The organism is Nocardioides daphniae (assembly GCF_004777465.1).
In the GTDB taxonomy this organism is placed as follows: domain Bacteria; phylum Actinomycetota; class Actinomycetes; order Propionibacteriales; family Nocardioidaceae; genus Nocardioides; species Nocardioides daphniae.
On record NZ_CP038462.1, the window covers coordinates 54,746 to 109,167 of the forward strand.

Below are 54,422 nucleotides of genomic sequence, written 5' to 3' on the forward strand. Positions count from 1 at the left end.
GCTGTCCGTCGCGGTGTCGGTGGGGCTCTCGGTCGGCTGGGTCTTCGCAGGACGGACGACGAAGTCGATGCTGCCTTCGATGGGGTGCCCGTCAGCGGACGTTACCCGGTAGGAGAGCTGCCACCGGCCAGACTGGTCCTCTTTGGCTGTCTCGTCGGTGACCGTCGCGGTGACCGTCGTCCCCTGCACGCTCACCTCGAGTGGTGAGGATGCGCCGCCCTTGCGCGGGCCGAGTGCGACGGCAGCAAACTCGGGGGCGATCTGCTGGTTGAAGTTCAGCTCAACCTGGTCCGGAACCTCGGGCACCACTTGTCCCTGGGCCGGGTTGGAGGACTTGAGCTCGCTGTGGGCAGATGCGGATGGTGCCATCAAGGCGGCGACGGTGGCGACGGCGGCGACGGTCAGTCCGAGGAGGGCGAGGATCTGGCGGGCAGGACGGGACATGTGCTTCTCCTGATGAAGGGTCAGACGCCGGCGTAGGAGTGGAGTCCGGTGATCCACAGGTTGACGCCGAAGAAGTTGAACAGGAACGCGGCGTAGCCGGCGAGGGCGAACCAGGCGGCCCGGACCCCGCGCCAGCCCGCGGTGGCTTGTGCGTGGAGATGGGCTGCATAGAAGACCCAGGTGATGAAGGCCCAGGTCTCCTTGGGATCCCAGCCCCAGTAGCGACCCCACGAGTTCTCTGCCCAGATCGCTCCCGCGATGACGGCAAAGGTCCAGACCGGGAAAGCGAAGATGTGAGCGGTGTGGGCGACCTGTTCCAGCGTGCTGGCCGGGGGAAGGCTGGCTGCATAGCCTCCGCGTCGCCCGCCTTCCTGTTGACTGTTCGCCCCCTTCGCGCTCCCAGCTTCTGCGATTTCGGGGGCGCCGACGACGACGGTCGCGCGACGCTCCCGTCGTTGCGGACGAGGAAGAGCCCGGAGGCCACGGCTCCGACGGTGAACACGCCGCCGGCGGTGATGGCGGCCGCGACATGGATCACCAGCCAGTAGGAGTTGAGCACGGGGACGAGGGCACCGGCCGGGGTGTAGAGCACGGTGACGGCCAGGCCGAGCGCGAGCAGGATGAGTGCCACGATCCACACACCGAAGGCGCGAACCGGCTGCCGGGCGAGAAACACCAGGTAGGCGGCACCGGCGGCGACCGCGCAGACCAGGACGAACTCGTACATGTTGCCCCAGGGAACCCGTCCGGCTGCGAAGCCTCGAGCCAGGGTGCCAAGCGCCGTCAGGCTGAACCCCAACACCGTGAGGGAGGTGCGATCGCCCCAAGGAGCCTGGTGCGTTCGCTGCCCTCGGTACTGCCCTCGGTGCCTGCGGTTCGACGCGCGGACTCGGCTGCGTAGGCCAGCATGGCCAGGGCGTAGACGGCGATGGCGCCGTAGACCAGGGCGTTGGAGACCTCGGCGAGGGTTGTGCTGTCGAGTGTCATGTGGGTGCGTCCTTGCTGGTCCGGCTCCGTTGGATGGGCGGTGCGGGCGGTGTTGTGGGCGGTGTGGGAGATCGGGGAAGGTCGAGTGCGGTGCACAGTTCTGCGATCTCGGCGGGGGGTGGCGGCCGCCGAGTCAACGAGTAGCCCGCGACCTCGACCAGCGAGTGCGCGGGCGGGCCGTGGCCGGTGGCCAGCGGGTGCACTCGCACCCAGAGCCGTCGGCGGCGGATGGCCAGCGAGGAGGTCAGCCGATGAGGATGACGATCGCCGCGGCGAGGGTGATCTCCTTGCCGGGGTCGTAGGCGATCTGGAAGTTCGCGAAGCGTGAGACCCCGTCGAAGGTCAGGCTGCCCTGGCCATCGGGAAGCTCGACCGTCTGGCCGACCGAGATTGCCTTCGCGAAGGGCTTTCCGTCCTCCTGGACCTGGGTGAGTCCGCCGCGGTCGAGCGCGAAGACAGATTGCGGTACGCCGTCGCCCAAGCCCAGGTCGCCGGTGTAGGCGGTGAGGAACAGTTGGGGATCGAGGGTGTCGGGGAACATCGAGTAGGGGCCTTGCTCGCCGACAGCGGCCGTGGGCAGAAAGAGGCCCTCGAAGGCCAGTTGGGTCGGCTGGGCGTCAGGCACCTTGATGACGCCCTCGCTGGTGTTGTTGGCGTCCAGTGGAAGGAACAGGACTGGGCCGGTGAACACGACCTGGCCGCGACCGTCGCGCACGGTCACGCGCGGGGCGTAGCCGTTGCCAGTGAGGAAGAACTTGGTCTCGTTGACGTCGAGGGGCTTGTTGGGCTGAACCGTCGTGGTGCGTTGTTCCCCGTCACCGGCCTGGTAGCTGAGCCGGGCGGTGAAGTCGGATGGTTGGCCTGTGCTGGGTCCGCGCAGCTGGTAGCTGACATCGAACTCGTCCAGGCGGAACGAGAGAGGCTCGAGGTCGTCGACGTCGGTCCACGCCGAAGGCGTGAAGACGTCGTACTGAGAACGGTCGTTGGCGAAGGTGGCGCCTTCAACGATGGCGACTCGTCCTTCGAAGCCGATGAGCTTGCCGACGGCGATGCCGACCAGGAGGACCAGCAACGAGAGATGGAATGCCAGATTGCCGACCTCGCGGAGGTAGCCCCGCTCGGCGCGGACCTCGGAGTCGGTGACCACCACGCGAAACCGCCGCCGGCGTAGATGGTCCGCGGCCGCCGCGAGCACGGCCTCCGGCTCCTGCTCAACCTCGAGACGTCGGTGATCCTCCATGCGGCCCAGGTTCCGCGGGGCGACCGGCGGTGCCGACCTGATCGCGCGCCACAAGCGAAGCGAGCGTGGCAGGACACAGCCCGTCATCGAGACCAGCAGCAAGACGTAGATTGCGGCGAACCAGGGCGAGGCGTAGACGTCGAAGAGACCGGCGCGGTCCAGCCACGGCGCGAGGTCGGGGTACTTGGCGACGTACTGCTCGACAGCGGCCGGGTCGGTCGCCACGTTCCGCTGGGGGAACACCGATCCAGGGATGGCTGCCAGCGCCAACAGGATGAGCAAGATCACCGCGGTCCGCATCGAGGTCAGGGTCCGCCACGTCCAGCGAAACCAGCCCCACGATGGCCGAGATGGCCGGGATGGCTGGGTCACGATCCGCCCTCTGGGGTCGCTTCGCCGACGTCGGCTATGACGTCGGCAATGAGCCCTCCAGGGTGGACTCGTCGACAGGACCGATCACGCGCGCAGCGAGTCGCCCTCGGTAGTCGACGACCATCGTGCTGGGCACCGCGCTCGGGGGTAGTGCGGGTCCGAAGGCCAGGAGAGCTGCGCTCGATGTGTCGGTGCTGATGCTGGGGTAGACGATGTCGTAGCGGTCCTCGAACGCCACGGCGGCGCGGCGTCGTTGTCACGCACGTTGATCCCGATGAACTGGACGCCGTTGTCTTCGTTGGCGCGACTAACGCGTGCGAGTGCGGGCGCCTCGGTGCGGCAGGGTGCGCACCAAGAGCCCCAGACGTTGTAGACGACGACCTGGCCGGCGAGGTCCCGGCTGTCGAACGGCTCACCGTCGAGCTGAGTGCCAGTGAACGGCTCGACCTCGACCCGGTCCTCGGGCGCGATCTGCTCGACGACGCTGGAGGTTGCCGTCGGTGAACCGGAGTCGCTGGCGCTGCAGCCGGTCAGGACGATCGCCAGGAGGACCACGGGTACAAGGGCCGCCACAGCCGTCCTGAGCGGACGCGGCAGGAATCCGGTGCCGATCACCCGAGTGGTCCACCCCGGTCGTCGAGCATCGCCTGCAGGGCGGTGAGCTCGGCGCTCTGGGCATCGACGATGCTCTGGGCGAGTGTGCGGACCCACGACTCGTCGGCGTCCTTGGCAGCGGCGGTGGCCATCGGGATGCCACCCTGGTGGTGGGCGATCATGAGTTCGAGGAAGCGACGCTCTGCCGCCGTGCCCCGCAATGACGCCAGCCGCTCCAGGTCAGCAGCTGACGCCATACCCGGCATCGCCGAGCCGTCCGCCCCTGGCATGTCAGCCATGCCAGCGTGGGGATCGTCGGTGTCGCCGGCGCCTGTGTCGGAAGTCATCCAGGCCATCGGGTTCGGATTGCTCTGCGGCTCGCCCCAACTCGCCAGGAGTGCGTACATCTGTCCGATCTGCTGCTGTTGTGTGAGCTCAATGTCCAACGCGACCTTGCGGATCTCCTCGCCATCGGTGCGATCGCGGATCAGCACAGCCATCTGGACTGCCTGAGCGTGATGGGTCTGCATATCCCGGAGAAACCCGACGTCGACCTCAGAAGGCGCCGATGTCGGGGGGGCCTGCTTCTCAGAGCGTGGGCCGTCGAGGAGCGTGCCGACGAACACGCCCGCTGAAATCAGGAACAGCGCCGCGAGGACGGCAATGCCCCACAGGGCAGGACCCGGCTGGAACGGCGCGGTCGAGAACGTCGAGTCGCGGGCTGTAACTGCAGCAGCGGGGCCGGAGTCAGTCCGTTCGCTGGACTGACCAAGAGCCGCAGACTGCGAGTCCGCGGTCGGTCCCGCCGAGTCGCCGCCGGACCTCTCAGCACCATCAGCACCCTCGGCATGAGCGTCGGGGTCGGGGTGAGGCGTCGAGGTCTTGGGGTCGGGGCCCTGGGAAGGCTCAGGAGAGGGGTCGGACGAGAGGTCGAGGGGCTTCTCAGGCTCGGGCATCACCCCATGCCTCCGGTGCAGGGGGCGCCGAGTTCGGGGGTCTGGGGACCTTGGGCGAAGGTGTTGACGAATGCGGACAGTCGGCTGAGGTCGACACTGTCCTGGGTGAGCTGGCGGCCCCAAGCAGTGGCGGCCACGGGCGAGTCCATGTCCTCCACGGGCGAGACCAGCACGAACCCGTTGCTGGAGGTCAGGGCGCGCAACGCGTCGACGTCCTCCGAGGGAAGGCCGGGATCGTAGGCCAGCCAAACGGCGCCGTGCTCCATCGAGTGCACCGCCATCCCTGGATCGACGGGTACGTCGTAGGCAGCGCAGTTCATCCAGACCGGTGCGTGGTCGCCACCAACAGGAGGGTTCTGGGGATAGTTCACCGTCCCGTTGACGTGGTTGCGGCTGAGGTCGTCGTACTCGACCACATCTCCCAGGTCGACTCCCGGCGAGGAGGCGGTTCTGCCGTCGACAGCCGTGCCCTCTGGCGAGCCGTCGCTGTCGTTGCCGCAAGCAGTGAGCACGCCAGGCTCAGCGTGGCGAGCGCCGCGCCTGCCGCGGCGCGTCTGATCCGGAGGGGGCGGTGGGCGTCCACGTCACAAGGTTCCTGTCGTCAAGGGATGCTTTCGTTCGGCAGCCGTCGCGGCGAGCGCGTGACCTCATGCCTACTATCGTACTTAGTAGTCAAGTGAGATGGTCCGGGAGGACGGTGGCATGGGCAAGGCGGTCCGTCACGCGACCGAGCCGACACGAGAGCCCCGTCGTCCAGTCGGCGTCGTAACCCGTTTCGGTGTGACGGGGGTTCTGGTCATGATCGGGCTCACCGGTTGCACCGTCCCCACGGGTGGTGAGGGGGGATCCTCGGAAGGTCACGGATACAGCACGGAAGCGCTGCCGATCGCGGTCGAGGGCTTGGAGGACTGCAGGGGACTGACACAGGCTCTCGCAGATGGAGGCCGGGCCGAAGAAGGAGCAGAAGGTGCAGGGTTGGACGGTGGCGATCTGCCGTCGTTGTCACTGCCCTGCTTGAACCAGGACGCCGCGGTCGCCCTCGGCGAGTTGCGTGACCGGCCGGTTCTGATCAACCTCTGGGCCTCGTGGTGCGGTCCGTGCCGCAAGGAGATGCCGCTTCTGGCCGAAGCCGCGAGCCGCCACCAAGAATGTGAGCTTCCTCGGCGTCAATACTCGCGACGACCCGAGCATGGCTGCGGCTTTCCTGCCCGAGGTTGGTGTCACCTACCCCCAGGTCGTGGACGTCGATGGTGAGCTGCTGGACACGACGCGTGTCCGTGGTTTGCCGGTCACCCTCGCCGTGGATGCCGAGGGCCGCATCGTCGACCGCGTCATAGGAGAAGTCTCGGCCGATGATGGGCAGGCTGCTGAGCCAGCTCACTGATGCCGCATGAACCCCGGGGGCACCGTCGACGCGCCGGACGGACTCGACACACATCACCCCGCGCCGACCGCATCGACGAGTCCACCAGCCAGCCCAGCGCCGAGCCCAGCGTCGGGGACTGCTGCTGGGGCGTCGGATGTCCCTCGAAGTATCGACGACTGCCGGCGATGGTTGGGAAGGCTGGCCCTGGCTTCTACAGGCGGTGCCGCCGGGGCGATGGCGTCGGCGCCCTGGGAGTTGCGGTGGCTGGCACCGTTGGCAGTGACAGCCCTCGTCATCTCCGTGAGTGGAACTCGGCGGCGCACCGCGGCGCTGCTGGGTCTGGTGTTCGGGCTCGCGTTCGTCGTACTCCTGGTGTCCTGGATGCGCGTCATCGGCACCGACGCCTGGCTCCTGGTCAGTGCGGCCGCGGCCGTCTACTACGCCCTCCTCGCCCTCGGCCTGAGCATCCTCCACGATGCCCGCGCCCGTGCCCATGCCCGCGTCCCTCGGCGCGGTCGCCGATGGACAGTTCAGGCCTGGCCGTTGTGGATGGCGGCGTGGTGGGTGGCTGTCGAGTCCGTCATGTCGACATGGCCACTGGGCGGGTTCCCCTGGACTCGGTTGGCCTGGACGGTGATCGACACTCCGCTCGCGGGGTGGGTGCCCTGGGTCGGCGCGGGAGGCACGAGCTTCATCGTCGCCTTGTGCGGCAGCCTCGGGGCCGCGGCGGTGCTTGGCATTCACCGAGTCGTCCGTGTTGCTCGCGTCGCCCGAGCCCGACGTGCTCACACGCGTACTTGGGCGGACGCTGCCCGAGCATCGGCCTGCGTCGGGCTCATCGGGCTGGTTGCGGGCGCCCGTCGCTGCTCCCAGCTCCCTCAACAGGTCCGGACTGGCAGCAGGGGGAGGAGTCGGTCCGGGCAGCCGCCGTGCAGGGAGACGTACCTGGGGCGGGCAACGATGTGGTCGCTGTCCACCGGCAGGTGACCGCCAACCACGTCGAAGCGACCACCAACCTCGCCCAACAGATCCGCGAAAGACAGGCACAACAGCCGGACTTCGTGCTGTGGCCCGAGAACTCCACCGCCGTCGATCCCTTCCGTGACGAGCGGACCCGCTTGGGAATCGACAGAGCTTCGTCCGCGATCGGTGTGCCGGTGGTGGTCGGTGCGATCGTTGACGGTGATCGGCCGGACGAGGTCTTGAACCAGGGCCTGGTCTGGAATGAGCAGGGGGTTGTCACCGAGCGCTACACCAAGAGGCACCCGGTTCCGTTCGGTGAGTACATCCCGTTCCGCAAGCAGCTCGCCGGACTCCAGATCGGCCGTCTCGACATGATCCCGCGGGACATGACACCGGGCTCACGCACCAAGCCGCTCGACATCGCCGGCACCAAGGTGGCGGACCTGATCTGCTTCGATGTGGCTTTCGATGACTCCGTGACAGCGCAGGTGCGAAGGGGGGCTGAGCTCGTGACAGTGCAGACCAGCAACGCTTCCTTCACCGGCACCGCCCAGCTCGAGCAGCAGTTTGCGATCACCCGATTCCGGGCCCTGGAGACGGGACGAACAGTCGTCGTTGCATCCACCAACGGGATCAGCGGCGCGATCGGTCCCGACGGCGAGGTCCTGGCCAGGCTGGAACCCCGCACCACGGCCGTACTCGAGGTCACGGTCCCGCTCCTCGACCGACAGACCAATGCTGTCCGCTTCGGGGCTCTGGTCAAGAACCTGATCGGTCTCATCGGCATCGGCGCCATGGTCGCAGCTGGACTACGTCTCCGCCGCGGAGAGAGCACGTGACCGGCCGCCACCGGGCGTCGCCTCCGGGCGCGTCAGCCGGGCGCGGCCGCCACCGGGCGCACAGCCCGCGCACCCTCAGAGCCAGACGCGGGGTCGGCGCCGTGGCCATGCTGGGAGGAATCGCCGTCATCGTTGCTGCCAGTGTCGTTAAGGTCGGACCGTTCGTCATCGAGGCGATGCACGGATCTCGTCAAGCCGTCGGTCCGGCCGCGGGTCCGACGGCTCCGGCCGAAGCGGACCGACCCGCGGGCCAGACAACGCCGCTATCGGGCGAGGCGCAGGTGCAGGAAGTTTCGCCAAGCCCATCGGTAGCGCCACCGACGAGAAACCCCGTCAGGCGGCGGACAACACCTGCGGTCCCAGAGCGAGGACCCGGAACATTCAGGATCGCCGCCCAGACCGTCAGCGGGAGGGAGACGGTAGGGGCGGGGGAGTCGGTCACCTACACCGTTGAGATCGAGCACGGTGTTCCCTTCGACCAAGCAGCCGTCGCGCACTCCGTCGACCGCACCTTGACCGATCCGCGGGGATGGACCGCGAACGGAGGCGAGGCGGTGCGCCGGGTGGCCGGTCGGGCCGACTTCCGGATCGTCGTGGCCACCCCGGCGACCACCGACGCCCTGTGCGCACCCCTGGACACTGGCGGCCGGCTCTCTTGTCGCAACGGCAACCTGGTCGTCCTCAACGCCTGGCGCTGGGCGAATGGAGCCGACGCCTACCGGAGCGTGGCGCAGTACCGCCGCTACCTCATCAACCACGAGTTCGGCCACGCCTTGGGCAACAGTCATCGGGACTGTGGCGAACCAGGGGGGCTGGCCTCGGTCATGGTGCAGCAGACCAAGGGGCTTCAAGGGTGTCGGGCGAACCCGTGGCCGTTCCCGTGAGGGAACGGCCACGAGGAGCGCCAGCCGAACCGGCTACAGCCCGAACAGGAGGTAGAGGCCGGTGAAGGTGTAGGCCACCATCACCAACAGGAGCGGCAACTGAGCGGTCGAGTGGCTTCTTGGCGGCAGCAGTTTGATCGCGCGATCGTGCGCCGAGACGACACCCAGGACGTGCCCGGTCACGATCGCGAGCACCTTGACGCTCGCCAGGAACGTCGGATGCAGCGACAACCAGATGTTCACCTGCCGATCGGCGGTCCCGAACAGGTTCATCCCGTTGCCCAGGGGGTCGCTGGCCAGGATGAGCGTCAGCTGGCCAGTCTCCACCAGCAGCGTCAGGTAATGAGCGACCATGTAGCCGACGATGATCGGCACCATCGAGTGCGCCATCAGTCCCGGCACCTGACGCGCTGGCACTTTCGCCGAGCGTGACGGCCCAGCAGTAGCCAACCAGAACATTCCTCCGACCAGCAGGCACACGCCGAGCAGCAGCAGCGTCTCGACCCATGTCACGTCGAGCGAGGTGGATTGGGTGTACTGCAGCCACGTCGTTGACCCAGCGAAGCTGTCGAACGCGGTCGATCCGAGAAGGACCGCCGTGACGGCCAGCAGCCCGGGGCGGGCCGGGACGCCGGCGAGGTTGCGCAGGGGCGACACGACCTCGATGGCCCCGTTCGTGTTGCGCCGCCACGGCGACAGGTGCGCGACGAGAGTCGAGTAGGCCTCGAACGGATCGGCCTGCTCGAACCATGCCTGGCCGAACAGCACGCCGCCACCCGCCACGAGGACCACGTAGAACAAGAGCCACAGCCCCACCGTGGCGAGCGCCGTACCGTCGGGCGAGACGAGCTCGGTCCACACGAACGCGAACAGACCGAGAGCAGCGGGCCACAGGCCGACTCCCGCCGGAAGACGACCCAAGCCAGATTCCGGATCGATCCGCAGCACTCTGGCCACGGCGAAGGAGATGGTCCGTGCCGGGCTGACCGCCTTGATGATCGGCCCTAACAGCAGCGAAGCCGGGACGAGACCGACCCACAGCAGCACGTAGAACATCCCGAAGACCGGATTGCTGCCGAGATCGTCCTGGCCGGCCACGGTGGCCCAGACGGCGAAGCCGAACAGGGCCAGGCCCAACGCACGAAGCCCCACGCGCGTCGCCATCGCATCGACGAAACCCGTGAGTCCGGGGGCGAGAAGCCGCCTCCGGTCGGTGCTCTCGAAGCGAGGCTGGCGCCAGGCCAGGAGGAGCACGGCGAAGGAGATGGTGAGCGCAGCCGACCCGCCGACCACCGCGCTGGACGCGGAGATCGGCAGGTCGGCGCCCCCGCCCATCCCGTGGGCGGAGATCATCGCTACTTCACCGTCACCACGGCGACGACTGCCTCGGAGTCGTGCTCCTCGATCTCGACCGTGCCGGGGGTCTTGATCACCAGCTTCTTGGCCGAGGTGCCGGCCGGAAAGTCGACGTACTGCTCGGGCTTGGAGTGCACGTGCAGCTGCCCTGCGCGGTCGGTGTCGAAGTCGATGGTGATCGTCTCGCCCGGCGCCGCGCTGAGCTCCTGGGCGTTCGGTCCCACCTTTGTGCCCTTGACGGTCACGGCGAACGACGGGCCGACCGGCTCCGGCGTGGCGGTCGTGGGCTCCGGCGACGGTGTCGTCGTCGCTGGCTCCGTCGATGTTGCCGCGGTCGGATCGGTCGCTCCGGTCGAGGGCGTCCCGGCGTCCGGGCCGGTGTCCTCATCAGCGGGACCGGAGCAGGCGCTGAGCGCAAGAGCGGCCGTGATGGCTGCCGTGGCAAGCAGAGTGCGGTTCTTCTTCATGTGGTTCTCCATGCGTGAGAAAGGTTCGTGGGGGCGGACGTCGACAGCCGCCGGCGCGAGCGTCGCGCGGGGCTCGTCTCCTCCCCCGGGGTTTCAGGTCGAGGGCATCGGTGCGAGTGGTGGGCCACGGCGACTGATCGAGCCGATCGACTCACGCAGACGGCAGGCGCGATCCTCCGGCCGCGGGCTCAGCACTCTTGCCCGCGCGGTGCAACGCATCGGCGCGCCCGTGGGGGTCGTGACCCAACCCCAGAGCAGTGCGAGCAGTGCCCATGCCGATTGCTCGCCGCGCCACAGCCACCAGGCGACCCCAGCCGCTGCGGCGAGGTGCGCCGCCATCATCGGCGCGTCGGTGCCGGCGACGTGATCGACCAGGTGCTGGAGCCCGGGCGTGGCCGTGGTTGTCGCCCTGTCCGGATCGGGTACGACGGCGAGCTGATCGCGCACCCCGCCGGGCCGGGCTCTCTGGAGGGGCGGGACCGGTCGGGCCGCGACGGGGGCATGAGGTGCCACGTGACCCGCGGTCACGGTGAGAAGCAGGTGCACGGCGGCCTGGCCGCCGCCGACCAGGACCACGATCCGCACGTAGCCCGCCGGTGTGGTCAGCGCCGCTGCGGCGATCACGAGCAGCGAGCTGAACGCGGCGACCGCGGTGATCGGGCCGGGCAGGAGCCCGCCTGCCGTCACGTGAGCGGTCGTGCCAAGGGCGGTTGCCACGGCGGCAACCAGGAAGGCGCGGGTCCACAGCATCGCGTTCATGCCGAGAACAGGAGCATGAGCCCCCCGGCGGTGAAGCCGACCATGGTGATCAGCAGCGGGAGCTGACCGGTGATGCGGTGCGTGGACGGCAGCACCTGGAGGGCGCGGTCGTGGGCGGCGACCGCAGCGGCGACATGTCCGACCACGACCGCGAGAACCTTGAGAGTCGCCAGGAACGTCGGGTGGTAGGAGAACCAGAACGTCGGTGCGACTCCGGCGGTGCCGAACAGGTCCCAGCCCTTCCCGAACGGGTCGCTGACCAGCGACAGGGTCTGCAGGCCGTAGTCGACGAAGAGCGTCAGGTAGTGGGCGACGAAGTACGCCACGATGATCGGGACGAGTGAGTGTGCGAACAGATCAGGGAGCCTGGCGCGACGAACGTCCTTCGCGGCTCGGGTCAGCACGCAGCCGGCAGCGAAGACGACACCCGCGCCCACGCAGAACACGATGAGGGCGATGTTGTTGAGCACGTTCGCCGACAACGAGCTGCCGTAGATCGTGCGAAGCCACCACTCCGACTTGCCGAAGGAGTCGAACGCCGTGCTCCCGAACAGGACTGCCATGACCGCAGTGAGGCCGGCGGTGGCTGGTGTGGCGGCCAGGTTCGCCAACGGACTGCAGAGCACGATCCGGGGCCGGGACGTCGCCGTCTGCTCGGTCCTCCACGGCGAGATACGCGCCGCGAGGGTGGAGAAGACCTCGAACGGATCCGCCTTCTCGTAGAACCCCGAGCCGAAGACCGCACCGCCGACCAGCATGATGGCCAGATAGGTCACGCACCAGAGTCGGACGTCGCCGAGCTGGCTGCTGTTGTCGTAGACCAGCTCGAGCCACACGAAGGCGAACAAGCCGATCGCAGCTGGCCACATGCCCAGTCTCGCCGGGTACTCAAGCACGCCCGCGCGGGGTCGCCTCCGGTGACCCGAGCCAATCCGGCGTGGATGGTCCGCACGGGACTGATCGCCTTCCACACCGGCCCGAACAGCACGGATGCGAAGGGAAGTCCGACCCACCACCACACGTAGACCATGCCGAAAACGGGTTGGTCAAACTGTCCTGCCCGAACAGCGCGGCGGCCGCTGCCAGCACGAACGCTGCCATTCCGACGACCCTGAGCACGATCCGGGAGCTGTGGGAGAGAAGCAACCGGGACGCCGTCGCGGGGAGGGGCCGCCCGGCGGGCGCCTGCGGCCCTTGATAGCGGGAAGAGCGCCACGCCGTCGCCAGGACCACGAAGGAGACCACGAGCGCTGCGCTGGCGCCTCCCACCGCGAGTGACAGGGGGATCGGCAGGTCCGCCTGACCGCCGACGCCGTGGGCCTCGATCACCGGATGGCCGCATCTTCGGTCGTCGGCGGCCCCACCGGCGCCGTCAATGCTGCGGCGAGCGCCCGCGGTCGCCGCGAGCTCACCAGCCCAGTACGCGGCGTCGGATCGCGTGGATCGTCGAGCGTGATCCGGACCCCGGCGGTGACGTACGGCCTCAGAGCCAGGAATGCCCGAGCGTCCGCTTCGGGGCCGGACACCGCCCTCATCCTCGCGGCCTCGAGCACCTCGACCTCGCCCAAGTAGCGCCGTTCGATGCGCGCGCGCCCTGCCTGGAACCATTCGTCGGTCACCACAATCCGCGCCGACCCGTACCATCGGAGGAGCCAGATCAGGACGACCAAGAGTCCACCGGTGATGTACCAGGGCAGCGGGCCGGGGATGGCAGCAATCATCGCTAACCAGAAGCTGGCCACCATGAGACCCCACTGGATCCACCAGCGCACAGGTACGCGAAGCCGCTCGCGGTAGGTAGGTACTACCCGCGCCGGGCTGCCGCGCGGCGAACGCAGAGCACCATCTCAACTCCTCCGACACCGGTCACCGGGGACCAATCACCGCTCGCCAATCACCGGTCGCGCCGAGGACGCACGCACACCCACAGCAGCGCGACACCAAAGCCGGCCATGATCGGCCCAACTGCACCCAGCGACCGAGATGTTTCCCCGCCGAACACCCCCCCCACGAGAGCAGCGTCCAATAGCCCCCCAGGGCGGTCAGCAACAGCGCAGGGGGCAGCCCCACAGCGAGGATGCGCGAACGCGGTGTCCGACCGTAGCGTTGCTCGTCCATGGCAGCTACCTCGTTCCCTCGATGTACTCCCAGTGCCAAGGCTCCGGTCGCGACCCGCCAGATCGCGCCCAGGCAGGGTTCTCCCAGCCGAAGCGCTCCGCGTTCTCCAGCATCCAGACGTACTGATCGGTCCCGAAGGTCTCGACGCCGCCGCACAGGTCGACGGCCACCCCCCACCCGTGATTGCTGGTTCCCGGCTGGGCGGCCAGGCCAGGCTTGACGGCATAGAGCCGCTGTTGGCTCGCCAGGTCGCGATACCCGTCGGTCAGGCAGGGTTGGTCCTCGAACCGGGACTTGTAGGCAGCACTGAGCCTCGCCCAAGCTGCGGCTGCATCCCCGCGAAGGTGGAATCCGTCGGGTAGTTCGCAAAGGCTTGCGTCGGGGATCTGGCCGTTGGGAGTTGTCGACTCCTGAGCAGTCGTGCGGCACGTCGAGAGCCATGATGGCATCCGATTGGTGGTCCGCGACTCTGCCCGCGTTGCACTCCGGCTCAGCGTCGGCTCTCGCCGGCTGAGGTCGACGGTCGCATCAGGGATGGGCCGGTTCCTAGCTGTTCTACTCGAGCCCCCTTCTTCCACGGGCGAGGCGCTCGACTGGGTTGAGTCCTCCTGAGCTGTGGCACTGGTCTCGTCCAACCATGGGCCGGGTGCAATCCCTGCGCCGATGGCCCCGACTGTCGCCAGCGCGGCCAGCGTACCGAGCGTCCGACGCGAGGACGCCCTGCTGGGTTTCGTGGCCCGATGGCGACCCCCGTTCGAGCCATCAGGCTCCGGCGCCTCTGCTCGCTGGCGATGTGCGTGGCGCGTCAACGCCCGGTGCTGCGGTCGTTGACCCACTCGGGAACTCCTTGAATCGTCCACCGCGGTCGACACGGCGTTCAGCATCTATCGCGAACTACTATAGGAAGTAGTAGGTAGTGGGCCAAAACGCTGGCTCGAAGCCCCGGGAGGTCTCCACCAGGGGTCATAGGAGTCGCCCGGGCAGAGGAGCAGAAGGTGACACATCGCTCTGGGGCGCTAGCGATGGTGGTCGGCTCGATCCTGATCGGAAGCTTGGCCTTGGCCGTCTTGACAGTGACGGATCCTCAAGCCGCTCCTGTTGAGGGCCTGCCCGATCCCGGCCTCTTCACCCGTTGGGGTCTTCCCGTCGCCCGAGGTGCTCGCGACCTCTGTGCTGCGTCCACGATCGGCCTGTTGTTCGTCGTGGCAGTCCTGCTTCCTCGAGACCCTCGCGCCCGAGCCCGCCTAGCGGAGGCAAGAGCGCGAGGCGTAAAGGCAGCGAGCGTCAGCGCCGGACTGTGGGCGCTCGCCAGCGCCGCGGTCTTCGTGCTCGCCTACTCCGACACGGCGGGTGTTGCGGTTCTCGAGCCGAGCCTCTGGGTGCGGATGCCGACCTACATCATGAGCGTCGACCTGGGACAAGCGAACCTGATCAGCACCACTTTGGTCGTCGCCGTTTCCCTGGGTTGTCTTGTCGCACGCAAGGTGGACGACGCGGAGATAGCAGTCCTGCTCGGCTCCCTCTCCGCCTTGTGGCCGGTCGCGTCCACTGGCCACGTATCCACCGATGCCGATCACCAGCAGTCTGTGCTCCTGCTTTTTTCGCACCTTGTCGCCGTGAGCATCTGGTTCGGAGGACTCGCGGCCTTCGGCCTTCTGCAAGGACACATCGGCCGCTACCGAGACGCGGTGCTCCGCCGATACTCGGTCACCGCAGCCTGCTGTCTGGCAGCCGTAGCCATGTCGGGGGTCCTCAGCGCGATCCTCCGGCTTGGTTCGTGGACTGCGCTGAGCTCCTCGTACGGAGCCTTGATCCTGGCCAAGGCCGTGCTCCTTCTCGCGCTGGGAGCCATCGGCTACCTCCACCGTCGACGACTCGTCGACAATGCGCCCACCTGGACGGCTCTCGCTCGCCGCCGGTTCGCCGAACTCGCCGGAGGGGAGTTGCTCGTCATGTGCGTCGCAGTCGCGCTGGGTGTCGCGCTCGGGGGCACGCCGCCCCCCGACACGGGCGTGTCATCGAGTCCCCCAGTTGACAGATCGGTGCTCAACGATTCAGCCCGAGGGGGGCGAGCCGCTCTGGTGCTGGGGAGACTGAGCGGCCCGCCTCCTATTCTTCATAGTAGATAACCCTCAAGAACAGCACGCGACGCGCCGAATACATGGGGCAGAAGATCGGATGCGAAGTCGAGGAGTAGCTGATGCCCCCACCAACGGCCGAGAAGAGTCCCCCGCCGTCGAAGGTTCCCCAAGCGCAGGGTCCCGGCGGAGGGAAGGCGAAGTGGATAGCCCTCGTCTGTGTGCTCGCCGCCGTCGGCGGAGTCGGCTGGCTGAAGTTCCAGCCGGGAGCGAGCAAGGAGCCGAAACCTGGCGAAGTGATGGTCCTCGAGCCCGTGCAGTTGAACTTGGCGGCGGGCAGGTACCTGAGGGTCGGCCTCGCCCTCCAACTCGCTGAGGGGGTCAAGGAGGTCGATGGATCACGGGCGCTCGACGCCACGATCACCCGGTTCTCCGGTCTGCCTCTCTCGGCCCTCGACGAGACAAAGGAACGCGACCAGCTGAAGGCCGAGCTGACCGACAAGCTCACGCAGCTCTACCCCGACGAGGTACTTGACAGCTACTTCGTCGAGTTCGTAACCCAGTGACGAGCAGGACCGCCGTCGAGCGACTTGGGGGCGAACACGGCAGCACCTGTCGTCGCGCCTATACCCTCCTCATCGGCACGGCAGCGGCCAATCTTGGCCTCGTGGTGTTCGCCGCGGTCAAGCTGGACAAGTGACAACGCCCGCGTCAGCAGTCAGCCAGGTCGCAGGACACTCGCCGCCTCGTCATCGACTTGGATGAAACGAAGTCAGCCCTGGTCGCTGTCTTCCTTGGACCGCGCCTCGCTGTTCTCGGTCATGCGGCCTGCGCGATGCTCGACCTTCAAGGCGAGCGCGTTGCGCTGCGGGCCGAGGACGATGTACGACGCGACCCCGCTCACTAGGAACGCGATGATGAGGACCATCAGGACGTTGGCCGAATCGTTGATGAGGGACCACGTCGCGAACACAACGCCGAACGTGACGGCGAACAGGCCGCCACGCAGGGCGGTGTAGATCCAGAACTCCTTCACCCCGCAAGGGTAGGCCAGCCGGCTCGTTTGAACCGCATCTACTAAGCTGAGTAGTAACGGCGCGGATCATCCGTTGCGCACCCGGTCAGACCGGCAAGCGCGGTGAAGCGAGGGAGTGACGAGGAGCTGCTGCTGTCGTGTCGGCGATCCTCAGATCACAGTCGGGAATCTTCTGACCGCCCCGGTGCCAGATAGTTGGAGATCGTCACGGACCAGGTCCATGCGCGCAGCCGCGGCGTCGAGGTTGGACTGGCTGGCCTCTGGTCGCTCGATGAGAGTCTGCAACCGGGCGGTGTCTACGGTATCCGGACGCAGCCCCCTGAGCTTCCCACGGCCCGGGAACCAGCACGAAGAGGCCTGCAGCACTGATCGCTGCGGCCGATGTCTACTCATCCAGTGCCTGCAAGGATGCGGCGCCCGCTTGGAATGGTTGTCTGCCTCCCGACGACAACTGCTGCGGCGGCGACAGGCATGTCGAGATGCGGTGAAGATCGACGAACCTCCCGCGGCGAACGTTGACGAAACAGTGCCGCGCGTGACCGTTGATCAAAGTTGCGCGTCGCAAGCCTGCGACCCGCCCGAGGTACCGATGCGTCAAATCAATGAGTTGGGAGGACCTGCTCGATGGCGCCGGTAGCGGCAGAGGGGCGAATCTTCATGGTGGCGACGTAGCGCGCCCGATAGTCAGCGTCGCCTTTGGCAGGGTCGGTGTCGTCCCACTCGTAGGTGGTGACCCGGAGGGTGTTGCAGAGCCTGCCGACAAGGACCGCGATGGGGAACGGGCAGCGAAGCAGGAGGTGCGCTTCTGCGTTGTTGTTGGTCTCGGAGAGTTCGCGGATGTGGTGGGCCGCTTCGGCTGCGACGGCCCCCGCGTCATCAGGGTTGATGAGGTCGTCGGTCCCGAGCCGAAGATGGCGCCAAGCAGTGAGGGTGTCCCCCTGCTCGTCGAGGTAGCGCTCGTAGGCGGCATCGCTCCGGCGCTGGAGCAGATCGAGGTAGATGGCGACCTTGGACCTTCCGGTGGAGCTGAGCTGAGGATTCGAGCCACTGCCCGTGACTTCGAGCAAGGCGGGGTCCGACAGGTCCGCCTCGGTGCCGCTGGTCCACGAGTCTCCGCGTTGGTCGACGACTTCAAGGTTCCCGACGCGTGAGGAGGGGATCGCGGCGCCGAGGGCGAAGGCGACGGTGAGGTGGGCGCCTCCTCTGACCTGTACGCGCTTGGCCGAGGAACGGGTCACTGCGCCGGGAATGAACCGGATGACGTCGGCTAGGTCTACGAGGCCGGGGACGCTGGGTAGCCGCTCGTGGGTGTTGGGGCGGATGCGGATATCGAGTTCGCTGCCGGTGCGGTCGTAGACCTGTGGGGTGTTGCGGGTCTGGATGCTGATGTTGAACGTGTCGTCGGTCCCGTTGAGTTCTCGCTGGGCGGCGATGCGGTGGAAGACGAGCTTCCCGACGAGGTTGATGAGCCCTGCCCGGTTGGCGGGAGATTGGTCGACGCTGTTGAGGGTTCCGGGGCGCTTCAGGAGGACGCGATCTGGGGCGTCGTAGTCCAACTTCCCTGGTTCGCGCTCCACGGCGTTTGCGATGCCGAGAACGAACTGCGGGTGGTCGGAATGAAGTTCGATGAGTCGGGGGGACTCGACGTGCTGGACCACTTCGCTTTTTGCGACTTCGGGTGTGATGACGAGGATGGCGCCGGAGAGGCCTGCGTTCATCGCTTCGTTGAGCCGCTGTTCGGTGTCGCCGGGCGGGAGGTCGTCACGGTCGCGCCAGACGGGGATCCCTGCCGCTCGGAGAAGCCATGCGAGTTCGGCGGTGATGTCGGTGCCGTCGCTTTGGCGGTAGGAGATGAACACCGGGTCTGTTGGGTTGATGCTCATGTCGGTTCCTTGTCGCTGAGCGGTGGGAGGTTGCCGGTGCTCCGGATGGCACATGGGCGCGGTTTCACCGTGACGATCCGCTGTGCGTCGAGTGCGTAACTCGTTCCGGTGCGTCTGAGGACGATGGATGTTGGGTTGGGCGCAAGCGGGTGACGGATGGAGATGAACGCCAGTGAGGCAAGGTCGGTGGGGCTGGGGCCGACGTCGCTGGGGTGGCTGTGCCAGTCGCCGAGGTAGCCCAGGCGGGGATCTTCGCGTCTTGCCGCGCGGACGGCAGGCTGGGTGGTTCCGTGCGGAATCCGGTAGTGGTGACTGCCCCGGTCGCGGCTCGGGATTTCAATTGCACCGACGACCCATGGCCGGCCGTCAGCGTGGACACCGACGAGAATTCCTCCGGTCTCGTGGGGAAATGAGTTGTTGGCCGCCCGAATCATGGCGGCCTCAGCTGATTCAGAGATCAGGAGCACGGGTCTGTCATGCCGCTCCTCCGCTGGGAGAGGCGGGGCTGTCGAGTGTCCCGGGGCGGTCGAACGGCGGGTCCATCGCCCGGAGCACGATGATCCGTTCGTCGGACCTCTCGCGCCGTCCGGTGAGGTAGTCGATGGCGGCGTGGGCGATGTCGGCAGCAACGGCGAGGACGCTGGTGGGCGGGGCGTTGTTGACCGGTGCTGTGCAGCCCAATTCGAGGAACCCCTGGGCGGACGCTGCGAGGTCCTCGGGTGGGAGTGCGCGGTAAGCAGGGTTAGCGGGGCGTCCCGCAATACGGGTATCGCCCTCCGCCTGCCGCTGAACTCGCGCGAGTGCGCCTTGGTGGTACAGCGCTCCGGTGATGAGCGGGGTGCCCGTCCGGCGGCAGACCTCCGCGAGCGCGGCGCTGACGTGAAAGATCCCGGTGCAGTCGATGACGAGATCGACACCCTCGATGGTCTTCGCGAGAGCCGACGGATTGCTTGGGAGGTACTTAGCCGGGGTGACGGTTACCCATGGGGCGCGCTCCTTTGCAGCGACGAGGACTCCGATGGCCTTGTCGTAGCCCACTGCGTACTTGTCGGCGACGTGACGTACAAGGTTTGCGGTCGTGAGAGCGTCTTCGTCGTGGAGTCTGAGGTTAGCCACTCCACTGCTGGCCAAGGTGACCGCGACATGTCCTCCGACCGATCCTGCTCCCGCGATGAGGACGGTCTTGTCGGCGAGTAGTTCGCGGTCGGGACCTGCGCGGCGTTGGCGCGCGAGATGGTCGTTCGCTGAGGCTGCCATTGCTTCGGCTCTCAGGGTTTCCCCTGCTCCTGAGAGGAGCAGGGCGACGGCGTCGTGTTCCCTGTCGTGCCTGGGCCAGCCCACCACGATGAAGTCGTATCCGCCGCTTGCGTCGGCCGCACCGACGTCGGTTCGATCCGCGAGTCCCTGAGCGAGGTCGGCGCCTTGTTTCTTGGTCAGTGCTTGCTCGACGTCCGTCAAGTTGCGTGGCGCTTGTCCGATGTCGTTACGCAAGTAGAAGACGCCCCGCAGCAGATCGGCGACCTCGGCATCCTCCGGTGAACCCATCAACAGAGTGTTGCCGCGCTTGATCGCGACCAGCGGCGTCTTGAAGCCGTTGCTGCCCTTCTTGACGAGGTCATTGAATGGGAGCTCGGCCCGCCACCCGGAGTGCCGGTCAAAGGGGAGATAGGCGTCCAGAGCACGGTCCTCTACCCGGAAGCCATTTTGGGCTCTGGCTGCCCATTCATCGAGGCGGGACCAAAGCACTTCGATGTCAATGCCTGCGATCTGCGCTGGGTCGTCCTCCGCCCAGAGGCAGACGGTGCCGTTAGCTGCATGGTCGGTTCGGAGACCATCGACCCTGACGTGGGCGTATCGGAGCGGCCACCCTTGGTAGAAGGTGACATGCATAGTCGTCGCCTCAGTCAACGGACGGAGGCTCTCGCGGAGCGGGCCTGTCCAGATTGCTTGCCCGCTGCCAGGCTGGGGCGAGAAGCTAACATCGAACCAGCCCACCGCAGAACCGCTCAAACGCCGCGTCGTCGTAGGTCTCCACGTTCTTGGCTCGTAGATTCTCAGGCGAAACCGCGGGGATCGTTGCTGCCCACTGCACCCACGGCGGTGACGGCTCCGATCGGGAACCCGGCTGCGTCACAGCCCTCGGGTAGCGGGAGGACCTGTCCTCGGTCGTTCGTGCCGAGGATGTCGCGCCAGATCTTCGCGGCACGACACCTGTCTGCGGCGAGCGCTTCGCGGCCCTTGGCAGCGAAGTCCTCCAGTCTCCATGCCGTCTCGTTCCACTGGCTGGGCGAAAGTTCGGGCTGCATCTTCGTGCCGAAGACCGGGTCGGCGAGGCCCTTGTCTGCAGCCTTGCGGAACTCTGTGGCGACAGCGTCGAAGGTGCTGACGAGGAGTTCGGCGTACGAGCCACCGAAGATGCTTCCGGTCTTCCACGCATGGAAGCATCCGACTTCGACGGCGAGGCCACCGGGGCGGGCATCACCGAGGTGCACGTGACGGATCTGGCGCATGAGCCGAACGACGGGTCGGTAGGCGTTCGCTCCGTCGACGGTCGGGGTCTGGTCGCTGACGGCGAGTGCGTTGGTGTCAGCGGCGAACTGGACGGGGTTGGTCTGGATCCAGCGGCTCTCTTCCTTTCGCCACAGGTCGCGGTTCCGGTTTGGGATGCCCCAGTGCCCGGTGTCGCCCCACTTGACCGCAGGGACCGCGTCGACGCTGAACTGTTGGTCGTCAGGAAGGCTCGGGGCGGCGAAGTCGATTTTGAGGCTTCGAGCCTGCTGGGTCACACGCCCTCCACGCTCGGTGGGGCCGTACTCGTCCACCAAAACGTCACAAACCCTTTTGTAGATGATCTCCGGGTCAAAGCGGTTGGTGCGGTTCTGGAGTCTGAGGAAGATGTCGACGTCCTTGCCCGGGTACCGCGCGGTCTGCCGCGCGTAGGAACCAATGAGGATCGGATCGATCCCCCACTCCTTGAGCGTGGGGTCGGCTTCGAGCACTGCGCGAACCTCCCGCTGCGCATCCTGTGCACGCTTAGCCTTCTCGCCGTGCAGGGTCACGTTGCGGGCGGCGTCGCCGAACTGACTGCTGAGTGTTTCCACGCTTCTCCCTCGCAGGTCCTTCCCGAGACCGTGCTTCGAGATTAGTTGCCACCACCGACAGATTCCGGGTGGTTCAGGGATCGCGGCCAGCTGGAGATAGCGATCAGCTGCGATCCGGACCGCGTCCGGGTCGATCCGCAAGCACGCGGACAAGATCGACAAGGGCTGCAACAGCGTCCAGTCGAGCGTGGGGAGGTTGCTCAACCAGGCATTCGACGCATTTTCCGGCGTCGCCCTCGAGGCCACAGACATCGCTGTTGAAAACTCCACCCCGGACAGTGCCGGAGTCGTCGCCTGAACCCGAACCGCTCACCGGTTGGCGGCCGCGCTGGACCCTCCCAGCGCGGCCGGCGGCGCCTCAATGTCTACCGATTCAGTGTTCTTGAGGCGAAAGTTCGATCGCCTCGTATTCGCTGCATCTCGACAAGGCACTCGTTCGCAAGGGGCTGACGGAAGTCTCTTCAACTTTCGGAGGGACAGGGGCGTCCCCCCGCTCTGACCTGTGCAAACGCAGGATCGCCCGCACCGCTGATCCTGCGTCCCCCTCCGAATCGGGGGTTTGGGGGGACGGATGCGGGGACGCCCGCTCGCGACCTTTCTGCCGTGCACAGACACGGACGAAAGGAGCGAGTGCGATGAGTGTGGGCGACCAGCTCGGCCTCGACGACAACAGCGAACTGCTCGACCAGGCCCGCCAGAAGTGGCCCGCCTGGGTGGCCGCGGATCCACGGCTGGGGGTTGTCGAGGAGTTCGACGATCTGCGGGCTTGGCTGCCCTCGGTGGACAGCGCAGCCTCTGACGAGGTCCTCCTGGCGCTGGCCATGTTGGCGGCCCCCGATGGCGGCGACGACATCGCCGCCGCGGCCGCGCTCGCCAAGTGCCTGCTGCCCGGCGCGTGTCGGCTCGCAGGCTGGCTGAGCACGCTGCCTCCCCACGAGGTCTTCCGCGACAGCCAGCCCGTCGCGGCCGGCTCCTGGTCGGCCGTCGAGCGGATCGACGAGCTCGTGGCCTCCCAGCTGTGGATCGAGGTCCGGACGTTCAAGTGGCGCCGGCTGCGCAAGGTCGCCGCGAACATCCTGATCAACACCCGTGTCGGTGTCCTCCGCGAGGTCGGTGACTTCTTCTGCGTCTCCCGGGCCGACCGCACCTGGGCGAACACCACCCTCGTGGAGTCCTTCTCGTCCGGCGACCTGGCGGACGGCGACGCGGGAGCGTGGAGCGCCACAGCGATGCCGACCGAGCGGGTCGCCGGCGCGCTGTTCCACCGTCCCGAGATCCTCGCCGACGCCGGCCCGGAGCAGGAGGAGCAGTCGGCGACCGAGGAGCTGCTGGAGCTGCTGGCGTGGGCGTGTGAGAACCGGGTGATCAGCGCGGCCGACCGCTACCTGCTGCTGTGCCTTGTCGACGAGGCCGACCGGGTCGAGACCCGCAACCTGACCCGCGGCTGCGGCGGCCTGCTCAGCAACGAGGTGTCCAGCCGGGTCGCGCCTCGCGTCGGGGTGTCCGAGGCAACCGTCCGTCGCCACGGCTCGCGCACCGTGCGCGCGCTTGCCGCGGCCGCCCCCAGGAAGTTCGGCCATGACGAATGAGCCCAACCGTGATCGCTCCCACCGCCTCACGACACATAGGCGACTGGAGGTGGTGAAGCCCGTGCCGACACCCGCACGCCGAGCCTTTCTGGCACGGCCTCCTGCACGGGGCACTGAACGGCGACGACCGCACCGCCGGCAACACCGTCACCACGGTGCAGCAGGCGGTGTCGCTGTTCTTCCAGGCCGACATCCGGCGCAGGTGCATCCCCAGCCCAGGCCATCCCGCCACGGACCTGGCCGACGTGATCCGCCGCCGCGGCACCATCTACCTTCTCGGCCGCGAGGACCCCTACGCCTCGGCTAGCCCGCTGATGACCGCCGTGGCAGAGCACGTCTTGGACACCGGGCTGCTGCTGGCCAACAGCTCCCCGTGGGGAGGCCGGCTGTGCCCGCCCCTGGTCTCGGTGCTCGACGAGCTGCCCTCCACCGCACCGCTTCCCACGCTGCGCACCCGGATGGCCAACGAGCGGGCACTGGGGCTCTCGTTCATCTGGGCCGCCCAGACCCGTCCCCAGCTGACCAGCATCTTCGGCGAGCACGAGGCCCGCGCGCTGCTCGGCCTCACCAACACCCTGGTGATGTTCGGCGGCTCCAAGGACGTCGCCTTCAACCAGGAGATCTCCGACCTTCTCGGCCAGGTCCGGATCGGTCGACGCACCCACCGCGGCAGCGGCGGCGGCTACGAGGGCGACGACATCGCGATCATGCGGCCCGAGGAAGTCCGCCAGCTGCCCGAGCGCCAAGCCCTGGTGATCGCCGAGAACGGCAAGCCGATCATCGCCAAGCTGCACCGCTGCGTCGAAGGCAAGGCCGGCGAACGGCTCCTGGCCGACCAGCGGGCGCTGCGCGAGCGCCTGACCAACGACCGGCGCATGGTCATCACCCCCGAGGCCCGCGCCACCGCCGCGCTCGTCGAGGCCCGCCGCCTCGGCTTCGTCGACGACGAGAACGACCACACAAGGAGTGACCTGTGACCACCGAGCAGCAGACCCGCCGGGCGGCGCCCACACTGATGGTCTTCCCGTTCCCCGTCGCCGGCGACCACGTCCGGCTCGCCTACCGCGAGCTCCACATCGCCATCAACGGCACCGAGGAACAGAAGAAGGCGCTGGGCAACCACGCGCTGCTGCCGCGGCCCTGGGAACCGGCAACCTGCCTGGACCCCGAGCTGCGTCACGACCTGTGGGAGTGGCTCGAGGACGTCGTGATCTGGCTCAACCGCGAGTACACCTGGGACGTCTCCGGCCTCATCCCGAGCTGCTGGCCCCTGCACCCGCACCTGGTCCACGAGATCGCCGTCCTGGCCGACCAGCGCCGACGTGCCGGCCTGGCGCTGACCAGTGACGCGCTCGAGGAGTGGCACCGCTACTGCCTGACGGCGTTCACCGACCGCATGCGCAACAGGCTGCGCGCGCACTGCGATGACGAGCACAAGAGCTGGCCAGCCAAGCCGCGCCACAACGAGCACCTGGCCGACGCCAGCCGCCAGCGACGCGAGAACACCTTCGCCCACGACATCGACGCCCTGCCCGTCAACCGCCGGGCCCACGAACAGCCGCCCGCACCGGCAGGCCCGCCGCGGCTGGGCCTGGTCGACCTCGACACCGGCGAGATCCACGCCGACGACGACGAGCTGGGCGGCGCCGGGCCGCGCACCCGCACCGAGAAGGGACCGAGGGAATGACACAGGCAACGATGCACGTGAAGGAACGCTCCGAGGCGATCCAGCGCGCCCAGCGCGCACTCAAGGCGCTCGGCGAGCACCCGCGCTCGAGCAAGAAGGAGCTCGGCCACGCGCGCGAGCACGTGAACGCCTGCTACTCCCACGCCTCCGGCGAGCATGTGTGGAGTGCCGTCGCGCAGGTCGAGGCGATGGCCGAACGCCGCTACGGCGTGCCGAGCACCGAGGAGCAACGGCAACAGACCGAGGCAGCGGGCGAGGACCTCGAGGAGCCGGCGACAGCCGCACGCGGCCGAGCGGCGGAGGACCGCGCGATCCCTTCCACGTCGTCGACGACGGACGTAGAGCTCACGCCCACTTCATCGCGATGAAGCGGCCGCGACGGCCTCGAACCGGCCTCACAGCGCTTCTGAGAGACGCGGAACCCCGCCTCGCGGGCACTCCCGACCCGTCCGATTGTCAGGGAGCGATTCTGAGCGCGCTCGCCGCGGCCGACGGCCGGGCATAGAACGGCCCGATCTGATGACCCCAGCGCTCCTCCTCATCGTGGCGATCGCCTACCTCGGCGGCGCCGTCCTGGTGGTCGCAGCGCTGGCGAAGGCGCTCTCGTCCTGGTCCGCCAGCTGGCGCAAGCGCAGCCACGCTGCCCTGGCCGACGAGGGCCTGCAGGACAAGGCCGCCGCGGCGATGGCGGCCGCCGCCGCGCTCGCGAACGTCGCGCCCCCGGCGACCGACGTCGTCGCCTACCTCGGGACGCCCACCGGAGACGACGCACGACCCGCGGGCGATGGTGGCCTGGCCGTGACCCGCTTCCGGTCCGGGCACCCTGCCACCGTGGTGTTCGCGCAGGCCGCACTCACCGGCCTGAGCCCTACGGCGCTTCAAAGCCTGGCCGCGCACGACCTATTGACCGCACCAACTGGAGTGTCCTGAGCCGTCCCCGGGCGACCAGTGCGGCACGACTCGCCGGTCGATGGGGATGTCCGCCGTTCCCGAGGCTTTGCGTGCTGCCGTTCGTCGCGACGACGAGCGGAAGGACATCTGGGATGGAGCGTGACGTGACGGCTTTGGTCGTCCCGACCATCGGCGCCGTGGCCAGCATCGACGCGGCGCCGGGCACGGTGCTGCTGGATGCGACTGGCGAGCCGGTCGAAGAGGTCAGCGAGTTCTTCGCCACGATGGTGGCCTGCGGCGCGAGCTTCAGTTCGCTGCGGTCCTATGGCCTGGCGCTGCTGCGTTGGTGGCGGTTCCTGGCTGTCATCGAGGTGCCTTGGCAGCGCGCGGGCCGGATCGAGGCACGCGACTTCGTGTTGTGGATGCGGCTGGTGGGCCCAGCAGGCCGGCCGGGCGGGTACGCGCCGGCGACGATCAACCACGCCCTCGCGGTGGTCAAGATGTTCTACGCCGACCGGACCCGCGCCGGCGACGGGCCACTGGTCAACCCGGTCCCCGACGCCGTCCATCGAGCCGGACGGAGGTCCCAAGCGCATCACAATCCGATGCAGCCCTTCGCGCCAGGACCGCGGGCGCCACTGCGGCAGAAGATGCCTGAGCGGATTCCTCGCCACCTGCCCGACGGGCTCTTCGACGAGCTGTTCGCTACGTTGCGCTCGGACCGGGACCGTGCCCTGCTGGCGTTCTACGTCTCGACCGGTGCCCGCGCCTCTGAACTCCTCGGCGTCACCGTGGACCTCGTGAATCCCGGCGACCAGCGCATCGGCGTACGTCGGAAGGGCTCGGGCCGGTTGCAGTGGCTACCCGCCTCCGCGGATGCGTTCGTGTGGCTTCGGCTCTACGAGCAGCAGACCGAGCGTCCGGCCGGCGAGCAGGCGTTGTGGCTGACCCGGCGACGTCCGGTGCGCCCGCTGACCTACTCGGCAGCCCGGCGAATGCTGCAACGGGCGAACGAGTCGCTGGGCACGGCCTGGACGCTGCACGACCTGAGGCACACCGCCGCTCAGCGGATGGTCGACGACCCCGCCATGTCGTTGACCGATGTGCAGTGGGTGCTGGGCCACGCCCACATCACCACGACCCAGCTCTATCTGCGTCCGCGGGAGGAAGAGGTCGTCGCCCGCGTGCTGGCCCATCACCGCGACCGGGTTGAACGGCCGTCCACACCACCACCGCCTGTGGACACGGCGGGATACTCCGCCGAGGTGCTGGCGGTGCTGTTCGGCGGGACACGGCCATGAGCGACCACATCGACCCGGTCGCCCACCTTCAGAAGGCCGCGCGCCCGTCGCGCAACGTGCCCGCCAACAACGGTGGCCTACGCCCCAAGGCGCCGACCCCGACGCTTCCGACGCCGGCGATCGCCCGGCCGACAGTGTGGGCCGCCTCCCAGATGAGCTATGAGGAGTTGCTCGCCGCGGTCCGCGACCTGGAATCCGCGAACGGCACCACGTTGTCGAAGCAGATCCGCAGCCAGGTGTTGTTCGCGGAAACCCTCCTCGGTTGGCTGCTGAGGTTCCCCGGGGAGTCGTGGCAGCAACGGTGGCACGCCTCCGGTGCGGACGCAGCCGGAAGGGACTGGACCGCCTTGGCCGCCGAGCCCGACAGACACGGGCACCTTGTCGCTGCTGCGGGCAGGCTCCTGCTGCTGGACGTGATCCGTCCCGACTACTCCTGGCTCTACGCGACCCAGGCCACACCCAGACTCTACGAACGGCTCCGGACGCTGCGTGATCCCGCGGGGTTCGCCGACATGGAGCGTCTTTGCGACGCGGATGCGCGGATGCTGCCGAGCGACCGGCGCCAGGCGTTGAACCAGCTCACCAGGATGCTGGTCCACAACGGCGGCACGTTGGGCGACATCACCCTGCCGGACTGCATCGAGGCCCACCGTGCGCAAGACGGCTACCGTGGCCGGTCTCACCCCCGCTGGTACACGCTGCTCCGGGAGGCCGCGATCCTGCCGGCCGACAGCCCGCCGACCATCTTCGCCGCGTCACGGCGAGGGCAGTTGACGATCGAGGAGATGGTCGACCGCTACGACGTCGTGTGCCGTCCGGTCAGAGACCTGTTCGTCGCCTACCTCTACGAACGCCGTGCCGCGATGGACTACAACTCCATCCGCTACCTCGCGGCCAAGCTCGTCCTCTTGTTCTGGCGCGACCTGGAGATCCACGAGCCCGGCATCGAGTCCCTGCACCTGACCGACGAGGTCGCGCGTCGCTGGAAGACCAGGCTCAGCGGCCCGGTGCTGTACGGCAGCAACCGCGTCGGGAAGAAGCGCGAGGACCCCTACACGATCCTCATGGCCGTCCGTGCTTTCTACGCCGACCTCTCCCACTGGGCGCTGGAGGACTCCGCCCGATGGGCCACCTGGGCCGCACCCTCCCGGTCAACTCCCGCGACCTGGCCGGCATGACCAAGATGCTCAAGCAGTCGCGGTCGCGCACCCACCAGCGCATCCGGGAACTCGCGCCCCTACTTCCACGGCTCGTCGACGCAGCCAGCGACACCCGAGCGGCAGCCAAGGAGCTGCTCGATGCCGCCGCAGCGACCCCGCCCGGCCAGTCGTTCACCCAGGATGGTCACACGCTACGACGAGCGACCCTGAGCGACGACGGGAGCCGCGGCCGGAAGGTCAGTCGTGGCCACGTTTACGTCGACAATCCGGAGTCCGGCGGCACCAGCGACCGGCCGCAGGACAATCGCCGGAACCTAAGCCTTGAGGCCGACCGGGCGTTCTGGGCGTGGGCGCTGGTCGAGGTGCTGCGTCACACCGGGGCACGCATCGAGGAAGTCCTCGAGATCACCCACCGTTCCTTCGTGTCCTACCGGCTGCCCTCGACTGGTGAGGTGATCCCGATGCTGCAGATCACCCCGTCCAAGACCGACAAGGAGCGGCTCTTGGTCATCGGCCCCGAGCTCGCAGTGGCGTTCGCCGAGATCATCTCCCACGTCCGCGGCGACAACGAGCAGCTGCCGCTGGTCAGCCGCTACGACAGCGCCGAACGCGTGCACAGCCCCGAGCTTCCGTACTTGTTTCAACGGCCCTATGGGATAGGCAGGACCGCGATGAGCTCCTCCTACGTCATCAAGCTGCTCGACGAGCTGGTCACCACCGCGAAGATCACCAACAACGGCGGCACACCGGCCAAGTTCAGCCCCCACGACTTCCGAAGGATCTTCGCCACCGAGGCCGTAGCGTCCGGCCTGCCCGTGCACATCACCGCCAAGATCCTGGGCCACGACTCGATCGCGACGACCCAGACCTATGCGGCGGTCTACGACCAGGACGTGATCGAGAACCACCGTGCCTACATCGCCCGCCGGCGAGCACTGCGGCCGTCTCAGGAGTACCGCGAACCCACCGACAGCGAATGGGACGAGTTCCTCGGCCACTTCGCCCAACGCAAACTCGAACTCGGCACCTGCGGGCGTGCCTACGGCACCGGCTGCCAACACGAACACGCCTGCATCCGCTGCCCCATGCTCCGTCCCGACCCCGCACAGCACCAACGGCTTCAGCAGATCATCGACAGCCTCGACGGCCGGATCGCCGAGGCCAGCAATCGGGGCTGGCTCGGCGAGGTCGACGGCCTGCGAACCAGCCGCGCCGCCGCCGAACAGAAACTCACCCAGATGCAGCGCACCGCCACCAACCTCGGCCTGCCCACCGTCCGGAGCCGACTCGACCCGTCGCCGGATGCGTAAGGCGAAGCTCTCTCGCCGTCAGGCCACGAACAGGCCGCGGAGACCCGGGGTGGGTGTCGCCCCATGACCGCCGTTCTAGCCGACGACGCGAAGTCCATCGCGGTCGCGCTCGTTGCCGCGTGGCGATCGCTCCGAGGCCCAGTCGTCGATCGGCTGAGGCGGCGCATGAAGCTGCGGGAGAGTCTCGAACTCCGCGCGATGGGATCCAGTGTCAACCCCGGAACCAGCCGAGAGTGACACGCGTCACACTGGTGTATAGTCGCTATCGATCGGCCAAGAGCGAATCCGATGGCGTCGGTCGAAGCGTCGTTGCGAGGGAGGGTCCGCCAGTGCGGTCATAGAGAATGCGTAGTCTCTGTCTCGGCTCGGCAGCCGTTGTCTGCCTAGGATTTCTCGTCGTTGCTCCAGCCATGGCTGACGAGTGGGGTTCCCAAGACGGCAACACTGGTGCGCACCCCGATGAGGATCCGCACTCGTATTGTCTGGGGAGTTCCGTGTCTGCTGACCTCGAGGAGAACATCGACGCCGCAGCATGGAACGCACTTGATCCCACGCAGGTTAACGTCAATTACAGTTCGACCTGCCAGTTGACGGGCGCGGGCGAGACGGATGTGGTGTGGACTCAGGGGAATATCGCATCTGGGGCACTCGCGTGGACCGACTGCGACGACTACGAAAGCGACCCTCCGACAAATCAGTGCGACCAGAATTACGTCCGCGTCGACTTGGCAACGGTCAATCAAGGGGTGGACGACGAGATCGATCAGACCATAACAACGTGCCATGAGTTCGGGCACACCGCAGGCCTGTCGCACGGTTCGACCCAGGACGACTGCATGGAGAACGTGTCAACCTCCAATCACAAACGCGCTCAAGTGGCGTCGCTATAGCGCTCACCACATCGATGACCACATCAACCCGTGGTTCTGATCTAACGAGAAGGGACGGTTGACATGGCAAAGCGATGGTTCGCCGCGACGCTGAGTATTGCCGTGCTCTTCGGGGTAGGGGCATGCTCGAACGAGAAGACTCAAGCCACTTCACAGGCGAACTCGCCGGTAGCGGACTCGGAACGCGCAGATCCTTCTGCTGCTCTGGTCGCGCATCTACGCGACACGTCCTCGGCTCGGTACGAGCCGTTCGAAACACCGAAGGACATGCTTTCTGACGCTGACGTCGCGATCATGGGTGAGGTGGTCTCCGTAGAGCTCGCGATGATCAGAAACGAGTTCGACGGCCAAGGCGGAGTTGTTGTAGGAGTCCGACCTCTAGAGGTTTGGAAGGAACCCAAAGGCGAGCCGGCCGAGTTGACGTACTTCGTGGTACGCCGCGCAAAGAACGTCGGGGTCGAACCCTTCCGCGCAGGACTTCCCGTTGGCCATAACGTCGCGATCTTCGGATACACGTCCGATGTTCAGTTCATAGAAGGCGATCCTGGCCAGCCCATCCTTGAACCGGCACCTCAGGGTCTGTTCATCGAGACCGACGCCGGGTTGGCGAACGTGTACGCCCCCGGCGACGACGGCTGGCCAGAGATCAAGACGATTAAGGATCTTGCCGCCTCGATTCAATAGTGTCTGGGAACTGCTGCGTCGACATGCGAGATGGGAGTTATTAGGCGTAGTGCGGATGGACCCCCGCGTGCGGAATTTGCAGCAGGACGCACGCTGCGATCGGTCGGACAAGAGACGCCCAGCCCGAGATAGGATCTCGATGCGAGATCCAACCATCCAGTGCGGGTTAGCACGTTCGGGGCCGCCCGGCACACCTGAGTGGCGTGATAGGCCGCGATGAGCCAGCCGGTTCGCTTTGGTGCAGAAAAGAGCTCGGCCACGTCGTCCGACGTGAGCACTCCTCGGCCGCGGCGCGCTACGGCTGGCTGGTCGGCTACCTGGCTCTGATGCTGGCCGGCGGAGGGCTCACCGCCACGGCTCTCCTGGCCGCGCCCCAGATGGCGGGGCCGGCGATGCTGGCGACGACGAGCGCCGCATTGGCTTTCCTCGGTCTCCAGGTCGCCTTCGACCGGCGCGAAGAGATCGCCGCCGACCTGTTCGCCGTAGACCTGACCCGCGACCTCGAGGCAGCCGCCGAGCTGATGAGCTTCTACGAGGAGAACGTCACCAAGCCCCCGACCAGCGGTGGTCTCGGCCGAGCCTGGGCGCAGTTCGAGCGCCGCTGGTTCGCGACGCACCCGGCCCCCCAGGCCCGGCTCGCAGCGATGCGGCGACACCTGGTCGACCAGCAGACCGACTAGCTCTCGCCGCTTCGTTCTGCCAGGGCCAGCGACCGCGGCGCCGTGCCGTAGGTCAGCACTCCCTCCTTCGCCAGCAGGCGGACGATCCTGGCCCGCAACGCCGGCGGCCAGCCCAGCTCGTCGCCCAGCTCGGTCCAGGTCGGTCCGGTGCCGGTGCGCTCCCAAACGCCGGCGACATAGGCCGCGGCTCGGTCAGCGTCACGCGCGGCCGCATCACGAGCGGCAGAGGAAGCCTGCGCTCTGGCCTGCTGCTGCTCGTGCCAGCCAGCCTCGAAGGCCGCCAGCGCGGGCGCGGCCCACCCCGGGGACTGGGCGGTGAGGTGCACCGCCAGTCGATGACGCGGCAGTCCAGGTCTGCCCGCAGCACCGACCAGGTCGACGTACTCGGTGACCAGGTCGTCCGGGGGAGTGCCCTCGTAGCCGGCGGCCGCGAGGAACTTCCGTACCTGGGCACGTGTCGCTCGCCGGGGCTGGTTCGTGTCGGGCATGGCACCTTGATCGGCTGGGGACGGGGCCGCCCAAGGCTAGCGATCGACCGCGGTCGTGGCTCGAACTTCAGCGGCGCGGGGTGCCGCGGCGAGGCGGCCGCGGACCATTCACGTCCTGCCGGTCGCGGGCCGCACCTTGCGACCGTGGCGGTGCCGGGCTGCCCTCGCCGGTGTCGATCGGGATCTCGAGGCGAGACACGATCCGGTAGCGCAGATCGCGGGCGGGGCTGTCGCCCAGCGGCTTCTCAGCGACCAGGCCGCGTGTGGCGGCGTCGACGTCGTGACCCTGGTCGTGGCCCTCCTGCAGCATTGCCGCGGTGGCCGGCCAGTCGCCCTGCTCGAGCAGACGCGGGTCGAGCTCGCGGGCCAGGGGAGCCCACCGCTCGGCGGGGGTCTTCTCGGCCGCGGCAACGAGGCGGGCGCGAACCTCGCTGCTCTTGTGGAGCTCGGCCAGCGCCGCCTTGCGCGGGTCGGCGTCCCAGGTCTTGACGGCGTCGCGCAGGTCGCGTCGCGCCTGCAGCTGGGAGAGCTGCAGGCGGGCCCGGATCTGGTTGACGCCCGGCTCCCAGGCGCGGCTGGGACGGGCCGAGAGAATCCTCATGGCCGCGACTCGCGCCTGCTCGGGGGCGAGGTTGTCGAGCCGCTCGGTGAGCATGGTCGCCAAGCGAGCGGAAGGCCGGCTGGCCGCTGGACACCGCCGCCGTGAGCGCTGCAGGCCCTCGCTGGGCGAGCAGGTCGGCAGGGTCCAGGCCGTCGGGGAACCGAGCGTAGCCGGGGTCCAGGCCGTGCGGGGTAAGCATCCAGAAGTCGCGCTCGGCCGCGACCTGGCCGGCGAGGTCGGCGTCGGTGGCCACGATCGGGTCGCGGCCCACCGCTGCCAGCTGGGCGGCCTGCTCGTCCGTCAGCGACGTGCCGAGCGGCGCCACACCGAGGTAGAGGCCGGCGCTGGCCAGCGTGACCGCCACGGCGTCCATCGGGCCCTCGACGATCACGGGGACAGCGCCCTCGGCGAGCAGCTCGTCGACGACACCGAACAGCTGAGCGCCCTTGTGGAACAGCGGGGTGTCGGCGGTGTTGAGGTACTTCGGGCCGCCCTTGTCTGCGTCGGTGAGGTCGGGCCGGCGTCGGCCGACGAAGCCGAGCACCTCGCCCTGGTGGATCACCGGGAACATCACCCGGTCGCGGAACCGGTCGATGAGGCGACCGGTGCTGGCCTCGGTGGCGACCCCGGTGGCCACCATCTCGGTGTCGCTGACGCCGCGACCGCGCAGGTGGTCGACCAGGTTGGTCCACCCGGCCGGCGCCTGCCCGGGGCGGAACCGCTCGTCGCCGGCGAGGTCGACTCCGAACCGTCCGGTGAGGTAGTCGCGGCCCCACGAGTCGGCGAACCGTGCCTCGAAGAACGCCTGTGCCATGTCGTTGATCTCGAGCATGCGTTCACGCGAGACGGGGGAGGCGTGCCACTCGTCGGCCCGCTGGTACATGAGCCGGAGGTCGGCGTCAGTGGGCTCCAGGCGGGTGCCGCCGAGGTCGCGGATGTAGGCGGCCAGGGTGAGGTCGGGTTCGACGTACTGGTCCTGGTCGACGTCGACCATGTCTTCAGCGGTGGCGGCGACGGCGTGACCGTCGGCCGTGTGCTCGTCGACGTCGACCAGGTGCTCGTCGTACGGGCCGGGGTCTTCGGCGAGCGGCCAGCCGGTCCAGTCGGGGTCGGTGGCGTGGTCGACGAGCGTGGCCGGGTCCGGCTCGACGCCGTCCCACAAGTCCGCCGGCGGCTCGTCGAAGTCGTAGGCGTGCGCGTGCTCATCCGGGGCGGTCTCCAGCGCGATCGAGGTCCGCCAGACCAGCGCCTGGCACTCGTCGACGCCCTCCCAGCCGTCGCTCGGCATCGCCCGCCCGGCACCCAGCAGGTCCTCGACCTGCCAACCGCGCTGCACGCCGTGGTCCACGTTCGCCACCAGCGCGGGCCACCAGGTGCTGGCCTGGATGCTCGCGGCGCGCTCGTGACCGAACAGGTCCGCCAGCCGCGGCGTCCACTCGGTGGTGACGCCCTCACCGTGGGAACCATCGCCGATCTGGGAGGCCACGGCCGGAGTGAGCTGACGAGCCATGCGCCACCACACGGCCGCCGCAGCGTGCTCGTCGGGCAGCGGCCCGGCCGGGTGGTCGGATGCGGTGGCGGTGCGCAGCATCTGGTGGGCGGTGACGCCGGCGCGAGACATCGCGGCCAGGCGCTCGGCGAGCAGCGGGGTGAACTCGTCGTCGCGGACCTGCGGGGCGAGAGAGTAGAGCAGCTGGCGCCATTCCTTGAGGGCCGGCGTGTGGTCGCCGGTGACGGCGCGGTTGAGCCGTCGCTGCCAGGTCGCGGAGGCCCTCTGCAACTGCGGTGCACCGGTCGGTCGCCGGTCGTCGACCGGGACCTGCATGGCGGCCCGCCAGACCTCGACGTCGGCCACCGTGGCGGCCTCGGGCCGCAGACCGTTCTGGGCCCACACCGGCAGGGCGCCCTCGTCGGTCGCTCGCGTGTGGACCTGCTCGGCAAGCTGTGCGACCAGGTGCGCGCGCTGGGAGAGGTAGGCACCCCAGTGCGGGTCCTCGGCCAGGCGGGCCGGAACAGCCGGCATCCACGGCAGCGGCCCGGCGCCGGCGTTACGCAGGCCCGAGGCGTCCAGGCGCCAGTCAAGGACCGCGGCGCGATCGTGCGCGCTCTCAAGCTCCCGGTCGCCGGCGGCCGCCCGAAGTGCGTCGACGGGGTTCTCGCCGGCCGCACCGAGCAGCAGCAAGTGGGCCCGCAGGGTCGGCCAGGCAGCCTCGTCGGCCAGCCCGGGAACGAGCGTCTCGACCGCGTTGTCCATGGCGTCGACCACGCTGACCGGGGCACCGTTGGCGCGCTGGCCGACGTGCTCGTGGCGCAGGAGGTCCTCGGCGGCGACGTAGAGGCTGTCGAGATAGCGCTGGGATGCCTCGCCGAGCCGGGTGGCCGGGTCGGCCTGCTCGCGGATCAGGCTGGTCGCGGACCGCTGCGTGTCGTCGCGCGCCAGCATCGACTCGAGGATGTCGGTCGGCGTGAGCGGCCGGACCAGGGTCGGGTGGATCACCGAGTGCGGGTCGCCGTCCCCGACCACCTCGAGGTACACGTGGTTCGCGTGCGCGCCGCGAGTCATCATCGTGTAGAGCTGCTGGCGCGACTCGCTGCCGGTGGCCAGGCCGTGCATCGTGTCGGCGGTGACGCCCTGGGCGGTGTGCACGGTGCACGCGTAGCCGAGCTCGGTAGATCGGGCGACGTAGTCAGCGGGCAGCCGCACGGTGCGGCCGTGCTGGGTGTGCTGGACCGTGAGCTCGCCGCCGCCGTGGATCTCCAGCACGTTCCACCGGTCGCCGTTCTTGACCCAGTCGGTGGCCGAGGTCCGAAGGCGACGGTCGTTCTCACGGGTGATGATCAGCTCGCCGATCGAGGCCTCGTTGCCGTCGGCGAGCCGGCGGACCGGGCCGCTGGCGGCGACGTCGGCCGGGTCGATTCCCTCGAGCCGGTGCGCGCGGGCCTGCTGGTTCAGCTCGCTGACCAGGTCGCGGGTGGGAGCGAGCATGATCGAGTCCAGCCCGTCGGCGCGGTCGGCCTGCCAGGCCGCGAAGACGTCCTCGGTCATGGTGGCCAGGTCACCGACGTGGACGCGGCCGCGGTCGAGGTAGAACCCCAGGGCCTCGGTCTTGCCCTCGCGCAGCGCGAGCGAGGCGGCGCCCTCGGCGGGGTCCTTGAACCGGACGAGCTCGGTCAGCTGCAGGGCTCCGTGGGTGGCGCGGATGTCGCGCAGCACGCCGCCGGCGCCGATCGCGGACAGCTGCTGGTCGTCGCCGATCAGTCGGACGCTGCCGCCGCGCTCGAGGATGTAGGAGACCGCCGCGTCCAGCGAGAGGGTGTCGGCCATCCCGGCCTCGTCGATGACCACGAGGGTGGAGGAGTCGATGCCGGCGACCCACGCGGGCATCGCGGCGCCGGACTCGCGGGCCTCTTGCAGCGAGTGGGTCAGCTTGGCCAGGGTGTCGGTCTGGGTGTCGATCTGGGAGCGCAGGGCGTCCGCGGCCGCCGCTGAGGGAGCCAGGCCGATGATGGTGCCGCCGCCATCAGCCCAGGCGCTGGCCAGGGCTCGCATCGCGGTGGTCTTGCCGGATCCGGCGGGCGCGATCGCCAGTTGCAGGCGGGCGCCGGAGGTGGCCATCTCCTTGACCAGGGTGGCCTGTCCGGCGTTGAGGGTGATGCCGTTGGCGGTCGACTCCAGCAGTGCCAGGTCGACCGAGGGTGCCTCGACGGCGTAACCGTCGTGGCGGCCGGCGCCCTCGACCAAGCGCTGCTCGGCGGCCAGCACCTTGCCGGAGGTGAACAGCTCGGCGCCGCTCTGGGTGTAGACCGAGGCCCCGTCCGCGCGCCGCAGGTCGACCGGTTCGCTGATGGTGTCCCAGGGGCGGGCCATGCTCACCGAGCGGCCGTCGAGGACCTCGCCGACGAGCAGGTCGACGACCTGGGAGACCTGGTTGGTGGGCACGTTGGCGCCCCGGACCTGCCGCTGGGCCTCGGCGTAGACGTGCCAGTACTGCCAGGTGCTCCGGGCTCCCTCCATCGTCGACACGATCCGGTCGCTGGTCTTGGCGAACCAGGCCGAGTCGGCCAGCGACCGCGCTGCGCCCTTCGGGTTCAGTGCGCCGTGGACCATCTGCTTGACCCGCTGCGGGGTGCCCAGCACCTCGATGGCCTCACGGCTCCAGGTGTCGCGCTGCTCGGCCAGCGAGCGCGGATCGTGCTTGGCCTCGCGGGTCTCCAGCGTCGCCTGCTGGGACAGCTGGATGGTCTCCACCGGCGTGGGCGGCCGCCCGTGGGTGGCCTGGAACGCGGCCGCGAGGACCGTGCGGCGGTCCTCGACGTTGGCGCGGCGCTTGGAGAAGCGCCGGTTCAGCTCGGGGTCGACGCCGACGATCTCGCGCACCGGTCGCTTGCGGGCGTCCTCGTTCGGCCGCTCCTCGAACCGCACGCCGAGGGCGTCGACCAAGTGCCGCTCGAGCGCGGTGTTGTAGGTCTCCGACGCCGAGACGACCGCCTTGTGGAGCGGCCGGCCGTCGATGGCCAGCCACTTGCCGTCGAGGGTCTGGACCTTGTTCGCCACTGCGACGTGGGTGTGCAGGTCAGGGTCGCCGGCACGGGAGTCGCGGTGGGTGAACGCCGTGGCGATCAGGCCGCGGACGTCGACCTGGCGGACGCCGTTGGTGCCGCGGCGGGTGAACAGTGCCTTTGACTCGATGAAGCCCAGGGCGTCCTTGATGGCCGCCTGGTGGGCCCGCTCGATGACCGCAGCGGTCTTCGGGTCGGAGATCGCCCACAGCACCGAGACGCTCTTCACCGGGGAGAAGGTCAGGTCGTAGCCGGCCACGGCGTTGGTCTTCGGGCGGGAGTGCTTGGCGATCGCGGCGGCCAGCTCTCGTGCGTCGGTGGGCTCGCGGCCGTGCTCGGCACGGAAGAACTCGGTGCCCACCTCGGTGCGGACCTTGGCCCGGTCGGCTGCGGGGACCGGCCAGTCACCCGGCAGGCCGGCGGCCTCGTTGATGGCCGCGATGCGCTTGGCGACCTCGATCCGGAACGGGCTGATGTCGTTCTCGTAGACCTTGTACGGCGTCCCGAGCTGGCGGGCGGTCTTGTAGTCCGCCTCGGTCGGCCGGTCGACTCCCTCGCGGCCGATGCGCAGGTCCAGATCCTTGGTCCGCTGCGTGGCCAGCGGGTGGTGACCGGAGCCGAACAGGCTCTGCATGTGGTCGGCGGTGACGATGTCGCCGGCGTCGATGCCCTCCAGGCCCTCAATGCCCGAGCCGACCCACACCCCGGGGGTCTCGCCCTTTCGGTGTAGTAGCTCGGCCAGCCCGGTGTGGCCCTTGTCGGTGGCATCCAGCGCTGCGACCTGACGGGTCAGGTAGTCGTACCCCGACCCCGCCGTCAGCTTGTGGAGGCTCATCGTCACGGTCCCCTACGTGCGCGCGGGCGCGCGGTGCGATCACTTCCGGCCGGATTTCTGATGTGTTCGTTCTATTCGGCAAACCGAGAATGCAAGAGGTGTGTGGCACTTCGTTGGTCGCGAGAAATCGGGGGGACGCTGAGGGGTGTCGGTGACGGCGCGGTCGTCGGGTTCGGACTGGCTGGGCTCGTCGGGTCTGGCTGGGCTGGATCGTGGGTCGAGGTCGTCGGGTTCGGAAGATTTTTCGCCGATGGTGATCGCACGGGCACCGGGATTTGTCGTAGGTGGCTGTCAGAGTCCATGTCGACACGGAGTGAGGACCGAATGAGTCAGCAGACGATCAAGCAGCAGGCGCGGCGTACGGCGCGGGAGATGGCCGAGAAGCGGCGCAAGGAGCGTGAGGAGCGCGAGCGGCGGGTGATCGACCTGGCCGAGCAGGTCATGGTTGCGATCGGTCAGCGGGATGCGGCGGTGGCCGAGACCGAGAAGCGTGCCGGTGAGGCGCTGCGGGAGTTGACCGAGGTCGAGGGGCTGTCCCTGGGCGAGGCCGTGGAGTGGTGCGGTGAGACGGTCACCGTTCGGGAGGCGACGCGGCTGCGGCGTCTCGCCAACGCGGACAGCGACGCGCGCGAGGACTCGGGGGACGACTCGGGGGACGACGGCGCGGCGCTGGCGTCGGCTGGAAGTGGGGGAGCGGGTGCCGGTACGGCGGCTGGATGACGCCGGCCTCGCGGCGGTCGCGGCGGCCATCGCGGACCCGGCAGTGCTCACCCGCTACGGGGCGAAGGTCGCCACGGTGCCGGGCAGTGAGTGCCTGTGGTGGACCGGCGCGGTGGCGGGCCGGTCCGAGCGGGAGCGCACGGACGGCGGTGGCCATGGCCGGTTCTGGTACGCGCCGGGGCGGGTGATCATCGCTCACCGGTTCGCGTACGCGGTCATGCACGGCGTGGACGCGCTCGCGGAGGCGCGGCTGCTCGGGCACCGCTGTCACAACCCGCTGTGCCAGCGGATCGCGCCGGAGCACGTCGTGGTGTCGAGCGCGGCGCAGAACCGACGTGAGTGGTCGGTGCAGCGGCGGCTTCCGTACAGCACGCTGGCCGACCCGCGCGGCCCGCGTCGACGTGCGCGGGAACTGCGCGACCTGGCGCGTGAGGACCCGCAGCTCGTGGCCGACGACCTCGCGCGGCTCCAGGAGCTGCTGGGCGAGCAACTGACCTTGTGGTGAGCCCCGGCCCCGGACGCAGTGAGACCGCCCGCAGCGATCAGCGCAGCGGGCGGTCTCTGGTGTCGGGGGCGGTCAGTCGTGGTGACCGTCGAGGAGCCGTCCGAGCGTCTCCCACAGGTCGAGGTAGCCGTCCGCGTCCTCGGGTGCCTGCTCGCCCCATCGGGCGTGAAGGTCGCGGATGCGGTCGAGCCGGTCGAGGCGGTCGGGCAGCGCGGTACGTGCGGCGGCCATGAACTCCGCGTCGGGCGCGTGTTCGGGAACGTCACCGCCGCGTGGGTACTTCTTGACCCCGAGCCGCTGCCAGTGAGCACCTGCGTAGGCGACGAGGATGTTGTCCGGGATCAGGGCGTCGGCGGCGGTGGCGCGGATCTTGTCGCCGTGTGGGGTCCACGGCCCGGGAGTTGCGCGCGCTTCCAGGGCGCGCAGGGCGGCGTCGTCGCTCATGCTGGCTGGTCCTCCCGAGCGGCGAGGTCGAGCCGCCCGGAGGCGGCGGTGGCTACGGCGGTGATGCGGGCGGCGAGCGCCCGCAACTCGGCGGGCGTGCCTTGGATCGCGACCACGTCGTCACCGGCGAGGGTCAGGACGGGCTGGCGGTGCTCACCGGCACCCACCCAGTCCTCGCCGGGGGTGAACACCTGGACGCTGGTCTCGCGGGCTGCCAGCCACTCGATGTGCGCGCTCACGGGGTCACCTCGGCGGGGGCGGTGCCGATGAGGCGGCGGAAGGCCTGCACGTCGGCCTCGAGGGAGAACAGACGGCGGCGGTGCTGGTCGTTCTCAGCGCCCACGTCGGCCAGGACTTCGGCGAGGCCGTCGAGGAACGCCACGATGGCGTCGGCGGTGACCGCCTCGCGCGTGGCGCTCCACGGCGTCGGGACGCGGCTGCTGGCGGCGTACGGCATCGTCGTCATGGCGGCGAGGATGCGGCGCTGGTCGCGCTCGGTGATCACGGTGCCGGTCGGCTCCGGCTGGGTCTGCTCGGTCATCAGTGCTCCTGTTCGGTGGTGCGGGTGGCGTACTCGGCGTGCAGGGCGTCCAGCGCCGTGGCGACGCTGGACAGGGCCGCGTCCAGGTGGGCGCGGGCGGTCTCGGGGGTCCAGCGGCGGACGTCGCGCAGCCGGTGCTCGATGACGATCAGGTCGCAGGCCGTCTCGCTGAGGGTGTGCCGGTCCTTGGCGGCGTTGGCCTCGACGTCAGGGGCAGCACCGGTCGTGGCGTTGTCTCGCTTCGCGATGGTGACGAACTGGTTGAGCGGCAGGTGGCGGGCGCCGAGAACCAAGGCTGCGACGTGGACCTCGCGTCCTGCGCGGCCGGGCTCGTCCACGGTCACCGTGGTGATGGGGAACGCGACGCCGGTGTCCGGGTCGACCAGCGTGTCTGTGGGTCGGAGATCCCAGGCGCGGACCTGCTCGGTGGCTTGGCCGGTGTGGGTGGTCGTGTTGACCATGGCTCCTCCTTCGGTTGGGCCGGTGGCGGGCCGGACTCGGGGTCTCAGCCCGCCACCGGAGGCCTTGTGGGTCGGACGGTCAGGCCGGGGTGAGCGCGGTCCAGGCGCGGCGCTTGATCCGGTCGGGGTCGTCGCTGGTGAGGACGCGGGTGGCGCGGGCGGTCTTCTCGTCGCCCTTGGTGCGCACCGGCGCGTAGTGGTCGACGTACTCCGCGACGGCCTGGTAGCCGGCCCACGCGGTGTCGCGGATGCCGGCCTGCGTGTCGGCGTCGGCGAAGAGCCAGTGAAGCCGGGAGCGGCGACGACGCTCGGTCTCGCGGACGCGCTTGGTGGCGTGGGCCTCGGCCTTCCCGAACGTGGCGTCGATCAGGGCGTCGAACGCGGCGTCGGTCATGGTCTGCTGGATCAGCCGCTCGGCCTCGACCTGGAACGAGTCGACGTAGGTGAAGGTCAGCCCGAGCGCATCGCGGGCGGCCTGCACGGCGGCCTTGGCGTTACGGGTGTGCCGGATCGAGAACGACGACTCGTGGTTGCGCAGGGCCGCGCTCTGGGTGTTGGCGCACACGACGCGAACCGGGGTCACGAGGATGCGGAACGCGCTGGAGCCGTCGTGGCTGTTGAGCGCGGCGATGTTGAGGTCGACGCGGTCGGTGCCGCCGACCGTGAGTGAGTCCGGCAGCTGCATGGTGATGAACAACTGCCGCCCGCCGCGCAGCGACCCGGCGGTGTCGAAGATCGCGCCGGACTCGTCGGCCAGCAGGTTCAGGAACTCGGCGTGATCCTCGTTCTGCAGCGGCGTTTACCCGCCACCCACGACGCCGAGCGCCTCGGGCTCGCCGGTGAACGGGCTGGTGCGCACCGTGGCGAAGCCGGGGACCTCGATCGCGGTGACGCCGCCCTCGCTGACCTCGGCGGTGGTGAGCGGCAACTTCCGGACGTCCCAGCCGCCCAGGTGACCGAGCCGCATGGCCTCCTCGGCGGTGAACGCGCGGTCGCGGACGGAGGTGCCCAGCCGGTGCCAGGCGTCCTTGCGGGCGAAGACGGCGGCGGCCTGCGTGCCGTGGGTCTCGATCTCGTGTGACATGTCGGGGTCCTCCGGGTAGCGGATCAAACGAACTGAGTTCATTCTATGGTTTCTATTCCACTGTGGGCGGTTCTCCACAGGGAAGAACCGCCCTCAGGTGGGGGAGGGGAGCCGGTCAAGCGGCGCTGTCGCTGGCCTCGTCGTGCGCGTCGCCGTCGTCAGCGCTGTCGTCCTTGGTGCTCGGCTGCTGCTCCTCGCCGAGCAGGATGCGCTCGACCTCGCTGGGCTGGTAGCCCCACGCCACGAGCGCGCTGAGCACGCGGGCGTCCCACGCGCAGGGGTTGCGCCACGTGTGCTTGCCGGTCGTGGCCTCCCATGCGGCGACGACGGCGGCGAGCGTGGTCATGGTCGCGGCCTTCGGCGTGCTCGCCTTGGTCGCGATCTTGCGGCACTCGTCGTGGCCAGCGCCGTAGTAGCCGCTCGGGCGGTCGATCCCGAGCAGGGTGAAGAGCATCGGGTGCCGGTGGTCCAGGGCCTTGCTCAGCGAGTGGTGGCCGGTGACGACGGCCTCGCAGATCAGGGCCTCGGCACCCTTCGGCGCGGTCTTGCGGGCGACGAACGAAGCCAGCCACTCGCGGCGCACCGTCTCCGCGCTCGCCCAGGCCTTGTTGTTGGCGATCACGCGGCGGCGCTCCTCGCGTCGGGCCTCGGCCTCCTCCTCGCTCTCGCCGTCGTCGTCGCCGCTGTCGGCGGTTGTGCTCCCGGAGCCGCCGCCGCGACGACACAGCCCGGAGGCGTCGAGGTCGGTGACCACCCAGACCGGCACGTACTGCTGGTAGGGCTCGGCAGGCTCGTAGTCCTCGTCCTCCTCGTCGCTGCCGTCCTCGCTCTCGTCGTCGTACTCGTCCTCGGGGTAGACCCACTCCTTGACGACCTGGACGCGAGCGCCGGGGACGTTGGGCCACTCCTCCTCGGGCAGCGGCTCGCCCTCGGCGGTGACCAGCCGCTCGATGCGCAGCACCTCGTCGGCCTGCTCGACCTCCTCGGCGGTCAGCACCGGCAGGCCCTCGGCGCGCAGTCGCTCGACCTCGGCGGCGTCGGCCGCGCGCTCGGCGGCCTCGTCGCGCAGCCGCTGGGCCTCGTGGGGCAGGGAACGACGCCAGCGCTTGGCGTTCTCCAGCCGCTCGACGGCCTCGGGGTCGTGCTCGAACTCGGCGAAGATCGCGGCCTCCTCCAGCGTCAGGTCCCCGGAGTCGAGCCGGTTGCGGCTCTGGTCGGCCTTGGTGACCGCCAGTGCGGCGTTCACGGTCGGACGGTCGATGCTGGTGCGCTTGGCGATCTGTGCCGCGCTCACGCCGAGCAGGGCCAGCTGCTCCACGCCCGCGACGATCTCGGCCTCCCGCATCCCGGCGCGGTGGATGTTCTCGACCATCTGGTCACCGATCCGGTCGGCGTCGGCGGGCTGGGACACGACACGCGCCGGAATCAGGCCGGTGGGGGTGCCGACCTCGGCGGCGGTCACGGTGCGGCGCTGGCCACGCAGTAGGACGTACTGGCCGTCCTCGTTGCGGTAGACCGTGACGGCCTCCAGCACGCCGCGCTCCTTGATCGACTTGCGGAACTCCTTGTGGTCGGGGCGCAGGTCGGTGCGGACGTTGGTGCCGATGATGATCGCGGCGGGGTCCAGGTGCAGGAACTCCTCCGTCTGGACGGTCTCGGTGGCCGCGTCGGCGGGGGTCTCGGCGGGGGTCTCGGCGGGGGTCTGGATGGTGTCGGTCATGCTGCTGTCCTCCATGAGTAGAATAGAAAGAACTGACAGGACTAAGTCTCCCAACGGAGGCCGACACCTACCGGGCCGCAGGGCAGACCTGTGGAAAGGTGGGCACGTCCCGAGGGTGGGGAAAACCCCGGCCCGCACGGGCGCGGACTCCGCTGCGGCGGCGCGGCGCAGCTGCACCTCGTAGCTGGCTGGGACGGAAGGAATCGAGCGACAGTGGGAACGGCTGCACACGGCCCCGCCCGGGAATGCAGCGGCGTTGGTGTTAGCCGCTGCAGCTCGCCGGCGATCGCTCCCGACCCGCGGGCAGGGGAGCGGCTGAGGTGATGGTGGCGTGACCAGCCAGACCACGATCCCGGTCGGGATCTACTGGAAGCCCGGCGTGTGGGACCTCGCCCGCTCGGCGTACGTCGCCGACCTGGACACCGATCCCGACTCGCCGGGTTCGTTCGTCGGTTGGCTCGCCCAGGCGCTCGAGCTGCACGCCCGACGTTCGCCCCAGCAGCGGGCCGAGCTCGCGGCCGCCGGCGAGAACCATCCCGCCCTGGTCAGCGTGACCCGCAAGAGCTTCAACAAGAAGCACGACCTGCCGGCGTCGACGATGGAGACGGTCGAGGATGCCCTCGTCGCTGATCGCCAGGAGCTCGGCCGGATGCTCGCCCGCTCTGCGTTCGCCCAGGAGGCGGTCATCGCCGCGGCCGAGGACTCCCGCCGGCGGCTCGGCCGCGAGCTGCCCCCGCCACCTCAGAAGCTCAGCAACCGACCGCCGCGGCGTCGGCCAGCAACGTAGCCTCGGCAAGGGTGCCGGCACGGGGTTTGCGTCGGCAGCTACGCGTAGCGTCCTTTCCAGCGCCCCGATCCGGTACCCGAGAGCCGGTCGGGGCGCTTCTTTGCGCCTCCGGTGACCGCCCCTGCCTCCGCGCAGACCCCTGCTGCCGCTCCACGCGAGCTCGAGCGGACCGGAAACAAGTTCGGGCCAGGTGATCGCTGCCGGACCTCGATCGGACCTAGGTGATTGCGAGACCGATTCCCGACGTCTCGCCGTCACCTAGGAGGAAGTCATGTCCACCACCGTCACCTTCGCCGGCAACCTGGCCGAGGTTCCCGAGCTGCTCTACACCCGCGAGAACAAGCCGTTCGTCAGCTGCCGGGTCCTGGTCAACCGGCGCGTGCAGAACGACGAGGGGGAGTGGGTCAACGACGAGCCCACCGCCCACAACGTGAAGTTCTTCGGCTCGGCCGCCACCCACGTGCACGACAGCTGCGGATCCGGCGACCCGATCTTCGTTCACGGCCTCGAGCGCACCGAGAGCTGGCCGGACAAGGAGACCGGCGAGAAGCGCACCAAGGACGTCGTGGTCGTCGACAACCGCTTCGGCGAGGTCGGCCTCTCGCTCAAGTACGTCTCCGCGCGCATCGACCGCGCCCCGCGCGCGGCCCAGGCCAGCTGAGCCCCAGGAGGTTCGCCCCGATGGATCTCGTGGTTCAGTCCCCCGACGAGCTGCTCGCCGCGGTGCCGCACGTCCTCGGCTTCAAGCCCGAGGAGTCGATCGTCCTAGTGCCGTTCCGGCCCGGGCGGCCGATCATCCGCGTCGACCTCCCGACGAACGCCGCCGGCCGCGAGCAAGTGTGGGACGCCATCAGCGGCCCCTACGGCCGCCACGCCCGCCCCGGCGCACGCCTGGCCATCCTCTGCTTCACCGAGGACCGCCGCAGCGCCGAGCTGGCCAGTCAGCACCTGTCCAACCGCCTCGAGACAGTGGGCATCACCACCCATATCCGACTGTGGGCCGACGGGGAGCGGTGGCGTGAGTTCAACACCGGCCAGACCGGCCTGCAGACCCAGGACACTGCCGAGCGCATCGCGGCCGCGACCGTGCTCGCCGGGGCCGCCCAGCCGGCGGCCAACCGGGCCTCCCTCGCCGCATCCATGGTCGGTGACCGTGAGCCGATCGCCCAGCTGCTCTCCGCGGCTCGATCGGCGGCCGCGACGAGCACGCCAGGCGTCGAGCGGGACTGGGCACTGGACCGGCTCGAGCAGTTCCACACCGACGGCAACCGGCTCTCCGACGTCGACGGCGCCCGGATGCTCGTTGCGCTGGAGACGATCGGCACCCGCGACGCGCTCTGGGAGGACATGAGCGGGAGAACAGCACCTCCCACATGACGCTGTGGAACGACCTCACTCGTCGCGCCCCGGACGAGGTCCGCGCGGCGCCGGCCTCCATGCTCGGGTTCGCCAGCTGGCTGCACGGCGACGGCGCGAAGGCCTGGTGCGCGCTGGACCAGGTGCCCGCCGACCGGCCCTACTCCATGGCCGCCATCGTCGCCTCGGCCCTGCAGAACGGCATCCACCCACGCGAGTGGGAGCGATACCAGACCCAGATGCGCGACCTCGCCGGCGAACTCGACGAGTCCTTCGTCCCCCAGCCGCCGAGCCAGCAGCGCGACCTACCGGGCACCCGGCCCGTCACCGACCGACCCGCCCCGGGCCGCTGAGGAGGAAACCGCCATGAACCACGACGACACTGACCCGATCGACCAGGCCCAGCCCAGCGCCATCGAGCGTCAGCTGCGCCGCCTGGTGGGGCCCGAGCCCGCGGCCTACGCACCCGACAAGCGCCTCGACGTCATCCACGAACCCGACCTCGAGCTGCTGTGGGGAGGCCCGGCATGAGCGTCGACGTCGACGACGCCGACCGACTCGCCCCGCGTCACCCTCAGCCGGACCATCGAGCCCGGCGACCTGCGCGTGACCGGGCTGGTCAGCGAGCTCGGCGCCAGCAAGGTCCTCGACTACCTCGAGGCCGCCGGCAGGGTCGAGTCCCACTGGGGCTTCGGCATCGCCCAAGAGGTCGGCCGGCTCGGCCACGTCGACCCTCCCAGGTGCTCGAGCAGGCCAACGAGCAGGGCATCCGCTTCATCGTCCCTGGCGACGCCGAGTGGCCCACCCAGCTCGGCGCGCTCCGCGGCGCCGGCGCCCTCCACGACCGTGGCGGCGAACCCGTCGGCCTATGGGTCCGCGGATCCCACGACCTACGCCAGCTCGCCGGCAACGCAGTCGCCGTCGTCGGCTCACGAGCCGCCACCAGCTACGGCACTGAACAGGCAACCGAGCTGAGCCGCGACCTCGCCCGGATGGGGCACACCGTCATCAGCGGTGCCGCGTACGGCGTCGACCAGGCCGCACACCGCGGTGCGCTCCTTGCGGGCGGCCCGACCATCGCGGTCCTGCCCGGCGGCGTCGACCGGCCCTACCCGGCCGCACACGCCCAGCTGCTCGATGCGATCGCCGAGCGCGCCCTGGTCGTCTCGGAAGCGCCCCCGGACACCGCCCCCACCCGCACCCGATTCCTGGCACGGGACAGGATCGTCGCCGGCCTCGCCGAGGGAACCCTGGTCGTCGAGGGCGCCGTACGCAGCGGCGCCCTGAACACCGCCCACTGGACCACCAACCTGCACCGCCCACGGCGATCCGGCACTACGTCGGCTGGACGCAGCAGGCGAACCCGCGAAAGCGGATCAACCGCCACGGCCGTGCCGCCCAGCGCGAGATCGTCTACCTGGAGCCGGGCACGCTGCGCGACGAGGAGGCGATGAAGCGTGTGGGCGTCTGCCCCAAGTGCGGCGAGAGTCTGCGCGACTCCTTCGCTGCGCGGCCCTGAACGCCGCGCAGCGGCGCAGGTCAGTGGTCGGGACCGGTCCAGTTCGGGTCCACAGGGACCGGGATCAGGTCCTCGATCCGCAGCCAGTCCATCTTCACGACCGGTTTGAGTGCGGCGTCGTCGTGCCAGACCACGAGGGCCTCCAGCGCCGTCCCTCGCGCTTCCAGTCGAGGATGAGACCCCGGGACGGCTTGAGCCGGCCGGTATTACGGATCAGCACGAACCGCACGTCGCCGTACGGCCGCCACGCGTCGTTCTTCGGCGGGTTGGCAGACACGTCGGCGCTCACTCGGTGGTGAGCAGTTCGGCCGGGATCCACTCCTCGACCGTGGCCCACCGGCCTGGTCGCAGCTGCGCGAGGTAGACGACCCTGCCCTCCCACAGGTGCCCGGCCCGCCGCCACTCAAGGAGCAGTCCCGGCCGCGGATGTGCGGCGTCGACGGGAACGCTGACCCAGCAGTGGCGCCCGGGATGCTCGGGACCAGCTGCAGCTGCGGCCGGCCGCGATGTGCTGCGGTCGGTGGAGTCGACGCGGACGCGACCCTTCAAGGGGATGCCCGCCCCGCGCCCGTAACCGCCGCCTGCCATGACGCCTAGGGTAGAACACGTGTTCGAAGTGCGGGCGCTGTGAGGTAGTCGTCGAACGTCGTCGAACCGACCTCGTTGTGTCGGTCGAGTGCCGTAGTTTCTGGCCATGAACAGTCACGGCCGCGCGGCTATCCGGTTCACCCTGAACGGCCAGCGCTACGAGCTCGCGCGAGAGGACGTCGAGGCGCGCCTGGTCGACGTGAACCCGGACGCGATCCGCAAGCACGCGGTGAGGGTCAACGACACCTGGTTCCCGGCCGTCCAGGCCTTCGAGGTCGCCACCGGCATCCCGCGCTCCGAGTTCATCTCCCACACCGCCGCCGGCACCTGGCCGCGCTGGGGTTCGAGGTCGAAGGCAACGTCGAGTCACGCACGACGTCGTTGCCCACCGTCAGCGCCGCCGCTCCGGTGCCCGTTGCGCAGGCCGCGCGACCGGCTGGCGCAACGCCGGTGGTCGGAGGAGGGGAGTGGCACACCGAGGCCAACGTCCAGGCCGCACTGGTCACCGCGCTGGCCGGCGAGGGCTGGCGCATCCTCTCGGTCGCCAACACCGCCACCAAGGAGCACGGCATCGACGTCATCGCCTCCCGCGACGGCCTCACCGTCGGCGTGGAGGTCAAGGGATTCCCGAGCCGCAACTACGCCGACCCCGCACGGGCCGGCGAGGCCAAGCGCACCAGCCCGAGCACCCAGGCCGGCCACTGGTTCTCCCAAGCCGTGCTGGCCGCGATGCGGCTACGCGGCAAGGAGCCCGGCTGGGGCAGCGTGATCGCCCTGCCCGACTTCCCGCGCTACCGCGACCTGCACGCCGAGACGGCCGGGTCGCTCGCCGCGGCGCAGATCGAGGTCTGGTGGGTCGAACAGGACGGAACGGTGCACCGTTCGTGACGGCCCCGAAGTGGTACCGCCGGCCGGACGGGGCCGGCCTGGTATTCCGGAAGCCTCCGCGACTGGCCAGCTGGAACAAGTCGACCGACCCGGACCAGGTGCGGCTCCGCGAGTACCTCGAGGACACCGCACAGCTCGTATCGCCCCAACTGACGGCCGGCGGCCCGTGGGCGCTGCTGCTCGAGGTCGGGCTGCCGGCCGCGCGCGACCTGGTCGACATGGCTGACCTGGACAACTACGCCTTCCCGCTGGCCACCCGGCTCCGCAACGAGGACCTGGTGACGGTCTGGTGTACCAAGAAGCACGCCGAGACCTCACGAGTGCACGTCGCGCCCGCGCACGAGACGCCGGGGCCCGGAACGACCTTTACGGTCCGTACCACCGCCTCGGCCTCGACGACGGCCTACAAGGAGCAGGTCCGGTCCGCCGTGGTCGACGCCGCGGTGATTCCCGCAGGCGCCGTGCAGTTGCAGCTGGCCTTCGTCGTCGGGCCGCAGCGCAACTGGCTGACCCTGTGGAAGCCCACGATCGACGCTCTCGACCCGCTGCTGGGCCGCACCCGCGACGATCGCGACTGGCATCCCCAGGACGGGCGGATCACCGACCTCGGCCTGCACGTGGCCGTCGACCCCTCACTTGGCCACGACATACTGATCAGCATCGCCGCGGCTCCAGCCGCCCCCGGAATGGAAGATCCCGCATGACGCTCACCTTCGCCTCGATCATCGCCAGCGCCGGCCTCGACCCGGCCGCGGCCATGGTCATCCGGCACGCCTACGTGCGCGAACACGAGGACGGGACGGTAGGGCTCCACGGCGACTCCTCGGACGAGGAGATCTTGGCCTACACGAGCGTCCAGGTGGCCAACCCCCGGATTTTTCCGGCACAGCCTCCAGGTGTTTGGATCGTGTTCCGCCCCGAGGGCGGCGACCGCGCTCGGCTGTGGTCCGTCCTGGTGAACCATGGAGAGACGCAGAACGACGGGCTGCGTCGCACCTTCCACCTCGAGCACTCCGAGCTGATGAGCGACCTGCGGAACCGGCTCGTCATCGGCTGGCGCTCCCCGCGGACGTGGCGGATCCACGCGACCACCGCGGCCGGGTACCCGGTGATGGAGATCGCCGACGCCGAGCCGGTGAGGTTCCCCGGGTTCGACGCGCTCACGCTGGACTACCCCCAGCTGCAGGCCGTCATCCGGGAGCACCGCTACGCCGCCTGGCGCACCGCACTCTCGTCCGTGATCGGGGTCTACCTCATCACGGACACCCGCGACGGCCGCCACTACGTGGGCAAGGCCGACGGCGCCGAGAACATCCTGCAGCGCTGGGCCGCGTACGCGACCAACGGTCACGGCGGCAACGTCGAGCTCCGCAACCTGGACCCGTCCAGCTTCCGCCTCTCGGTGCTCAGGGTGTTCGATCCCGCCACCCCGACCCGCGAGATCGACGCCGCCGAGAGTCACTACAAGTACGCGCTCGACTCCCGCCGGCACGGCCTCAACCGCAACTGACCACCAGCTTGTTGTCGGCGGTGTCCAGGAGAGTGCCCTCGTGCCACTGACGGCGCAGCACGCCTCGGCCGGCGTGCTCGACGCAACCGTTGATCCGCTCGGCGAAGGAGTGCTCTGGGAGGCGATCCACCGGGCGCGACCCCGCGCGCACCTGACCTGCCGAGAGTGCGGCCACGGGCTTCACGCGAAGGTCTCGCCCAAGGGGCTGCGGTTCTTCGCCCACGACCGCGCCGCTCCGACCTGCTCTCTGGTCGGTGAGACGATGGCCCACCGACTGCTCAAGCTGCAACTGGCCTCAGCCATTCGCGATGCCGGGTGGTATGCCGAGCTCGAGGTCGCCGGGGACGGCTGGCGGGCCGACGTGCTGGCGACCAGCCCCGACGGCGCCCACCGGATGGCTTGGGAGGCTCAGCTGGCACAGATCACCGTCGACGAGCTGCGTGAGCGCACTGCTCGGATGGAGGCTTCCGGTGTGCCGGTGTGCTGGGTCACCGATCACGAGCGGCCGTGGATCGGAGCGGTCCCCGCCATCCGGCTGTCCCTGGTCGACGAGCCCGGGCCGCCAACGGCCGTGGATGCCACGGTCATCGACGGGACCGGCGTGTTCTGCGAGTCGTGGTGTCCGCGCCGGCGCTGCGAGAACGACGGCGGTGCCCCCGGTCCTTGTCCTGGTCACGGCTGGTGGCGCCCGGTTGAGCCGGGCCTGGACCTCCGCGTGTTCGTCGCCGGCGTCCTCGCCGGCACGATCAGAGCGCACCGGACTCCCAGGTACAGCAGGCTCTTCACTGAGTCCGAACGGATCGTCTGGACCACCCGGCCTCACGTCATCACCGAGCGCACCCAGCTGGAAGCCAGCGAGCGTCGCCGTGAACACGACGGCCTTGCGACGGCGGAGCATGAGCGACACCTGGCGGCGATCGCGGCCAAGCTCGCCCGCCAGCAGGCACTCACGCCGCCGGCGGTCGAGCGCGTCGGCCGAGAGGCGCGCGGCTACGTCGGCGTGCGAGACGCGACGCCCGAGTGGGCGATGGGCGTGCCGCTGTTCGTCCACGACATGCCGCAGGGCGTGATCAGCCCGGTGGTCAGCAGGATCTCGGCCGAGGTTCGTGCGCGACTCCGGGGCCTGACCCTGTTCGTCGCCACTGAAGCGGAGCGGCGGGCTCTCGCGCGGGCATGCGGACCCGAGCAGAGGATCGTGCTGTTCGAGGTCGAGATCCCGGACCAGCCGCAGCCGCCGGCGGCGATCTACTCGGGCACCTTCTGGAGTCGGCGGCAGTGGGCGGCTGCTGCCTCCCGACGAACCAGGCGTTAGCGCCGGACCGGCAACGCGATCCAGCCCTCCACGGCCGCGGCCGCGAGGTGCTCCGTGGGGATCTCGTCGGTCTCTCCTCGGCGCGCCAGGCCGGCGATCGCCGCGCAGAGAACCGCGTCGAGGGCATCGTCAGTCTGGATGCAGAGATCGGCGTACTCGCCCAGCTGGAGCCAAGGCAGCACGCATCCGATCAGCTGGACCAGCGCAGCGCGCCGGCGCGCGTTGGCCGGTTCGCGGCCCTTGTATCCCTGGTGGGGGAGGCCCCAGAGCTTGAGTGCAGCCGCCGGGTAGACCTCGACGACGGGACCGGCGCGGCCCGTCCGACCGACCTCGATGCCTGTGACGGTCGCGCCGTCGTCGGTCCATTCAAGGGTGGCGACGCCGGTCTTCTTCGGGTCGGCCGACAGGTCGATGCCGGCGGTCAACATGACCGATCGTTGCGCCACGATGCGGGGCATCAGGAAGCGAGGTTGACGCGGTAGACGGACGGGTCCGCAGCCGCCACAACGGCTTGGCGGTCGTACTCGACCAGGGTCGGGTCGGTGAGTGCACACGTCACCACGGCCAAGGCCCAGTCGGGATCGGTCTCGGCGGTGCGCAGCTCGTTGCGGGTGAGGAGGATCGAGGGCATGGAGCTGGACACGCCTTTGACCTCGAGGTGGCGCTGCTCGTCGTGGCGCGTCGCGGTCAGGTCCCAACCGCACTTGAGGTGCGCGACGCGGGTGATGGTCCAACCAGCTGCTTCGTAGTGGCGCTGGACCGCGGCCTCGGCGGCCAGCTCGACTTTGCGGCTGGTGGCCGGGTCACCGAAGCCGGCGCCCCACGCGCCGACGGCGATCGTGCTCGAGGTCTCGCGTGGGTCGCCGGGGTGAACTGGGGTCTCGAGCATGCCGCTGTACTCCCGGATCAGCACTGGCACTGAACGTGGGTGGGTCCGGTAACCCAGTCCGCGCTCGGTGAGGAGCTTGACCAGGTCGGTGCGGAGCGGGATCAGGCGATGGCGTGTCTCGGTGCCGATCTCAAGCAGCTCGGCCCACAGGGTCATGATGTTGCCCGGGGAGCGGTGTCAGTCGCCGTCGTGGGGCGCTGCGGTGTCCCACAGGTAGGCGTGGAGGAGGGTGAGGAGCTCTTCCTGTTCCTCGGCCGGGTACAGCTTGAGCGGGACGCGTGCGAGGCCGGCGTCGTCGGCTCGCGTCAGGCCGGCGCGGATCAGCTCGACGAGCCTGGCGTTGGAGTCCTGTGAGGTCACGGCGATCGCTCACGGCCCCGCGGGTAGTCGACGTCGAAGTGGTCGGCGATGATCTGCGTGGTCTCGCATCCCCAGCCGGACCGCCGGTCCATCGGGCCCGGTTCGTCATCGAGGGAGTCGCAAACGCCGGTGCCGGATCCGCAGTCGCGGTGCAGCGTCAAGAGCTTGCGTGCGAGCGGGTCGTTGATCGTGTTGAGTCGTCGCATCGCGTCCACCCACCGCGAGACCGGGGCGGTGGAGTCGTCGACCTCGTGCACGACGTCCATGTGCCACGCGGCGCTGGCCTCTTCGTCGTACTCGTAGCGCGTCATCAGCGCATCCCGAAGTACGAGGTGATCCGGTCGACCTGCTTCTGGTCCAGCAGCGCCGGCCGGCATGCCCCGTAGGCGTTGGTCAGGTCGATGACGAGCTGGCGGGTCTGGTCGAGGCTGAGGTCGATGGTCGCCGTCTCGCCGTCGGTGCTGGTGACTTTAAGGTCGACGCGCTGCACGTCCTCATCGACATATCGGGCGTGTGCGCCGATCTTCTTGGCCCGCACGGCCTCGCTGCGCTTGAAGATTCCCACGCTCGCATCGTGGCATGTCGACCCGTCGGACAGGGGCGGAACAGCGGCGGCAGCCGGCTTCAGGTGGTCGACCAGCTGAGGCGGAGGATCCGGAAGGCCTCCTGGACGTCGGGGTGCTCGGGGGAGAGGGCGTGGTGCTCGATCGCGTCGAGGGTCCGGCTGATCGCCTGGTCATCGGCCCGCTCGAACACGGCCCACAGCGTGAGGTCGTCGCCGTGGCGGGGGCGAACGTGACGCCGTCGAGCTCTGTGGTCGCGTGCAGGTAGGTGGCCACCGACTGAGTGAGCGCTCGCGGCCGCCCGTCCTTGAGCGCGGCCGCGTCGAAGTCGTGCAGGTTGCGGCGATGGGCGAGGGCGACGAACTGCGGCCGCAGGGCCGCGATGGACTCCGCAGCGGTCACCGCGCAGAAGCGTCCCGTCAGCGTTGCGCTCGCCGCCGAACGGGGCTCGAGCCAGGAGTAGGAGATCTCGCCGGCGCGAGCCGTCGGGTGCATCGCGGCGTCCTCGTCGTCCTCCTCGATGTCGTCGAGCTCGAGCGCGAGGGTTGGGTCTGGCCGGAAGCCGGCGAGGACCTCGAGGAGGCAGGCTAGGAGAGTGGATCCGGCGTAGATGGTGCGGAAGTTGCCCTGCCGGTCATCCCAGCGGCCGTGGAACCTGCCATCGGCGCCCGCCCACTCCCAACCCGACCAGGCCCAGGGCTCCGGTTTGAAGCCGACGCGCCAGACCTGCTCGGCCGCGTCGACGACGACCAGCTGCGCCCCTTCAGCCACCAGCGGAGTCACCCGGCCGCAGCGAACGCGCGCGCGGACGCCAGGACCTCCGGGCCGACCTGCTCCAGGTCGCCCTCACGCAACAGCCGCGCCGGCGCGACGTCGTCGAGTCGAGGGTTCATGCCCTGGAACCACGCCTGGACGACCGTGGCCGAGTCCTTCGCGCGCAGCAGTGCCGCGATCCGGTAAGCCATTCGCAGCCGGTTGACGACCTCGGTGGACGGGGTGCGCGCGTCGTCGGCGTCGGCCCACTGACGCACGGCCCGGGTCTCCTGGACCGAGCCG

Annotated in this window: 64 protein-coding genes and 4 pseudogenes (2 of these 68 running past the window's edge); 30 read left to right on the forward strand and 38 right to left on the reverse strand. The window is 69.3% G+C overall.

Going from position 1 to position 54,422, the window contains the following annotated elements; translation table 11 throughout:
• The 8 genes and pseudogenes from E2C04_RS00290 to E2C04_RS00315 all read right to left on the reverse strand — a co-directional run.
• Positions 1 to 444: the 5' portion of a copper resistance CopC family protein gene (locus E2C04_RS00290; RefSeq protein ID WP_135831068.1), read on the reverse strand. It extends 201 nt beyond the left edge of the window; the window shows 444 of its 645 coding nt (coding positions 1-444); its start codon is at positions 442 to 444; its stop codon lies beyond the left edge, outside the window.
• 20 nt (positions 445 to 464) lie between these two features.
• Positions 465 to 989 carry a cytochrome c biogenesis protein CcsA gene (gene ccsA / locus E2C04_RS00295; RefSeq protein ID WP_275106591.1) on the reverse strand — a complete coding sequence of 175 codons (525 nt, stop codon included), beginning with the start codon at positions 987 to 989 and terminating at the stop codon, positions 465 to 467.
• A pseudogene (locus E2C04_RS20470) lies at positions 941 to 1,171 on the reverse strand (c-type cytochrome biogenesis protein CcsB); the annotation flags it as partial. The gene ccsA and the pseudogene E2C04_RS20470, both read right to left, overlap by 49 nt.
• A gap of 56 nt (positions 1,172 to 1,227) precedes the next feature.
• The gene (locus tag E2C04_RS18940; RefSeq protein ID WP_238694370.1) at positions 1,228 to 1,431 is read right to left on the reverse strand and encodes a hypothetical protein; all 204 of its coding nucleotides are present in this window, start codon (positions 1,429 to 1,431) and stop codon (positions 1,228 to 1,230) included.
• A gap of 244 nt (positions 1,432 to 1,675) precedes the next feature.
• Entirely contained in the window at positions 1,676 to 2,971 is a 1,296-nt protein-coding gene (gene resB / locus E2C04_RS00300) for a cytochrome c biogenesis protein ResB (protein WP_202977830.1), read from the reverse strand.
• 156 nt (positions 2,972 to 3,127) lie between these two features.
• Positions 3,128 to 3,598, reverse strand: coding sequence for a TlpA disulfide reductase family protein (locus E2C04_RS00305; protein ID WP_158630529.1), 471 nt, complete (start codon positions 3,596 to 3,598; stop codon positions 3,128 to 3,130).
• A 56-nt stretch (positions 3,599 to 3,654) separates the two neighbouring features.
• Positions 3,655 to 4,593, reverse strand: coding sequence for a DUF305 domain-containing protein (locus E2C04_RS00310; protein WP_135831070.1), 939 nt, complete (start codon positions 4,591 to 4,593; stop codon positions 3,655 to 3,657).
• A complete protein-coding gene (locus E2C04_RS00315) occupies positions 4,593 to 5,009 on the reverse strand; it encodes a DUF3105 domain-containing protein (RefSeq protein WP_158630530.1) in 417 nt (138 codons plus the stop codon). The genes E2C04_RS00310 and E2C04_RS00315 overlap by 1 nt, the downstream gene beginning before the upstream one ends.
• Before the next feature lie 382 nt (positions 5,010 to 5,391).
• Here E2C04_RS00315 and E2C04_RS21730 point away from each other — a divergent pair, with 382 nt between their 5' ends.
• From E2C04_RS21730 to E2C04_RS00330, 5 genes and pseudogenes are all read left to right on the forward strand, one after another.
• Entirely contained in the window at positions 5,392 to 5,847 is a 456-nt protein-coding gene (locus E2C04_RS21730) for a TlpA family protein disulfide reductase (protein ID WP_420873115.1), read from the forward strand.
• Positions 5,744 to 5,977: a TlpA family protein disulfide reductase gene (locus tag E2C04_RS18300; protein WP_202978007.1), complete on the forward strand. Its 234-nt coding sequence runs from the start codon at positions 5,744 to 5,746 to the stop codon at positions 5,975 to 5,977. The genes E2C04_RS21730 and E2C04_RS18300 overlap by 104 nt, the downstream gene beginning before the upstream one ends.
• A gap of 216 nt (positions 5,978 to 6,193) precedes the next feature.
• Positions 6,194 to 6,613 (forward strand): annotated as a pseudogene (locus E2C04_RS21735) (hypothetical protein); the annotation flags it as partial.
• Positions 6,550 to 7,761 (forward strand): apolipoprotein N-acyltransferase, encoded by a 1,212-nt coding sequence (gene lnt / locus E2C04_RS00325; RefSeq protein WP_420873088.1) that lies wholly within the window; start codon positions 6,550 to 6,552, stop codon positions 7,759 to 7,761. The pseudogene E2C04_RS21735 and the gene lnt, both read left to right, overlap by 64 nt.
• A gap of 107 nt (positions 7,762 to 7,868) precedes the next feature.
• Entirely contained in the window at positions 7,869 to 8,645 is a 777-nt protein-coding gene (locus tag E2C04_RS00330) for a DUF3152 domain-containing protein (protein WP_229721435.1), read from the forward strand.
• 33 nt (positions 8,646 to 8,678) lie between these two features.
• Here the strand turns inward: E2C04_RS00330 and E2C04_RS00335 are convergent, their stop codons facing one another.
• The 6 genes from E2C04_RS00335 to E2C04_RS21185 all read right to left on the reverse strand — a co-directional run bounded on the left by E2C04_RS00335 (position 8,679) and on the right by E2C04_RS21185 (position 14,229).
• Positions 8,679 to 9,998, reverse strand: a complete 1,320-nt coding sequence (locus tag E2C04_RS00335; protein WP_135831074.1) for a hypothetical protein — start codon at positions 9,996 to 9,998, stop codon at positions 8,679 to 8,681.
• A 2-nt stretch (positions 9,999 to 10,000) separates the two neighbouring features.
• Entirely contained in the window at positions 10,001 to 10,468 is a 468-nt protein-coding gene (locus E2C04_RS00340) for a hypothetical protein (protein ID WP_135831075.1), read from the reverse strand.
• A 93-nt stretch (positions 10,469 to 10,561) separates the two neighbouring features.
• Positions 10,562 to 11,227: a hypothetical protein gene (locus E2C04_RS00345; RefSeq protein WP_135831076.1), complete on the reverse strand. Its 666-nt coding sequence runs from the start codon at positions 11,225 to 11,227 to the stop codon at positions 10,562 to 10,564.
• Positions 11,224 to 12,096: a hypothetical protein gene (locus E2C04_RS00350; RefSeq protein WP_238694373.1), complete on the reverse strand. Its 873-nt coding sequence runs from the start codon at positions 12,094 to 12,096 to the stop codon at positions 11,224 to 11,226. The genes E2C04_RS00345 and E2C04_RS00350 overlap by 4 nt, the downstream gene beginning before the upstream one ends.
• 456 nt (positions 12,097 to 12,552) lie before the next feature.
• The gene (locus E2C04_RS00355; protein ID WP_135831077.1) at positions 12,553 to 13,065 is read right to left on the reverse strand and encodes a DUF3093 domain-containing protein; all 513 of its coding nucleotides are present in this window, start codon (positions 13,063 to 13,065) and stop codon (positions 12,553 to 12,555) included.
• Between the two features lie 285 nt (positions 13,066 to 13,350).
• Entirely contained in the window at positions 13,351 to 14,229 is an 879-nt protein-coding gene (locus E2C04_RS21185) for a M15 family metallopeptidase (protein ID WP_135831078.1), read from the reverse strand.
• A gap of 441 nt (positions 14,230 to 14,670) precedes the next feature.
• On the opposite strand from E2C04_RS21185, the gene E2C04_RS00365 reads away from it, so the two are divergent.
• The 3 genes from E2C04_RS00365 to E2C04_RS17500 all read left to right on the forward strand — a co-directional run bounded on the left by E2C04_RS00365 (position 14,671) and on the right by E2C04_RS17500 (position 16,123).
• Positions 14,671 to 15,474, forward strand: coding sequence for a copper resistance D family protein (locus tag E2C04_RS00365; RefSeq protein ID WP_158630532.1), 804 nt, complete (start codon positions 14,671 to 14,673; stop codon positions 15,472 to 15,474).
• Between the two features lie 71 nt (positions 15,475 to 15,545).
• Positions 15,546 to 15,989 (forward strand): flagellar basal body-associated FliL family protein, encoded by a 444-nt coding sequence (locus E2C04_RS00370; protein WP_135831080.1) that lies wholly within the window; start codon positions 15,546 to 15,548, stop codon positions 15,987 to 15,989.
• Complete coding sequence (locus E2C04_RS17500; RefSeq protein WP_158630533.1) at positions 15,986 to 16,123, forward strand: hypothetical protein; 138 nt, start codon at positions 15,986 to 15,988, stop codon at positions 16,121 to 16,123. Before E2C04_RS00370 ends, E2C04_RS17500 begins: the two co-directional genes overlap by 4 nt.
• A 72-nt stretch (positions 16,124 to 16,195) precedes the next feature.
• Here E2C04_RS17500 and E2C04_RS00375 read toward each other — a convergent pair whose 3' ends face one another.
• The 5 genes from E2C04_RS00375 to E2C04_RS00395 all read right to left on the reverse strand — a co-directional run bounded on the left by E2C04_RS00375 (position 16,196) and on the right by E2C04_RS00395 (position 21,647).
• A complete protein-coding gene (locus E2C04_RS00375) occupies positions 16,196 to 16,459 on the reverse strand; it encodes a DUF4229 domain-containing protein (RefSeq protein ID WP_135831081.1) in 264 nt (87 codons plus the stop codon).
• 599 nt (positions 16,460 to 17,058) lie between these two features.
• Positions 17,059 to 18,342, reverse strand: coding sequence for an SAVED domain-containing protein (locus E2C04_RS00380; protein ID WP_135831082.1), 1,284 nt, complete (start codon positions 18,340 to 18,342; stop codon positions 17,059 to 17,061).
• Complete coding sequence (locus E2C04_RS00385) at positions 18,339 to 18,809, reverse strand: M67 family metallopeptidase (RefSeq protein WP_135831083.1); 471 nt, start codon at positions 18,807 to 18,809, stop codon at positions 18,339 to 18,341. Before E2C04_RS00385 ends, E2C04_RS00380 begins: the two co-directional genes overlap by 4 nt.
• Before the next feature lie 7 nt (positions 18,810 to 18,816).
• A complete protein-coding gene (locus tag E2C04_RS00390) occupies positions 18,817 to 20,250 on the reverse strand; it encodes a HesA/MoeB/ThiF family protein (protein WP_202977833.1) in 1,434 nt (477 codons plus the stop codon).
• A 146-nt stretch (positions 20,251 to 20,396) separates the two neighbouring features.
• Complete coding sequence (locus E2C04_RS00395; protein WP_202977834.1) at positions 20,397 to 21,647, reverse strand: nucleotidyltransferase domain-containing protein; 1,251 nt, start codon at positions 21,645 to 21,647, stop codon at positions 20,397 to 20,399.
• A gap of 431 nt (positions 21,648 to 22,078) precedes the next feature.
• Here E2C04_RS00395 and E2C04_RS00400 point away from each other — a divergent pair, with 431 nt between their 5' ends.
• The 11 genes from E2C04_RS00400 (at position 22,079) to E2C04_RS00450 (ending at position 31,635) form a co-directional block, all read left to right on the forward strand.
• Positions 22,079 to 23,032, forward strand: a complete 954-nt coding sequence (locus E2C04_RS00400; RefSeq protein WP_135831084.1) for a hypothetical protein — start codon at positions 22,079 to 22,081, stop codon at positions 23,030 to 23,032.
• Positions 23,033 to 23,187: 155 nt separating this feature from the next.
• Entirely contained in the window at positions 23,188 to 24,009 is an 822-nt protein-coding gene (locus E2C04_RS00405) for a type IV secretory system conjugative DNA transfer family protein (RefSeq protein WP_229721384.1), read from the forward strand.
• A complete protein-coding gene (locus E2C04_RS00410; RefSeq protein WP_135831085.1) occupies positions 24,006 to 24,719 on the forward strand; it encodes a hypothetical protein in 714 nt (237 codons plus the stop codon). Before E2C04_RS00405 ends, E2C04_RS00410 begins: the two co-directional genes overlap by 4 nt.
• A gap of 17 nt (positions 24,720 to 24,736) precedes the next feature.
• Positions 24,737 to 25,087 (forward strand): hypothetical protein, encoded by a 351-nt coding sequence (locus tag E2C04_RS00415; RefSeq protein WP_135831086.1) that lies wholly within the window; start codon positions 24,737 to 24,739, stop codon positions 25,085 to 25,087.
• A 151-nt stretch (positions 25,088 to 25,238) separates the two neighbouring features.
• Positions 25,239 to 25,649, forward strand: coding sequence for a hypothetical protein (locus E2C04_RS00420; protein ID WP_135831087.1), 411 nt, complete (start codon positions 25,239 to 25,241; stop codon positions 25,647 to 25,649).
• 113 nt (positions 25,650 to 25,762) lie between these two features.
• A complete protein-coding gene (locus E2C04_RS00425; protein WP_135831088.1) occupies positions 25,763 to 26,911 on the forward strand; it encodes a tyrosine-type recombinase/integrase in 1,149 nt (382 codons plus the stop codon).
• Entirely contained in the window at positions 26,908 to 28,089 is a 1,182-nt protein-coding gene (locus E2C04_RS18310) for a hypothetical protein (protein WP_135831089.1), read from the forward strand. Before E2C04_RS00425 ends, E2C04_RS18310 begins: the two co-directional genes overlap by 4 nt.
• A complete protein-coding gene (locus E2C04_RS18315; RefSeq protein WP_135831090.1) occupies positions 28,035 to 29,381 on the forward strand; it encodes a tyrosine-type recombinase/integrase in 1,347 nt (448 codons plus the stop codon). The genes E2C04_RS18310 and E2C04_RS18315 overlap by 55 nt, the downstream gene beginning before the upstream one ends.
• A gap of 494 nt (positions 29,382 to 29,875) precedes the next feature.
• Entirely contained in the window at positions 29,876 to 30,271 is a 396-nt protein-coding gene (locus E2C04_RS00440) for a matrixin family metalloprotease (protein ID WP_158630535.1), read from the forward strand.
• Between the two features lie 63 nt (positions 30,272 to 30,334).
• A complete protein-coding gene (locus E2C04_RS00445) occupies positions 30,335 to 30,955 on the forward strand; it encodes a hypothetical protein (RefSeq protein WP_135831092.1) in 621 nt (206 codons plus the stop codon).
• Between the two features lie 203 nt (positions 30,956 to 31,158).
• Positions 31,159 to 31,635, forward strand: coding sequence for a M48 family metalloprotease (locus E2C04_RS00450; protein WP_158630536.1), 477 nt, complete (start codon positions 31,159 to 31,161; stop codon positions 31,633 to 31,635).
• On the opposite strand, the gene E2C04_RS00455 is transcribed toward E2C04_RS00450, so the two are convergent.
• Both E2C04_RS00455 and mobF read right to left on the reverse strand, forming a co-directional pair.
• A complete protein-coding gene (locus tag E2C04_RS00455) occupies positions 31,632 to 32,123 on the reverse strand; it encodes a hypothetical protein (RefSeq protein WP_135831094.1) in 492 nt (163 codons plus the stop codon). The genes E2C04_RS00450 and E2C04_RS00455 overlap by 4 nt on opposite strands.
• 245 nt (positions 32,124 to 32,368) lie before the next feature.
• A complete protein-coding gene (gene mobF / locus E2C04_RS00460) occupies positions 32,369 to 38,119 on the reverse strand; it encodes a MobF family relaxase (protein ID WP_238694375.1) in 5,751 nt (1,916 codons plus the stop codon).
• Positions 38,120 to 38,443: 324 nt separating this feature from the next.
• Here mobF and E2C04_RS00465 point away from each other — a divergent pair, with 324 nt between their 5' ends.
• On the forward strand, positions 38,444 to 38,839 hold the full coding sequence (locus E2C04_RS00465; protein WP_135831095.1) for a hypothetical protein: 396 nt from the start codon (positions 38,444 to 38,446) through the stop codon (positions 38,837 to 38,839).
• A complete protein-coding gene (locus E2C04_RS00470) occupies positions 38,817 to 39,344 on the forward strand; it encodes a hypothetical protein (protein WP_135833587.1) in 528 nt (175 codons plus the stop codon). Before E2C04_RS00465 ends, E2C04_RS00470 begins: the two co-directional genes overlap by 23 nt.
• A gap of 72 nt (positions 39,345 to 39,416) precedes the next feature.
• Here E2C04_RS00470 and E2C04_RS00475 read toward each other — a convergent pair whose 3' ends face one another.
• The 7 genes from E2C04_RS00475 to E2C04_RS00500 form a co-directional block, all read right to left on the reverse strand.
• Complete coding sequence (locus E2C04_RS00475) at positions 39,417 to 39,788, reverse strand: hypothetical protein (RefSeq protein WP_135831096.1); 372 nt, start codon at positions 39,786 to 39,788, stop codon at positions 39,417 to 39,419.
• A complete protein-coding gene (locus tag E2C04_RS00480) occupies positions 39,785 to 40,027 on the reverse strand; it encodes a hypothetical protein (protein WP_010832688.1) in 243 nt (80 codons plus the stop codon). The genes E2C04_RS00475 and E2C04_RS00480 overlap by 4 nt, the downstream gene beginning before the upstream one ends.
• The gene (locus E2C04_RS00485) at positions 40,024 to 40,329 is read right to left on the reverse strand and encodes a hypothetical protein (RefSeq protein WP_135831097.1); all 306 of its coding nucleotides are present in this window, start codon (positions 40,327 to 40,329) and stop codon (positions 40,024 to 40,026) included. Before E2C04_RS00485 ends, E2C04_RS00480 begins: the two co-directional genes overlap by 4 nt.
• The gene (locus tag E2C04_RS00490) at positions 40,329 to 40,790 is read right to left on the reverse strand and encodes a hypothetical protein (RefSeq protein WP_135831098.1); all 462 of its coding nucleotides are present in this window, start codon (positions 40,788 to 40,790) and stop codon (positions 40,329 to 40,331) included. Before E2C04_RS00490 ends, E2C04_RS00485 begins: the two co-directional genes overlap by 1 nt.
• Positions 40,791 to 40,869: 79 nt before the next feature.
• Positions 40,870 to 41,583, reverse strand: a complete 714-nt coding sequence (locus E2C04_RS00495; RefSeq protein ID WP_268234021.1) for a DUF932 domain-containing protein — start codon at positions 41,581 to 41,583, stop codon at positions 40,870 to 40,872.
• 6 nt (positions 41,584 to 41,589) lie between these two features.
• Positions 41,590 to 41,874, reverse strand: coding sequence for a hypothetical protein (locus E2C04_RS18950; protein WP_238694376.1), 285 nt, complete (start codon positions 41,872 to 41,874; stop codon positions 41,590 to 41,592).
• Between the two features lie 115 nt (positions 41,875 to 41,989).
• Positions 41,990 to 43,594, reverse strand: coding sequence for a ParB/RepB/Spo0J family partition protein (locus tag E2C04_RS00500; RefSeq protein ID WP_135831099.1), 1,605 nt, complete (start codon positions 43,592 to 43,594; stop codon positions 41,990 to 41,992).
• A 331-nt stretch (positions 43,595 to 43,925) separates the two neighbouring features.
• Between E2C04_RS00500 and E2C04_RS00505 the strand changes: the two genes are divergently transcribed.
• The 5 genes and pseudogenes from E2C04_RS00505 to E2C04_RS00520 all read left to right on the forward strand — a co-directional run bounded on the left by E2C04_RS00505 (position 43,926) and on the right by E2C04_RS00520 (position 47,191).
• Positions 43,926 to 44,381 (forward strand): hypothetical protein, encoded by a 456-nt coding sequence (locus E2C04_RS00505; protein ID WP_135831100.1) that lies wholly within the window; start codon positions 43,926 to 43,928, stop codon positions 44,379 to 44,381.
• A 271-nt stretch (positions 44,382 to 44,652) separates the two neighbouring features.
• The gene (locus E2C04_RS00510) at positions 44,653 to 45,042 is read left to right on the forward strand and encodes a single-stranded DNA-binding protein (protein ID WP_135831101.1); all 390 of its coding nucleotides are present in this window, start codon (positions 44,653 to 44,655) and stop codon (positions 45,040 to 45,042) included.
• A gap of 20 nt (positions 45,043 to 45,062) precedes the next feature.
• A pseudogene (locus E2C04_RS00515) lies at positions 45,063 to 46,090 on the forward strand (DUF4192 domain-containing protein).
• Between the two features lie 13 nt (positions 46,091 to 46,103).
• Entirely contained in the window at positions 46,104 to 46,268 is a 165-nt protein-coding gene (locus tag E2C04_RS17955) for a hypothetical protein (protein ID WP_170213476.1), read from the forward strand.
• Between the two features lie 209 nt (positions 46,269 to 46,477).
• Positions 46,478 to 47,191, forward strand: a complete 714-nt coding sequence (locus tag E2C04_RS00520) for a DNA-processing protein DprA (protein ID WP_229721382.1) — start codon at positions 46,478 to 46,480, stop codon at positions 47,189 to 47,191.
• Between the two features lie 350 nt (positions 47,192 to 47,541).
• Here E2C04_RS00520 and E2C04_RS00525 read toward each other — a convergent pair whose 3' ends face one another.
• Entirely contained in the window at positions 47,542 to 47,844 is a 303-nt protein-coding gene (locus tag E2C04_RS00525; protein ID WP_135831102.1) for a hypothetical protein, read from the reverse strand.
• 381 nt (positions 47,845 to 48,225) lie between these two features.
• Here E2C04_RS00525 and E2C04_RS18320 point away from each other — a divergent pair, with 381 nt between their 5' ends.
• The 3 genes from E2C04_RS18320 to E2C04_RS00540 are packed head-to-tail and all read left to right on the forward strand — an operon-like array spanning position 48,226 to position 50,242.
• Entirely contained in the window at positions 48,226 to 48,732 is a 507-nt protein-coding gene (locus tag E2C04_RS18320) for a hypothetical protein (RefSeq protein WP_202977835.1), read from the forward strand.
• Entirely contained in the window at positions 48,729 to 49,436 is a 708-nt protein-coding gene (locus E2C04_RS00535; RefSeq protein ID WP_135831103.1) for a hypothetical protein, read from the forward strand. Before E2C04_RS18320 ends, E2C04_RS00535 begins: the two co-directional genes overlap by 4 nt.
• The gene (locus tag E2C04_RS00540; protein ID WP_135831104.1) at positions 49,433 to 50,242 is read left to right on the forward strand and encodes a GIY-YIG nuclease family protein; all 810 of its coding nucleotides are present in this window, start codon (positions 49,433 to 49,435) and stop codon (positions 50,240 to 50,242) included. The genes E2C04_RS00535 and E2C04_RS00540 overlap by 4 nt, the downstream gene beginning before the upstream one ends.
• Here the strand turns inward: E2C04_RS00540 and E2C04_RS17505 are convergent.
• Entirely contained in the window at positions 50,229 to 50,372 is a 144-nt protein-coding gene (locus E2C04_RS17505) for a hypothetical protein (RefSeq protein ID WP_158630537.1), read from the reverse strand. The genes E2C04_RS00540 and E2C04_RS17505 overlap by 14 nt on opposite strands.
• 132 nt (positions 50,373 to 50,504) lie before the next feature.
• Here E2C04_RS17505 and E2C04_RS00545 point away from each other — a divergent pair, with 132 nt between their 5' ends.
• Positions 50,505 to 51,554 carry a competence protein CoiA family protein gene (locus tag E2C04_RS00545; RefSeq protein WP_135831105.1) on the forward strand — a complete coding sequence of 350 codons (1,050 nt, stop codon included), beginning with the start codon at positions 50,505 to 50,507 and terminating at the stop codon, positions 51,552 to 51,554.
• On the opposite strand, the gene E2C04_RS00550 is transcribed toward E2C04_RS00545, so the two are convergent.
• The 8 genes and pseudogenes from E2C04_RS00550 to E2C04_RS00580 all read right to left on the reverse strand — a co-directional run.
• Complete coding sequence (locus E2C04_RS00550; protein WP_158630538.1) at positions 51,551 to 51,982, reverse strand: DUF429 domain-containing protein; 432 nt, start codon at positions 51,980 to 51,982, stop codon at positions 51,551 to 51,553. The genes E2C04_RS00545 and E2C04_RS00550 overlap by 4 nt on opposite strands.
• Before the next feature lie 29 nt (positions 51,983 to 52,011).
• On the reverse strand, positions 52,012 to 52,599 hold the full coding sequence (locus tag E2C04_RS00555; protein ID WP_135831107.1) for a protein NO VEIN domain-containing protein: 588 nt from the start codon (positions 52,597 to 52,599) through the stop codon (positions 52,012 to 52,014).
• A gap of 21 nt (positions 52,600 to 52,620) precedes the next feature.
• Positions 52,621 to 52,803: a hypothetical protein gene (locus tag E2C04_RS00560; RefSeq protein WP_135831108.1), complete on the reverse strand. Its 183-nt coding sequence runs from the start codon at positions 52,801 to 52,803 to the stop codon at positions 52,621 to 52,623.
• Complete coding sequence (locus E2C04_RS00565) at positions 52,800 to 53,114, reverse strand: hypothetical protein (protein ID WP_135831109.1); 315 nt, start codon at positions 53,112 to 53,114, stop codon at positions 52,800 to 52,802. The genes E2C04_RS00560 and E2C04_RS00565 overlap by 4 nt, the downstream gene beginning before the upstream one ends.
• Complete coding sequence (locus tag E2C04_RS00570) at positions 53,114 to 53,368, reverse strand: hypothetical protein (protein ID WP_135831110.1); 255 nt, start codon at positions 53,366 to 53,368, stop codon at positions 53,114 to 53,116. Before E2C04_RS00570 ends, E2C04_RS00565 begins: the two co-directional genes overlap by 1 nt.
• Before the next feature lie 59 nt (positions 53,369 to 53,427).
• Positions 53,428 to 53,559, reverse strand: a complete 132-nt coding sequence (locus E2C04_RS20475) for a hypothetical protein (RefSeq protein WP_275106532.1) — start codon at positions 53,557 to 53,559, stop codon at positions 53,428 to 53,430.
• A 221-nt stretch (positions 53,560 to 53,780) separates the two neighbouring features.
• Positions 53,781 to 54,149 (reverse strand): annotated as a pseudogene (locus E2C04_RS21740) (RES domain-containing protein); the annotation flags it as partial.
• Positions 54,146 to 54,422 carry the 3' portion of a hypothetical protein gene (locus E2C04_RS00580; protein ID WP_135831112.1) on the reverse strand. The gene runs 125 nt beyond the window's last position, so only the last 277 of its 402 coding nucleotides appear in the window; its start codon lies beyond the right edge, outside the window — the gene reads right to left on this strand; its stop codon occupies positions 54,146 to 54,148. The pseudogene E2C04_RS21740 and the gene E2C04_RS00580, both read right to left, overlap by 4 nt.

Bases quoted from the DNA above. Each gene is read 5' to 3' on its own strand.
- E2C04_RS18940 (WP_238694370.1), bottom strand. From the start codon at position 1,431: ATGACACTCGACAGCACAACCCTCGCCGAGGTCTCCAACGCCCTGGTC.
- resB (WP_202977830.1), bottom strand. From the start codon at position 2,971: ATGCGGACCGCGGTGATCTTGCTCATCCTGTTGGCGCTGGCAGCCATC.
- E2C04_RS00310 (WP_135831070.1), bottom strand. From the start codon at position 4,593: ATGCCCGAGCCTGAGAAGCCCCTCGACCTCTCGTCCGACCCCTCTCCT.
- E2C04_RS21730 (WP_420873115.1), top strand. From the start codon at position 5,392: ATGATCGGGCTCACCGGTTGCACCGTCCCCACGGGTGGTGAGGGGGGA.
- lnt (WP_420873088.1), top strand. From the start codon at position 6,550: ATGGCCACTGGGCGGGTTCCCCTGGACTCGGTTGGCCTGGACGGTGAT.
- E2C04_RS00330 (WP_229721435.1), top strand. From the start codon at position 7,869: ATGCTGGGAGGAATCGCCGTCATCGTTGCTGCCAGTGTCGTTAAGGTC.
- E2C04_RS00335 (WP_135831074.1), bottom strand. From the start codon at position 9,998: ATGATCTCCGCCCACGGGATGGGCGGGGGCGCCGACCTGCCGATCTCC.
- E2C04_RS00340 (WP_135831075.1), bottom strand. From the start codon at position 10,468: ATGAAGAAGAACCGCACTCTGCTTGCCACGGCAGCCATCACGGCCGCT.
- E2C04_RS00345 (WP_135831076.1), bottom strand. From the start codon at position 11,227: ATGAACGCGATGCTGTGGACCCGCGCCTTCCTGGTTGCCGCCGTGGCA.
- E2C04_RS00350 (WP_238694373.1), bottom strand. From the start codon at position 12,096: ATGTGGCCAGCTGCGATCGGCTTGTTCGCCTTCGTGTGGCTCGAGCTG.
- E2C04_RS21185 (WP_135831078.1), bottom strand. From the start codon at position 14,229: ATGCTGAACGCCGTGTCGACCGCGGTGGACGATTCAAGGAGTTCCCGA.
- E2C04_RS00370 (WP_135831080.1), top strand. From the start codon at position 15,546: ATGCCCCCACCAACGGCCGAGAAGAGTCCCCCGCCGTCGAAGGTTCCC.
- E2C04_RS00380 (WP_135831082.1), bottom strand. From the start codon at position 18,342: ATGAGCATCAACCCAACAGACCCGGTGTTCATCTCCTACCGCCAAAGC.
- E2C04_RS00400 (WP_135831084.1), top strand. From the start codon at position 22,079: ATGAGTGTGGGCGACCAGCTCGGCCTCGACGACAACAGCGAACTGCTC.
- E2C04_RS00420 (WP_135831087.1), top strand. From the start codon at position 25,239: ATGACCCCAGCGCTCCTCCTCATCGTGGCGATCGCCTACCTCGGCGGC.
- E2C04_RS00425 (WP_135831088.1), top strand. From the start codon at position 25,763: ATGGAGCGTGACGTGACGGCTTTGGTCGTCCCGACCATCGGCGCCGTG.
- E2C04_RS18310 (WP_135831089.1), top strand. From the start codon at position 26,908: ATGAGCGACCACATCGACCCGGTCGCCCACCTTCAGAAGGCCGCGCGC.
- E2C04_RS18315 (WP_135831090.1), top strand. From the start codon at position 28,035: ATGGGCCACCTGGGCCGCACCCTCCCGGTCAACTCCCGCGACCTGGCC.
- E2C04_RS00445 (WP_135831092.1), top strand. From the start codon at position 30,335: ATGGCAAAGCGATGGTTCGCCGCGACGCTGAGTATTGCCGTGCTCTTC.
- E2C04_RS00455 (WP_135831094.1), bottom strand. From the start codon at position 32,123: ATGCCCGACACGAACCAGCCCCGGCGAGCGACACGTGCCCAGGTACGG.
- mobF (WP_238694375.1), bottom strand. From the start codon at position 38,119: ATGAGCCTCCACAAGCTGACGGCGGGGTCGGGGTACGACTACCTGACC.
- E2C04_RS00465 (WP_135831095.1), top strand. From the start codon at position 38,444: ATGAGTCAGCAGACGATCAAGCAGCAGGCGCGGCGTACGGCGCGGGAG.
- E2C04_RS00475 (WP_135831096.1), bottom strand. From the start codon at position 39,788: ATGAGCGACGACGCCGCCCTGCGCGCCCTGGAAGCGCGCGCAACTCCC.
- E2C04_RS00485 (WP_135831097.1), bottom strand. From the start codon at position 40,329: ATGACCGAGCAGACCCAGCCGGAGCCGACCGGCACCGTGATCACCGAG.
- E2C04_RS00490 (WP_135831098.1), bottom strand. From the start codon at position 40,790: ATGGTCAACACGACCACCCACACCGGCCAAGCCACCGAGCAGGTCCGC.
- E2C04_RS18950 (WP_238694376.1), bottom strand. From the start codon at position 41,874: ATGTCACACGAGATCGAGACCCACGGCACGCAGGCCGCCGCCGTCTTC.
- E2C04_RS00500 (WP_135831099.1), bottom strand. From the start codon at position 43,594: ATGACCGACACCATCCAGACCCCCGCCGAGACCCCCGCCGAGACCCCC.
- E2C04_RS00510 (WP_135831101.1), top strand. From the start codon at position 44,653: ATGTCCACCACCGTCACCTTCGCCGGCAACCTGGCCGAGGTTCCCGAG.
- E2C04_RS17955 (WP_170213476.1), top strand. From the start codon at position 46,104: ATGAACCACGACGACACTGACCCGATCGACCAGGCCCAGCCCAGCGCC.
- E2C04_RS00525 (WP_135831102.1), bottom strand. From the start codon at position 47,844: ATGGCAGGCGGCGGTTACGGGCGCGGGGCGGGCATCCCCTTGAAGGGT.
- E2C04_RS00540 (WP_135831104.1), top strand. From the start codon at position 49,433: ATGACGCTCACCTTCGCCTCGATCATCGCCAGCGCCGGCCTCGACCCG.
- E2C04_RS00545 (WP_135831105.1), top strand. From the start codon at position 50,505: ATGGCCCACCGACTGCTCAAGCTGCAACTGGCCTCAGCCATTCGCGAT.
- E2C04_RS00550 (WP_158630538.1), bottom strand. From the start codon at position 51,982: ATGTTGACCGCCGGCATCGACCTGTCGGCCGACCCGAAGAAGACCGGC.
- E2C04_RS00555 (WP_135831107.1), bottom strand. From the start codon at position 52,599: ATGACCCTGTGGGCCGAGCTGCTTGAGATCGGCACCGAGACACGCCAT.
- E2C04_RS00565 (WP_135831109.1), bottom strand. From the start codon at position 53,114: ATGACGCGCTACGAGTACGACGAAGAGGCCAGCGCCGCGTGGCACATG.